A 57,671-nucleotide genomic window follows, 5' to 3' on the forward strand; every position below is an offset into this window, starting at 1 on the left:
GGCTTAGGCGAGAATGCCGTAGCGCGCGAGATCCGCGCGCAGCGTCGCGGCGTCGGTGAAGACCACCGCGCCCATCCCGACGCTCTGCGCGCCCGCGACATTGTCTTCGCGATCGTCGACGAACAGCGTGTCCTCGGCGCGCAAGCCGAAGCGGTCGAGCGCGAGGCGGTAGATCGCCGGATCGGGCTTGGTCAGCAATTCGTCGCCCGAGACGACGATGTCGTCGAAGCGATCGAACAGATCGGCCTCGCGGTCGCGGAACGACGGCCAGAACTCGCCTGAGAAATTGGTGATCGCATAGAGCGGCACGCCCGCCTCCTCGAGTTCGCGCACGAGGTCGCGCATCCCCGGAAGCATCCCGCCAAGCTGCTCGCCGAAGCGCGGCCCCCAGGCGGCGATCAGCGCGGCATGCTGCGGATGCGCGGCGGCGAGCTCGGCCGAGGTCTCGGCGAACGGACGGCCAGCGTCATGCTGGAAATGCCATTCCTTGGTCGCGACATCGCGCAGGAATGCATCGAGCGCCCGATCGTCACCGATCAGGCGCTCATAGAGGAATCTGGGATTCCAATCGTACAAGACGTTGCCGACGTCGAAGACGACGGCCCGCGTCACGTCGCTTAGCCCTGGCGGGCCTTGAAGCGGCGGTTGGTCTTGTTGATGATATAGGTACGCCCACGACGACGGATCACGCGGTTATCGCGATGACGGCCCTTGAGCGACTTCAGGGAATTGCGGATCTTCATGATCGATTCGCTTTGCAAAATCTGGAATGTGGAAAAGAGCGGCTGCGCATATGGTCGCGCCCTCTCCAAGTCAAGCGCGACCACGTCGATACGCCGCGCTATAGCGACGGAACCCGGACGCCGGGTCCAGGCGTTACACCCCTGCAACGACTGTGGTAACAAGGACAAGAGTATGAAGCTGGCTTTGGGAATGGCGATCGCCGCGGCAGCGAGCTTGAGCGCCTGCGCGACGACGACGACGAGTGGTCCGGTCGAAGTGACGCGGTTTCACCTCGGATCGACGGCGACGCCGCTCGAGACGGGGACGCTCGCGGTCGAACCCGCGCCCGGTGGCGGCCCCGCCAGCCTCGAGTTCAAGACCTATGCCGCCGCCGTCCAGACCGAGGCGCTGGCGCACGGCTTCACCGTTCCCAAGACCGACCCCGATGCGCAATATCTCGCGGTCGTCGGCTTTACGCGGACGACGCGCCCGGCGCCGCCGCGCAATGGCGGCAGCGGCGTGAGCATCGGCCTCGGCGGTGGTGGCTATAGCGGTGGTGGCGGCTATCGTGGCGGCGGCGGCGTGGGCCTCGGCGGCGGCATTTCCTTCCCGATCGGCAAGCAGAAGTACCGCACCGTCGTGCTGACCGACTTGACCGTCCAGATCCGCCGCCGCCGCGACGCGACGGTGATCTGGGAAGGCCATGCGCAGACCTTCTCGCCGGGCGAGGCGCCCGCGGCACAAGCCAACGCCGCGGCAGCGAAATTGTCGCATGCGCTGTTCCTGGGGTTCCCCGGGGAATCGGGTCGCACTATTACGGTGCGATGAGCATCACCATAAACGCCGCTTTCGATAGCGGAAACATCGACGTGGTCGCCATCGACGGCGACCGCGTCGATCTCGCCATCCGGCTCGACCATCAGTCGGACTTCTTCCAGTGGTTCCACTTCCGCGTCGCGGGCGCGAAGGGGCGGACGCTCACCTTGCGCATCACCAACGCTGCGCAATCGGCCTATCCGTTCGGCTGGCCGGGCTACAAGGTGCGCGCGAGCACCGATCGCCGGGCATGGCGGATGATCCCGACGCGCTACGTCGACGGGATGCTCGAGTTCGAGTGGAACGGCGACAGCGATCTCGTCTGGTTCGCCTATTTCGAACCCTATACGATCGAGCAGCACGACGCGCTGGTCGCCCGCATCGCGGTGCAGCCGGGCGTGACGCATCGCGAGCTCGGCCAGTCGCTCGACGGCCGCGCGATCGATTGCCTCGATATCGGCAGCGGCCCCAAGCATGTCTGGCTCTACGCGCGCCAGCATCCCGGCGAGAGCATGGCCGAGTGGTGGATGGAAGGCGCGCTCGACTGGCTGACCGATGCCGCCAATCCGGTGGCCCGCGCCTTGCGCGAAAAGGCGACCTTCCACTGCGTCCCCAACATGAACCCCGACGGCTCGTTCCGCGGGCATCTGCGCACCAATGCGGCGGGCGTGAACCTCAATCGCGAATGGCATACGCCGACGCCGGAGAAGAGCCCCGAAGTGCTGTGCGTCCGCGATGCGATGGACGCGACCGGCGTCGCCTTCGCGATCGACGTGCACGGCGACGAGGCGATCGCGGCGAATTTCTTCGCCGGGTTCGAAGGAATCCCGTCCTGGACCGACGCGCTCGGCGCCAAATATACCGAGTTCGGCGAGCGGCTCGCGGCGCACTCGCCCGATTTCCAGACCGCGCGCGGCTATGACAAGGCGGCGCCGGGCAAGGCCAACCTGTCGATGTCGACCAACCAGCTCGCCGAGCGGTTCGGTGCGGTGTCGATGACGCTCGAAATGCCGTTCAAGGACCATGACCCCAACCCCGACGCCGAGTTCGGCTGGTCGGGCGCGCGCTCGAAGACGCTGGCGCATGCCTGCCTCGAAGTGCTTGCCGACATGATCGACGCGATCTAGGTCCCCTCGCAAAGGAGACCCAGATGCCCACCCTCGTCCTGATCCGCCACGGCCAGTCGGCCTGGAACCTCGAGAACCGCTTCACCGGCTGGTGGGACGTCGATCTGACCGACAAGGGCGTCGAGGAAGCGCGCGCCGCGGGGCGGCTGATGGCGGAGAAGGGGCTCGATTTCGATCTCTGCTTCACCTCGCTGCAGACGCGCGCGATCAAGACGCTCAACCTGGCGCTTGAGGAAATGCGGCGACTGTGGCTGCCGGTCGAGAAGGACTGGCGGCTCAACGAGCGGCATTATGGCGGGCTGACCGGCCTCGACAAGGCCGAGACCGCCGCCAAGCACGGCGCCGAGCAAGTCCATATCTGGCGCCGCAGCTTCGACATCCCGCCGCCGCCGCTCGAAGCCGGCAGCGAATACGATCTGTCGCTGGACCGCCGCTACGCCGGGATCGACATCCCCGCGACCGAGAGCCTCAAGGACACAATCGCACGCGTCCTGCCATATTGGGAGGGCCGGATCGCGCCTGCTCTGCGCGACGGGCAGCGCGTCGTCATCTCGGCGCACGGCAATTCGCTGCGCGCGCTCGTCAAGCATCTGTCGGGGATCCCCGATGACGAGATCACGACGCTCGAGATCCCGACCGGGCAGCCGATCGTTTACGAACTCGATGATTCGCTGGCGGCGACCGATCGTTATTATCTGAGCGAGCGCTGAGCTCTTAGCTCGGTCGCTGGGCGGAAAGGGGAACTGCCCGCCTTCTTCAAACGGATGGTGGAGGGAGATCGACAGCGCGCACAGCGCATGTTGCCCCCTCCACTATTCGCAGACTGCTCGGCGTCCACCTCCCCCGGTCGCCGGGGGAGGGGATCAAACCATCGCTCGGGCTTACTGGCCCGTCGTCACCGTCGTCGTGGTCTTCTCGGTCACGCGCGCAGGTGCAGCGCGGCGCGTCGTTGCCTTGCGCACGACACGCTTGACTGCGGTGTGACGAACGGCAGGCGCCGCGGTCTTCGTCGTCTCGGTCGTTACCGTCGTGGTCGGTGCGGGCGCCTGGACGACAACCGGCGGCGCCGACCGTGCTGCGGCTGCGTCGGCGGCTGCCGAAGCGGCGGCCTGCTCGGCGGCGTTCGCACGGGCGTTGGCGGCTGCGGCGTCGGCCTGGGCGTCCATTGCGACATTGCGGGCGTTGGTCGTGGCGGCATGGGCGGCATCGTTATGCGCACGCTGCGCCTGGCCAAGCGCGGTGTCGGCAAGCTGCGACGCGCGATGCGCATCGTCGATCGCTTCGGCCTTCTTGCCAGCGGCGAGATGCTCTTCGGCGGCGCGGAGCTGCGCCTGGGCATCGGCCTGGAGCCGCGGCGTCTCGGTCGTCGCGCCGACCTTGGCCGACGCGTCGATCTTGGCGCGCGCTTCGGCGATCGCCTGCTCGGCGCGGTCATGCTTGCCCTCGGCGAAGGCGGGGGCGGAGAATGCCAGCACGCTGGCGAGCGCGACGGACGAAAGGGTCGAAAAACGGGTCATGGCGTGTGTCCGATATGACTGTATGGACTCGCCCAACCCGCGCCATGTCGAACAAGTTCCGCTTGCGATATGACGGCGGAGTGGTTGCCCTGCGGCACCCCGCTCGCTAGTCGGGTGCGATGGCACAGAGCGCGTCCCCCCTTGTCGGTATCATCATGGGCAGCACGTCCGATTGGGAGACGATGCACCATGCGGCCGATTTGCTCGCCGAATTGGGCGTTGCGCACGAGACCAAGGTCGTCTCGGCGCACCGTACGCCGCAGCGGCTCTACGATTATGCGACCGGTGCCGCGGAACGCGGATTGCAGGTGGTGATCGCGGGCGCTGGCGGTGCTGCGCATTTGCCCGGAATGGCGGCGGCGATGACACATTTGCCGGTGCTCGGCGTGCCGGTCGAGAGCAAGACGATGAAGGGCCTCGATAGCCTCTATTCGATCGTCCAGATGCCTGCGGGGATCCCGGTCGGCACGCTGGCGATCGGCAAGGCGGGCGCGAAGAATGCGGCATTGCTCGCCGCGGCGATCCTTGCGCTGTCGGACGCGGCGCTGAGCGCGCGGCTGCAGTCGTGGCGCGCGGCGCAGACCGATGGCGTGGCGATCGATCCGGAATGATGCTCGACGGCTGCTTCCCGTCTCCTCCCCTCCCTGGAAGGGAGGGGTTGGGGGTGGGTCGGCCTAGGGCGGGCGCCCGGCCGAACCACGGGCCAACCCATCCTCGCCCCCTCCCTTCCAGGGAGGGGAGGCTCCCCCATTCGACGGACACGCGCGCATGACCCCCCTCCCCCCCGGCTCGACGATCGGCATCCTCGGCGGCGGGCAACTCGGGCGGATGCTTGCGGTCGCCGCGGCGCAGCTCGGCTATCAAACCCGGATCCTCGCCCCCGACGAGGAAGCCGTCGCCGCGCAAACTGCGTCGAGCTACATCCGCGCCGATTATCACAGCCACATCGTGCTCGACGAATTCGCCGCCGCGGCTGATGTCGTCACCTACGAGTTCGAGAATATCGCGCTGGCGCCTGTCACCTATCTCGCGGGCAAAGTGCCGGTCCATCCCGCCCCGGCCGCGCTCGGCATCGCGCAGGATCGCGCCCTCGAAAAGGCCTTCGTCGCCGAGATCGGCGGGCGTACCGCACCGTGGGCAAAGGTGGAAACGCGCGCGGACCTTGCCGCCGCGCTCGTCGAGATCGGCACGCCCGCGATCCTCAAGACGCTGCGCATGGGCTATGACGGCAAGGGCCAGGTACGCATCACCGCGCTCGACCAGGTTGACGCCGCCTGGGCCGCGATCGGGCAGCGACCGGCGATCCTCGAGGGGTTCGTGCGGTTTACCCACGAATTCTCGATCCTGCTGGTGCGCCGCGCCGACGGTCAGATGGTGAGCTATCCGCCGCCGTGGAACCAGCACGAGGACGGCATCCTCGCCACCTCCACCCTCCCCGCCCCGCCCGAGATTGCCGCGCAATGGGGCGAGGCGGCGGCCCTCGCCGGGCGGATCGCAGACCGGCTCGAGTATGTCGGGGTGCTCGCGTGCGAATTCTTCGCCGGTGCTAACGGCCCGGTGTTCAACGAAATGGCGCCGCGCGTCCACAATTCGGGGCATTGGACGATCGAGGGCGCGGTCTGCTCGCAATTCGAGAACCATATCCGCGCAATCTGCGGGCTGCCGCTCGGCGACACCGCGCTGACGGCGCCCACCGTCGCGATGGAGAATCTGATCGGCGACGACGCTGACCGCTGGGCCGATATTCTCGCCGAGCCGGGCGCGCATCTGCATCTCTACGGCAAGGGCGCGAGCCGGCCGGGGCGCAAGATGGGGCATGTCACGCGGCTCGGGCGGTAAACGCTTGATCCTCCGCTCGCTAGGCGAGGGAGGATTTAGGGGACGATCGGCAGCGCGATGTAGCTCTGGTCGGGCCCGCTCACCATAACCTGCTGCGTCGCCTTCACGTAATCCGCCGGCTTGGCGTAGAAGATGTTGGGCACGAAGCTCTGCGGGTTGCGGTCATAAAGCGGGAACCAGCTCGATTGGACCTGCACCATGATGCGGTGCCCCGGCAGGAACACATGGTTCGCCTGCGGCAACGCCCAGCTATACGCCAGCGGCACCCCGGGTTTGAGCGCGACGGCATGATCGAGCCCCTCGCGGTAGCGCCCACGGAAGATGTCCATGCCGACCGCCAATTGATAGCCGCCCATCTTCGGGTCGCTCGGCACCTGGTCGGGATAGACGTCGATCAGCTTGACCACCCAGTCGCTGTCGGTGCCGCTCGTCGCGGCGGTGAGATGGACGACCGGTTGCCCGGCGATCGTCACGGGCTGCGTCAGCACCGGGCCGGTAAAGGTCAGCACGTCGGGCCGACTCGAGACGATGCGCTGGTCGCCGACCAGCCACGCCTTCCAGTGATTGTCCTCATAGCTAACCGGCCGCACCGGACGCGGCACGTTGGTCACCGGGTGCGCCGGATCGGAGACGTAATCGGCGGTCTGCGCCAGTCCGGCGGCCGGTGCGAAACCAACCGCGTCGCCCGGTTGGAGGTATAGCTTGGTCATCGCCGGCTGCGCCGACCAGCTCGGTAGGCGCTGCCACTGGTTGGTGCCGCTCTGGAACGCGGTGACGGGCGCGACGTCCATGGGCGTGCCCTTGAGGTAATGCGCAAGGAACGGGCCGAGCACTTGGCGGCGCCACCATTTGGCGGTGTCCTGGTCCCATTGGATATCGCCGAGCGCCTTGCCGTCGTCGATCTGCTGACCATGATACCACGGGCCCATCGTCAGATAGACCATGTTCCCGGCGGTATCCTTGGGTTTCAGCGCGCGATACACCGCCGTCGCGCCGTAGATATCCTCCTGGTCCCACAGTCCGTGGACGAGCATCACCGGTACCTTGAGCGGCTGGCGGCTGAGCACCTGGTCCATCGCCTGCGCTTGCCAGAAGCTGTCATACGCCGGGTGCGCGGCGATCTTGCGCCAGAAGCCGATCTGGTCGAGCCCGTGCGCCGTGGCGAGCGCGCCGGTCGAGCCGGCGCGCATCACCGCGTCATATTCGTCATAGGTGGTGCGCGCATAGGGCGACGAATTGTCGCGCGTCGCGATCTGCTCCCAGATATAGTCGATCCCGACGCGGAACGCGCCGTTGTGGAACCAGTCGTCGCCGCGCCAGCCATCGACCATCGGGTTCTCGGGGACAGCCACCACTAGCGCCGGATGCGGGTTGATCAGCGGCATCAGCGACAGGAAGCCGTCGTAGGAAATGCCGAGGATCCCGACCTTGCGGTTCGATTCGGGCAGATGCTTCACCAGCCAGTCGATCGTATCGTAGGTGTCGGTCGAGTCGTCGGTATGCGTCGGGTTGAGCGCGGTGTCGTGGAGCGGCGGGTTCATCATCGCGATGCCCTGCGACCCGTATTTGCCGCGCACGTCCTGCACGACGCGGATGTAGCCGCCGTCGACGATCACGTCGGTGGCATTGTCATAGCCGGTAAGGCTCGTCGCGAGATCGGCGTTGTTGCCGCCTTTGCCCGTCATCCCGTCGGCGTTGTACGGCGTGCGCGTCATCAGGATGCCGGCGTCGTGCGCCCTCTTGGGCAGGAGGATGACGGTGTGGAGCTTGACCCCGTCGCGCATCGGGATCTCGACGATGCGACGCTCGTAGTTGAAGCCTTCGCTCGGGGGGACGAGCTTCGCCGGGCGCTCGTCATAGGTTTGCGCCTGCGCGGTGAGCGGCGAGACCGCCAATGTCGCGCCCAACAGCCAACGTGCTTTCATGCCCCGCTCCCCAGCTCTTCGCTCCGGTCACACGCATGACGCCCCCCCGCCGTCATCCCCGCGAAAGCGGAGATCCCGCTGCCTGGCCCCGCCCCCGAAGAAGAAGCGGGACCCTCGCTTTTGCGAGGGTGACGGGAGTGGGGCGATCGAACGACCTCATGCTGCCGGGGCACACCGGATTGCAAACCCCGACGCGCAAAGTGTGCGGCACGGTGGGCCCCGGCACAAGGCTAGGGTGACGGTCGCGCGATACAAAAACGGCCCGCGCTCCGATTGGAGCGCAGGCCGTCTTCATCGCTCAAACGAACGGCGTTACGCCGCGCGCGTGCCCGTCATCGGGAAGCTGCCGAACGCGCCTGCGCCGACGGTGCCGGTGAGCGTGTCGCCCTCGGCCGTCGCCTTGCAGTCGAGCGTCATCGGCATCGGGACGACGATCGACATCTTCCAGCTGATCGTGTCACCCTCGACCGTGCCGTCGGTGATCTCGACCGAACCCATCGCGCCGTTCTGCGAGCCGGTCCAGCTGGTGCCGTCGGTCTTGACCGTCAGCACCGCCTTCTGGTCGCCGAGCGGCGACTTGACGATCGTATCCCACGTCCCATCAACTGCAGCCATGATGTGTCTCCTGCCAATAATTTCTAGCGCACGTCCGCCACGGACGCCGCAGGGATCACCTCGACCGGCAACCCGATGCTGTCAAGCTGACCGCGGACCTTCGCTGCGTCACCAACGACGATCCAGACGAAGCGTTTCGGGTCGAGCGCCTTGCGTGCCGCAGCGTCAAGCTGGCCTGCGGTGAAGCCCCGATATTTTTGCGGCAGCGTCGCATAATAATCGTCGGGGCGGCGATACAGGTCGTTCGACTGCAGCGCGCCAAGCACCGCGCCCGACGTCTCGAAATTGCCTGGCAGCGAGCTGATCGCATCGGTGATCGTGCGGTCGAACTCGTCGCTCGTGATCCCCTTGGTCGTCACGAAATCGGCGAAGTCGGTGCGCAGCGCGGCGATCGATTCGCCGGTCTTGTCCGCCTGGACGCCGGTGCCGAGCAGATACGGCGTGGCGTATTGCGCGCGACGGAACGATCCGTTGACGCCGTACGACCAGTGCCGCGCCTCGCGCAGGTCCATGTTGACGCGCGACAGGAAATCCCCGCCGAGCGTGTCGTTCGCGGTTTCGAGCGGCAGCAGATCGTCGGTGCCGACGAGCGCGGTGGGTGCGCCCGCGATGATGAACGACTGCGGCGAATCGGGCCGGTCGATCAGCACGATTTTCGGCGCGGACGGCGCGGTCTTCACGCTGAAATCCTTGACGCCGGCGGGCCCGGTCGGCGTCCAGTCGCCGAAGCGCGCGTCGAACGCGGCCTTGATCTCGGCGAGCGGACGATCGCTGACAACGAAGATCTTGGCCTTGTCGGGACGGATCCAGGCTTGCTGGAAGGCGACCAGATCGTCGCGCGTCAGTGCCGCCACCGCCTTGGCGTCGCCGCTGCCGAGCGCCTTGGCGTAGGGATAGGCCGCGCCGTAGACGAGTTTGGGGAACACGCGCAGCGCGAGGCCCTGCGGGCTCGTCAGCTCGGCGGAGATACGCGAAAGCTGCTGGTTCTTGAGCCGCGCGACCTCGGCCGGATCGAACTTGGGATGGCGCACGATATCGGCGAGCAATTCGGTCGACGCCGCGAGATTGGCGCTCGGCGTGAACATGCCGACGATCGTGCGGTCGGGCGCCGAACCGCTGGTGATGCTAGCGCCGAGCCGCTCCTTGGCCTCCGCGATCGCGATCGAATCGCGGGTCGTCGTGCCCTCGTCGAGCATGTCGAGCGTCAGCCCCTGCGTGCCGAGCTTGCCCGGCACGTCGGCGGCGACGCCCGCGTCGAAGCTGATCGACGCCTGGGTGATCGGCACGGCGTTGCGATAGGCGTAGATGAGCTCGATGCCGTTCTTGAGTTTGGCATGCTCGACCTTGGGGAAGACCAGGCTCGACAGCGTGCCGACCGGCGGGAGCGCACCGCGCGTGCCCTTGAATTCCGGCTCGGGCGCGGCGGCGACCTTCACCGGCGGCGTCGCCTCGACATAGGCGTCGCGCGCGCCGGGGATGACGGTCAGCGCATAGACCGGGCGCGTCAGCCATTTGGCGCTCGCTGCCTTGACGCGCGCGGGCGTCTGCGCGGCGAGCTCGGCGAGCTGCTTCTTGTAGAAGCCGGGATCGTTTTCATAGAGCGCGCCCTCGGCGAGCGCGACCGCCTTGCCACCGAAGCCGCCGGTCGATTCGAGCCCGGCGATCCGCCCTGCGGCGTCGCGCGTCGCGACGCGCGCGACTTCGTCGGCAGTCGGGCCGTTGGCAATGACGTCGGCGATAATCTCGTCGAGCCGCTTGGCGACAAGCGCGGGGTCGACACCAGGACGCGCATCGGCGCTGACCACGAACATGCCGACTTGCGCGAAGCTCTCATTGTTCGCCGAGACGCGCACCGCGAGCTTTTCCTTGCGCACCAGCGCATTGTCGAGCCGGCTGCTCGACAGCCCGCCGAGCACGCCCGCCGCCACATCGAGCGCGACTGCGTCGGGGTTGTTGATGCCGGGCACCGCCCACATCCGGTAGATCCGCGTATTGGCGACGCGATCCTTCATCACCTCGCTTTTCGGCGCGGCGAGCGTGGGGACATCGGCGGTCGGCACGACGCTTTCGGGCCCCTTGGGGATCGCACCGAAATATTTGGTGACGAGCGTCTTCGCGGTCGCGACGTCGACGTCGCCCGAGAGCACGAGCACGGCGTTGTTTGGCCCGTAATGCCCGCGGAACCAGTTCTTCACATCCTCGACGCTTGCCGAATCGAGATCCGCCATCGCGCCGATCGTGGTGTGGCCATACGGATGCGTCGCGGGGAACAGCGCTTCGGTCTGCTTGTACTGGACCAGGCCGTAGGGCTGGTTGTCGCCCTGCCGCTTCTCGTTCTGCACCACGCCGCGCTGCTCGTCGACGACCGCAGGCGTGATCGCGCCGAGGAGGTAGCCCATCCGGTCGCTCTCGAGGAACAGCGCACGGTCGAGCGCCGCGACCGGCACCGTCTCGAAATAATTGGTGCGGTCGAAATAGGTCGTGCCGTTGAGATCGGTCGCGCCCATCGCCTTGGTATAAGTGAAATAGTCCTTCGGCGCGTTCTCGCTGCCGTTGAACATCAGATGCTCGAACAGATGCGCGAAGCCGGTCTTGCCCTTGGGCTCGAACTTCGAGCCGACATTGTACCACACCGACACCGCGACGACGGGCGCCTTGCGGTCGGTGTTGACGATGACGCGCAGGCCGTTGGGCAGGCGGAATTCGCTATAGGGGATGTCGACCTGCTTCACGAGGTCCGCCACCGGAACGGGCTTCGGCGCGGTCTGCGCAAAGCTCGGCGTGACGAAGGTTGCGAGCGCTACACCAGAGAGCGCGAGCAGCTTGACGGTCATGGAAATCCCCTGGGAATGGCATCGGAAAGATGAACTGTAGTGTGAGGCTATAGCAGCGCTTGGGCGGTAGCAAACGCTTCCTCGGCCTTCGTTTGAACGGGTCGGTTCGCATTCTCCTCCCCTCCCTGGAAGGGAGGGGTCGGGGGTGGGTCGGCCCGTTGGTAGGGTAACACCCGCCCTAGGCCGACCCACCCCCAGCCCCTCCCTTCCCGGGAGGGGAGCAACTAGGGCCGGTATACGCGCTCGACATTCTTCCGCAGATCGTCGCGCCAGAACAGCACCGGCTTGAACCGGTGCGCCGCGAACAATGGCGCCTGGTCGGCATAATGCGGCGATTCGGGCCGCGTCGTCGCCGCGCCGTAGGGCTGGATCGACTCCGACGCGACACGTCCGGCCTTGTCCCACGCCATCACCATAATGAAGCTGTCGCCATGCTTGACGACGAGCCGCCCGTCATCGGCTTCGTCCCACGTCGAGGCCGCGCGCAGCACATCGGGTGCCCCGTCGAGTGGCAGATCGGCGCTCCCGTGGCGCAACCGCAGCAGCGTGCCGAGCGGCGGATCGAGCGTGCCGAAATGCGTCTGCAGATATGCCGCCGCCTTGGCCAGCGCGTCGCGCGGATCGAGCTCGGGGCGGCGCTGGTAATGCCATTTCTGCCCCGTCCGCAGCAGGATCGCGGCAAGCGCCTGGCCACTATGATGGCCGTCGAAATCCCAGTTCCAGCCGCGCAGCAGGCCAATCGCTTGCTTCAGCTGCGCATCGCCCTTTGGATCGATGCGCGCGACATCGCCATACCATTTCGCGGCCCAGCTCAGCTTGCTGACGCCGGTGTCGAACTTGATCCGCAGCAGATCCTCGGCCGAGATCGACGGATCGGCCCCCAGGAGCTCGACCGCGCGCGTGCCGCGATTGGTCGTGTCGGTCTCGATCCCGAGCAGCGGCGAATAGTCGCCCGGCTTGAGCTCCGACCCAGCCCCCGCCGCCTGGAACGGCGTGTTGTTGGCATTGGCGAGAAAGCCCGATGCGGGGTTCACGTTGCGCGGCACTTGCGCGAACGGCACCGTGCCGGCCGCAAGATCGCGCGAGGTATCGCCGCGCAGGAGGTGGCGATAATCGAACCCCGGCTTCCGGTTGGGAAAGCTCGCATTGTAGACATAGGCGATGTTGCCCGCGGCGTCGCCATAGAGGAAGTTGGTCGCGGGAACGCCCTGGAGCGCCAGCGCCTTCTGCCACTCGCCGAAATCGCGCGCGCGCGTCAGCCGGTAATATTCCTCGACCATGCGGAGCTGGTCGGCACCGGCATAGCGGATCGCGAACGCGCCGCTCTTGTTGACGATCACCGGCCCCTGCACCGCGCGATAGACCATCTTCGGGATCGGCAGCACGAACGGCCCGAAGCGCACCTTTAGCCACACGCGGCGCGCCTCGAGCGGAAGCCACTTGCCGTCGAAGCGATACTCGGTGCCCGCTTGATTGCGCACGAGCTTGTAGACGTCGGTCAGGTCGGGCCGGTTGACGGTGTTGGTCCACCCCAGATGTTCGTTATGCCCGAGCACCGGGAACGGCACGCCGGGGAAGGTCGCGCCCGAGAAATGCCAGCCAGTGCCCGATTGCACGCTGAGTTCGTACCATGCCACTGGCCCGCTCCACGGCTGATGCGAGTTCGAGATCACGCGCGTGAAACCGTCGGCCGAGCGTTTCGGCGCGACGACGAAGGCGTTCGAGCCATTGGGCATCGCTTCGCCGGTCGCGGGGAGCGCGGTCGGATCGGGGCTGTCGGGCACGGCCCCCGCGGTCTCGGCCGGGAGCGGCTTGTCGCCCGACAGCGCACCGAGCGTCTGGTCGAGCCCGAAGAAGAACGGCGTGCGCAGCACGAAACCCGTCGCGATATCCTCGCCATTCGCCGGGAACAGTCGCGCGAGCCGGATTTCTCCGGGGTGGCGACGGGCATAGGCGTTCAGCCCGCTGGCATAGGCATCGAGCAAGGCGCGCACATCGGCGGGCTGCTTGTCGTAATCGCGCTGCGCGGTCTCGCGCGCGCCGAGCAAGGCGAGCGTATAATCGACCTTGGCGCCGTCTGCGCCGGTCATCGCGCCGAGCCGCCCGCGCGCCATCGCGACCGCCTCCTGCAGCGTCGCGAAATCGTCCTCGGCATGGGCATAGGCGACACCGTAGGCGACATCGGGATCGGTCTTGCCGAAGATGTGCGGCACGCCGAAGCGATCCCGCGCGATCACGCTGTCGTAATGGCGCTCGGCCGGTGCGACGACGCGCGCCGCGGTGAACGGCTCCCACACCGCCAAAGCAATTGCGGCGCCGAGCAGCACCACCGCCAGCCATACCGCCCCGGATCGTATCGTCCGCATTCGGATCCCCTCTCGGGGCGAATAGAGCAGCCTTCGGGGGATTAGGCTAGACGTGCTTGCGCGCCACCGACCAAATGAAGCTGTCATACCAGAAATGCAGCAGCGAGCAGGCGATGAACGGCGCCAGGAACACGCGCACGCTCCCCGTCATCGCCGCCGCATAGGCCAGGCCGAACAGGATGCAACCGCCCCAGAAATACAGCATCGTGCGGCCCTGCCGCCCGCCCGACGCCTGCGTCATCCGCCCGCCCTCCTTCACCCAGACGAGCGCGAAATATTGCACCGCATGATAGAGATTGATCACCGCGAGCGCGACGATCGGCGGCGTGAAGCCCCAGGCGAGGATCGACACAGCCCCCGTCGAAACGAGCGTCGCGACCTTGTGTGCGGGGAGGCGATACCCGACGCGCATCGCCTGCCGATAGTCGAGGATCGCCCACACCAGCACGATCGCATAAGCGAGCAGCGCGGCGGCGCGGATGCCGGTATTGTAGCCGGCAAGCACGCCCGGCACGCTGGCCAGCGTGGCCAGCGCGGTGTGGTCGAACTTCGCAAAACTCTGGAGATGCGTCGCGAGCGCTGCTCCCGCCGCGAGCGGGCCGACATAGAGCAAGGTGTTGAGCCGCAAATCGGTCTTGCGCAGCAGCTCGGGCGGATTGCCCGCCTTCATGTCGTAGATCCGCGCGAAGCCGAAATTCTGCATCGCCGAGTGGTAGACATCCCAGAACACCGCCAACACGCTCGCCGCGACCAAAGCGATCGGCGAGAGGAACAGCGTCGCGATCAACGCGATCGGCGCGACTGTCAGCTTGCCGCGATGCGCCGCGAACACCGTGCGATTGCCATAGGCGCGCGGGACGACGGCGATGAGATGCGCCCAAGTCGTGATCGCGATCACCGCGAACATGCCCTTGATCGCGACCGACGCGGCGTCGTGCGGTGCCGCCAGCGCCCAGCCGTCGAGCCAAAGCTCGACCGCGAGGAATGCGACGAGCGGCGCGCCCCAGAACACCAGCGCATCACGGCGTGGGCCGAGGATCGCGCGCGACGGGTCGGACAGCGAGCCGGGTGCCGGTGCTGCGGCGGTCCAGCGCAGAGTGTCATAGTGCGTTGCCACGGTATCCCCGGATTGCCTGCGGTTTCGGCGCGATCCTATGGCAGTCAGGGTTAATATCGTATTCGCGTCCCGGAGCGATATGGAGGGCAGCCCGTTCTTGCGACCTGCCCTCCTCCGATGGCTTAGAAGCCTGCCTTGATCGTCACGAAATACTGCGCGGGCGCGCCCGCCAGCAGCGTCTGGTTGTCGCCCTTATAGCCAAAGCCGTTCGATCCGATCGTCGCGACATATGTCTTGTCGAACAGATTGGTCGCGTTCGCCTGGATCTCGAACTTGCGATCGGCGATCGTCACGCGCGCGCCGATCGTCGCATCGACCAGCACGCGGCCGGGCACCGACTGGTCGTTGGTGTAGGTGAAGTAGCGGCGGCTCATATAATCCGCGCCGACGCGGCCGAAGAAGATGCCCTTGTCGTAGGTCAGCTCGCCCTTGATCAGGTGTTTGGGCGTGTCGACCGTCTGCTTGCCGCGGATCGCCTGCACCACGCCGCCGACGGTCACATTGTCGCGATAGGTCGAGTCGTTGTAGCTGTACGAGCCGTAGACGCCGAAGCCGTAGCCGAGCTTGGCCTCGAGCGCGGTCTCGAGCCCGTAGGCCCGCACCGAACCGACGTTCGACAGGATCGGCGGGTTGCCGACGATCCCGGCGCCGACGCTCTGCGCGAGCGTGCGGTTCGAGAAGTCGACATAATAGCCCGCGAGCAACGCGGTCACGCCGCGATAATGGTAGCGCCCGCCGAGCTCGAACGTGTCCGACGATTCGGGCTTCAGCTTGTTGGTGGTGAGCAGCGCATTGAACCCCGCCTGCGTGGTCGCGAACGGCCCGCTTGTCGCGGCGGAAACGAACGCACGCTTCACTTGCGTAAAATCGCCGAACAGTTCGAACGCATCGCCGATCCTGTAATTGAGCCCGGCGTGCGGCTGGAAGAAGTCCTTGACCTGGATCCGCCCCGAGGCGAGCCCGCCCGACACGATCGGCGTCGCTTTATTGGTAACGGCAAACCCCTTCCAGCCGAGATCGATCGTCAGATCGCCGAGCCCGATCTTGTCCTGCACGTAATATTGGACGGTGTCGGTCTGATAGGTGTTGTACCACTGCGTCGCGAACGGAAGGTATTGGAAGTCGCGCGCGCTGCGGCTCGGCGCGGTGCGGCTGTCGAGCGCGTAGAAGCGGCGCGCCTGGCGGAAGTCGTTGACTTCGTACCAGCCGCCGACGGTGATGTCGTTGAAGCCGAGCTTGGTGCCGAGCGAGCCAAACACGCCCTTGCGGTGGATGTCATATTCGGTCGTGCGCACCGAGATCGGCACGCCCGACGGCGACGGGACATACGGCGTGAACCACAGGCCCTGGCCGTGATTGGCATGATAATAGGCCTTCAATTCACCGTGAACGGTTGCGTCCTTGGCGGTCTCGACCCCGAGCGATGCGAGGTAATCCTGACGCAGCCCCGCCGCGTCGAAATAGACGTCGTCGGCATTGGCATAGGGTGCGGGCGTGACCGAACCTGCCGCCGGATTGAGCTTCGGCGCCCCCGTATAGCCGCTGTTCGCGCCGGTATCGGCGATCAGCACCGCGAGCGGGAAATTGTCGTCGATATTGTCGACGCGGTAGCCGAGCCGCTTGATCATATCGAGCGACAGATCCTGATAGTCCTGCTCGCGGCGGTCCGAATAATTGAAGGTGCCGACGAGCCGCACCGCGCCGATCGGCGCGACGAACTTGGCGTTGACCTGGTTCTGCCGCTGGATGCCGAAGCCCTTCCATTTGTCGGTATCGAGGAAGCCGTACGAGACATAGGCGCTCGGCCCGTTGTCGCCGAGCACGCCGGTGTCGAACCGCCCGAACGCGCGCACCGTGTTCGCGCTGCCATAGCTTCCGTTGAGCGTCAGCGCGGTGGCAGGCTTGGGATCGCTCGAGAAAAATTCGATCGTCCCACCAAGATTATTGGTCGCCTGCGCGCCGATCGAGCCCGATCCCTGCGACACGAGCGTGCGCCCGATATTCTCCGACGAGATCGCGCGGCTGATATGGAGGCCGTTGGTGTTGCCATACGATCCGTCGCCGAGCGGAATGCCGTCGAGCGTGAAGCCGATCTGGTTCTGGTTGAAGCTGCGGATCGAGACGCGCTGCGACCATTCGTACGCACCAAACGCGTCGGCCGACTGGAAGTTGACGTTGGGCAGCTTGGCGATGGCTTTCAGCGGGCTGGTGCCCGGCGCGAGGATCGCGATGTCGGCTTGCCCCAGTTGCTGGACCTGCCGCGTCTGGCCCTTGCCGACGATGATGATGTCGTTGCCGGCATCATCCGCAACCGGCTCGGCCTCGGGTGCCGGCGCGGCGGGTGCCGGCGTCGGCGCGAGCGCGCCATCGCGCGCGGACGCGGACGCGGACGCGGACGCGGACGCGGACGCGGACGCGGACGCGGACGCGGACGCGGCCAGTGGCCAGGAAAGGGCGGCGCCCGCAAGCAGGCAAAGCGTGAAACGACGCATGATAGGATCCCCGATTTGATCGTTTGTGGGGCACTACTCCCCGCGCCCTGCCGCGGTGCCTAGCCATGCTGCGTTGCCGAAATGCGTAGATTCCGTGGCACGCCGATGACGGTCTTTACAGCTAGACGTGTTTTGAGAGATCGCGCCGGCACGGCCCCTTGTGTTGCATAAGTGCAACACTACATCGATTGGCAAGAAGGAGGGACACTTCCCAATGAACATCGAGAAATTCACCGACCGCGCCAAGGGCTTCCTGCAATCGGCGCAGACCGTCGCAATCCGCATGAGCCACCAGCGGATCGCGCCCGAACATGTGTTGAAGGCGTTGCTCGAGGACGAGCAGGGCATGGCGTCCGGGCTGATTACCGCCGCCGGCGGCGACCCCAAACGCGCGCTGAGCGAGACCGATCTCGCGCTCGCGAAGATCCCCGCAGTGTCGGGTAGCGGCGCGCAAACGACGCCGGGGCTCGATAACGACGCGGTGCGCGTGCTCGACCAGGCCGAGCAGATCGCGACCAAATCGGGCGACAGTTTCGTGACGGTCGAACGACTGCTCGTCGCGCTCGCGCTGTCGCTCAACACCGTCGCCGGCAAGGCGCTGAAGACCGCGGGCGTCACCCCGGAGGCGCTCAATGCCGCGATCGAGCACGTGCGCAACGGCCGCGTCGCCGACAGCGCGGGGGCCGAGGACAAGTTCGACGCGCTCAAGAAGTTCGCGCGCGACCTGACGCAGGCGGCGCGCGACGGCAAGCTCGACCCCGTCATCGGCCGCGACGAGGAGATCCGCCGCACGATCCAGATCCTCGCGCGCCGCACCAAGAACAACCCGGTGCTGATCGGCGAACCCGGCGTCGGCAAGACCGCGATCGCCGAGGGGCTCGCGTTGCGCATCGCAAATGGCGACGTTCCGGACACGCTGAAAGACCGCAAGCTGATGTCGCTCGACATGGGCTCGCTGATCGCGGGCGCGAAATATCGTGGCGAGTTCGAGGAGCGGCTCAAGGGCGTGCTCGACGAAGTGAAGGCTGCCGAGGGCGACATCGTCCTGTTCATCGACGAGATGCACCAGCTGATCGGCGCAGGGAAATCCGAAGGCGCGATGGATGCGGGCAATCTGCTCAAGCCAGCGCTCGCGCGCGGCGAGCTGCACTGCGTCGGCGCTACCACGCTCGATGAGTATCGCAAATATGTCGAGAAGGACGCCGCGCTCCAGCGCCGCTTCCAGCCGGTGTTCGTCGGCGAGCCGACCGTGCCCGACACGATCTCGATCCTGCGTGGGCTCAAGGAAAAGTACGAGCTGCACCACGGCGTGCGGATCACCGATGCGGCGATCGTCGCGGCGGCGACCTTGTCGAACCGCTACATCACCGACCGCTTCCTCCCCGACAAGGCGATCGATCTGATGGACGAGGCCGCGAGCCGGATCCGCATGGAAGTCGAGAGCAAGCCCGAGGAGATCGAGATCCTCGATCGGCGGATCATCCAGCTCAAGATCGAACGCGAGGCGCTGAAGCGCGAGAGCGACGAAGCGTCACGCGACCGGCTGGTCAAGCTCGACGGCGAGCTCGCCAATCTCGAGCAGCAATCGAGCGAGCTGACCACACGCTGGCAGGGCGAGAAGGACAAGATCTCGGCCGAGGCCAAGCTCAAGGAACAGATCGATGCCGCGCGGCTCGAGCTCGAGCAGGCGCAACGGGCCGGCGACCTCGCCAAGGCGGGCGAGCTGTCCTACGGGCGCATCCCCGATCTGCAGCGCCAGCTCGATGCCGCGGCGGGCGCGACCAAGGGCGCCATGCTGCGCGAGGAGGTGACCGCCGAGGACATCGCGGGCGTCGTCGCGCGCTGGACCGGGATCCCGGTCGAGCGGATGCTCGAGGGCGAGCGCGACAAGTTGCTCGCGATGGAAGCGACGATTGGCAAGCGCGTGATCGGCCAGCAGAACGCGATCCGCGCGGTGTCGACCGCAGTGCGGCGGGCGCGCGCGGGGCTGCAGGATCCGAACCGGCCGCTCGGCTCGTTCCTGTTCCTCGGGCCGACGGGCGTCGGCAAGACCGAGCTGACCAAGGCGCTCGCCGAATTCCTGTTCGATGATCCGACCGCGATGGTTCGCATCGACATGAGCGAGTTCATGGAGAAGCATGCGGTCGCGCGGCTGATCGGCGCGCCTCCCGGCTATGTCGGCTATGAGGAAGGCGGCGTGCTGACCGAGGCGGTGCGGCGCCGGCCGTACCAGGTCGTGCTGTTCGACGAGGTCGAGAAGGCGCATGGCGATGTCTTCAACATCCTGTTGCAAGTGCTCGATGACGGGCGGCTGACCGACGGCCAAGGCCGCACGGTCGACTTCACCAACACGATCATCGTGCTGACCTCGAACCTCGGCAGCCAGGTGCTGACGACTTTGGGCGAAGGCGAGGATGTCGCGAGCGTCGAACCGCAAGTGATGGAGATCGTCCGCGGCCACTTCCGGCCCGAATTCCTCAACCGGCTCGACGAGATCGTGCTGTTCCACCGGCTCGGCCAGGCGGAGATGGCACCGATCGTCGATATCCAGGTCAAGCGGATCGCGACGTTGCTGGCCGAACGCAAGGTCGAGCTCGATCTCACCGATGCCGCCCGGCTGTGGCTCGGCCGCGTCGGCTATGACCCGGTGTACGGCGCACGGCCGCTGAAGCGCGCGGTGCAGCGCTATCTGCAGGACCCGCTCGCCGATTTGATCCTGCGCGGGAGCGTGAAGGACGGCGCGACGGTGCGGGTCGACGAGGGCGACGGCAAGCTCGAGCTGGCGGTCGAGTGACCTGCTGCCGTCACCCCGCCACCAGGCCGGGGTGACGGCGGAAGACGGCAAGCGGTCCCAACAAGAAGGGGCGGCCTCCGCATGGAGACCGCCCCTTTTTCGTGTCCGATCCGGGCGGGATCAGAACGTGAAGTTGGCGCCCGCCTTGAACGAGCGGCCGATGATCCCCGATGCGGCCCAGGCCGGGTTGTAGTTGTTGCCGCCATAGGTGTTCGGGTCGAACGGTGCGTGCGCATCGAACAGGTTCTGGACGATCATGTAGAAGGTGAACTTGTCGTTCACCTTGACGCTGCCGTTCAAATCGACGCTGAGGAAGTGCTTGACCGTGCACTGCAGCGCCCCGCCCGCAGTCCGCGACACATCCCCGTTGTAGAGATAGGTCGAGGCCGGCGTGTCGTTCGCACCGCAGTTGCCGACGCCGTTATAATCGGCGGCGTAGCCCTTGTACCCGCTTGTGAAGTACGTCGTTGCGGTCAGCGAGTAGGCCCCCGCCTCGAGCGTGTTTTGCCAGTTGGCGCGCCAGCGCGGCGTGCCCGATGCCGAGGTGGTGTTGTATGGCCCAAGCGTACCGAGATAGTCGTACACGCCGTTGACGCCGGTGTTGACCTTATACTCGAGCACGAGCGTGCCCTCGAGAGCCGAGGTCAGCTTGATGCCGTGGCCCAGCGGAACGCTCGCCGAGATCTGCGCATCGATACCCGAGGTCTGCAGCGACTGGCCGTTGATATACGCCGCGTTGACGAACGCCGGGGTCGGACGCAGGCCCGGGAAGGCCGGATCGACTGGGTTCGGCGTGATCGTGATCCCGGCCGGTTGCGCGCCACCGGCAAGGTAGCTGTTGGCGTAGGTAGAATCGGCCGGGTTGAAGATCAGGTCCTTCTTGTGGATGTTGTAGTAATCCACCGTCAGGCTGAGCCAGCGAACCGGCTGGAACACCGCGCCGCCGGTGAAGCTGGTCGAGGTTTCGGGCTTGAGGTTCGGGTTGCCGACCGAGTTCAGGCCGAGGCTGTACGTCCCGACATACGAGTTGCCGCCGTGCGCATCCTGCGTCGCCTTGGGCGGCGTGTAGTTGACGAATCCGATCACGTTGCCGCTCGTCTCTGGGATCGACGGTGCGCGGAAGCCCTTCGAATAGGTGCCGCGGATCGCCACCTGCGGGATCGGCGTGAACTTCGCACCGATCTTCGGCGAGAAGCGACCGAAGCCCGTCGAATAGTGATCGTAGCGGCCCGACACGTTGACTTCGAGCTGCTTGAGCACCGGCGCGTTGACTTCGAAGAAGCCCGACGTGACATAACGATGCCCGATCGCCGAGAAGGCGTTAATGTCGAGGAACTGCGAACCCGGATTCGGCGTCGGATCGAAGATGTTCTCGTAGCGGAATTCGCCACCGACGCCGACGTTGAGCGGGCCACCCGGCAGATCGAAGAACGAATGCGTCAGGATGCCCTGGATTTCAGCCGTTTCCGAATGCGCCTTGCTCTGCTGGTTCGGCGCGATGAGCGACCGCACCGCGTCGGTGTTCGCGGCCGGATTGACGAAATTGTACGCGCCGGTGTTGATCGCGGTGGTCAGGCCGGCAAGGTTGATGTTGCCGGTGCGATCCTGCGTCAGGTTGGTGCGCATGTACGTGCCATGCAGCGTATAGCCCCAGCCGGCGTCGGCACCGAACTTGCCGTCGATCCCGCCCGCGATGCGGTAGGTCTGCGAGGTGTTCTTGAGCGTCGAGGCGATGTCACCGAAGCGATAGAAGATCAGCGCGCCCTGGCCCGTCGCGGCATAGGGGTTCTGCGGGTTGAGCGTGCCGTTCGCCAACTGCGAGGGCAGCACCAGGCCGAAGGTATAGGCCGGGTTGTTCGAGCGCAGCGAGCTCGGCGTGCGGTTCTGGAAGATGATGCTCTGGTAGAACGTACCCGTCAGATACGCCTGCGCGTTGGCGCCGATGTTCGCGGTCAGATGCGCAGTGCCGCCGAAGCGCGTCTGGTCGGGGAGGATCTGACTGTATTGGTTGACGAGATCCTGCTCGCAATACTGGCCGTTGACGTTGCTGTGAGCGATGTTGGGCTGCGCCGCACCGGCGCACCCGCCCTGCTGCAGCACTTGATAGCGGCCGCCGACGATCGGCACGCCGCTGAAGATGTTGCCAGCGGTGTAGGTTGCCGGACGGACGACCGCTGCGGTCGTGCTGCTCGACGAGGCGGTGTTCGGGGCGAAAAAGTTAGTGTTGCCGTTGGCACCCGTGAAGCCGCCGCCCGTCTGGATCCAGGACAGGTTCTTGGTGTTGTACGGGAATTCGCGCTGGTTCGCGAACAGCGCGTTCTGGTGCTGATATTCGGCGCTGACGTAAACGTTGAAGCCCTGATCGGCGAGGCTGCCATAGCCTGCGGTCAGGCGTGCGCGCTGCTGGCCGGCATCGCCGCGCTCGGAAATGCCGCCCTCGACATTGCCGCTGACGCCGCGGATTTCCTTCTTGAGGATAACGTTGACGACGCCGCCGACGGCGTCTGCGCCGTAGGTCGACGATGCGCCGTCGCGCAGCGTTTCGATCCGGTCGACGATCGCGCCCGGAATGGTGTTGAGATCGACGAAGCTGCGCTGGCCGTCATCGGCGAGCGGATAATACGCCGGACGCAGACCGTCGAACAGCACGAGCGTCGAGTTGGTCGACAGACCGCGCAGCGATACGCCCTGCGCGCCCGATGCGAACGCGTTGCCGAAGCCCTGCGGCACGCTGCCGCCATTGCCCGCCGAGATCGACTGGATGACGTCGGCGGTGGTGTTCAGCCCGCGCGCGGCGATGTTGGCGGCGGTGATCACCGACACCGGCGAGGGCGTCTCGGTGTTCGTACGGCGGAAGATCGTGCCGGTGACGACGATGTCCTGGCCGGCGTCGGCATTGGCCTGCGCGTCGGCGGGCGCCGACTGCGTCTGAACCGCAGCGGCGCCGGGCGTGGCAGCATCGGCGGGGGTTGCCGGCGCAGTCTGCGCGACTGCTGGCGCTGTGCTCAGCGCGAACAGAACGGCGCAGGTCGCAGCGCCAGCGAGCAAGCGCGGCTTCGAAAAATCGAACGGTGTTTGGGTCACAGATTCATCCTTGCGAACGCCCAACCGTCGCGCGATCGCGACGCTATGGCGTAATTGGCAAGTCCCGTGACCGACGCATACAGATGCCCGGCCCCCCGAGACATGGCGTCAAACTGGCGGCGCGCCGGATTGCTGTAAAGGCGCGAAGTGACGCTGCGGAAACTTCTGCAACCTACTGTAACCACGCTGCAACATTCCAGCCACATCGGTCCTATGTTGATACCAGGCAATAATCTACGGCAAGGTTTGGCTGGTTACGCACGCGCGGGCACAGCGCCTCCCCTGCGCGGCTTGCTTGGGACATGCAGCGGAAATATACCCGTTAAACGCGGTGTCCGGCGTGATTTGGATCACGCCCCGAGCAGCGCTTGCAGCTCAGCCGGCGGTCTCGAGGCGCGGATGATCGGGCCGCAACGGCGGTTCGAAATCCTCGCGCCGCCAGATCGCGTTCGCGGGCTCCTCGGGGTCGGGCCGCGCGAAATCGAGATAGCCGAAATAGGTCAGGATCACGCGCTCGGCGGTATCGACGATCGCGGTCCGTCCGTGCAGGAAACGGGTATTGTCGAGCATCAGCAGATCGCCCGGATCCCATTCGATCTCGGCGCTGAGTCGATCGCCCGTCGCCTTGATCGCCTGCAACCACTCCTCGGGCACCGGATGGCCGTCGTCGAGCACCGGATGATCGGCGCGCCCGTGGTTGAAGCGCGAGAACAGCAGGAAATTGCCGAACGCCGGCGCAGTGTTGAACATCGGCGTGTGCAGCGCCGGCCGACTGAACACGCGCAGGATCCCCGCATCGGGATAACGCCGGAAATAATAGGGACAGCCGGGCGGCGGGGACGCGAGTTGCGCGTCGCTCGGCTCGGGCGTGCCGAGCCAATAGTCGAGCAGCGCCGGCCATGTCGGCTTGATGTACAGCAGGCGCCGCGTGGCGAGCGCACGGCGCACGGGCTCGGGCATTTCACGGGCGAGCGCGACGCCGTCGCAGATCGTCGTGCGCCCGCCCGATTGCGGCGCGACGATGCAGCCGAAAAAGGCGACATCGGGCTTCCACGGTTCGCGCGACAGTTCGGGATGGAGCGCGAACGCGCCGTTTCCGGCATCGACCGTGAAGACGTTCGCCGCAGGATCGACCGGCTGACGCCCGGGGCTTTCATTGACCACCGAGGTTGCGCAGAACTGTTTAGCGAAGGTCCCGAAGCCGGCGACATCGACGCCGAAGCCGCGAAACAGCAGCGCGCCATGCGCCTTGTAGAGCGCGATGAGCTGCGCCCGGTCGAGTTCGAAGATCGAGGTTTCGCCGGTCGCTTCGATCACGACGTGCGGCTGGTGAAGCGCGGGCAAATGGATGGCGGCCATGACGCACCGGGGATAGCCGCCAACACCGCTCCGCGCTACAGCGAAGCGTGGCCTTGACCTTCGACGATCTCTTCGGCTCGCCCGATCATTTCCTGCAGGCGTTCGAGCAGGACCATGCGGTGTTCGTGCCGATGGACCGCGCCGCCTATCATCGTTCGATCTTTCTCGATCACCGGATTTCGCCGGCGGCGGCGCAGCGCATGGCATTGCCGCTCGCCGATCTGATGCCGCGCGCGCGGGGCAGCGCGCCGACCGCGTGGATCTTCCACATGGCGCATTGCGGATCGACCTTGCTCGCGCGCGCGCTCGACGATCCGGCCGCCAGCCTGGTGCTGCGCGAGCCGCTCGCGCTGCGGCAGAGCGCGATCCAGCGCGACCCTGCCCGGCTCGCGCTGGTGCTGGCGATGCTCGGCAAGCGCTATCGCGGTGATGCGCCGACGCTGGTGAAGGCGAACGTGCCGGTCAATTTCCTGCTGCCCCAGATCGCCGCGGCACAGCGCGACGCGCCCGCGATCCTGCTCTATCTCCCGTTGCGCGCGTATCTGCTCGCGATCCTGCGCGACGACAATCACCGCGGCTGGCTGCGCCACGTGACGACGCAACTGGCGCCCTATCTCGGCGACTGGTCGGCGCTGGGCGATGCCGAGCGCGGTGCCGCCTTATGGCTCGCGCAGGTCGAGGCGTTCACCACCGCGCTGTCGGCAATGCCCAATGCCCGCACGCTCGATGCCGAAACGCTGTTCGACGCGCCGCTCCCGACGCTGCGCGCCGCCGCGGCGCAGTTCGGCGTGCCGATCGCGCCACAGACGCTCGAGACGGTCGTCGCGGGCCCGCTCTTTTCGACCTATTCGAAGAATCCGAGCGTCGCGTTCGACAATGCGGCGCGGCGCACTCGCGCGGCCGAGGTTGCTGCGGCGATCGCGCCCGAACTCGACGCGGCGGAAGCCTATGTCGCACGCCACGCGGCGACCGCGACCCCCGACGCCGCGCTTCTGGCCGCAGCGCTCAGTCGCTGACGCCGAGCGCGGACTGCCCCGCGACGTCGGTCTCGGCAGCGACCGCGTAGAAGCGGCGCAGCAGGTCGCGCTCGGTTTCGGTGATATACGGGTTCCACACGTCGAAGATCAGGATCGCGCGCATCTGGTTCGAGCGATTCCACGCCTCATGCTCGATCGTGTCGTCGAACACCCACGCCTCGCCCGCGCGCCAGTCGCGCTCCTCGCCGCCGACGCGAAAGCTGCAGCCGGGCGGCACGATCAACGGCAGATGGACGATCGAGCGGACGTTGCTGACCCCGGTATGCGCGGGCAAATGCGCGCCCGGCTGGAGCAGCGAGAAGAACACCGTCGGCGTGCGGCCCGGCAGATCGGACAGCGGCAAGGCCGCGATCGCTTCCGCCGTACGCGGCGCGCGCGCGCAGGCAGCGTCGTCGCGCACGCCGTCCTTCCACAAATGCAGCGCCCCCCATTGCAGCGAATGATCGAGCGCCGACCATTTGTTCTGCGGCGTCCCCGGCGGCATCGCGACATAGGGGCGGATCGCCTGGGCATCCTCGGCAAGGATCGCCTCGAGCTCGGCGCGGATCATGTCGGTCTTGGCCTCGATCTCGGCGAGCCACGGGAAATGCGCACGCGCGAAATATTCCTCGGCCGGAAGGAAGGGAAAGTGCATCCCGGCACAGACGTTCGCATAGATCGCGCGCCGCCCGAGCGCATGATCGATACACGCATCAGCGCGGCGGCGCTCCGCCACCGGGATCGCCCCGCGGATATCCGAAAGCCCGCGATCGATCGTGTCGCCGAACGCCGCGCGTTGCTCGCGAACGAAGGCGCGCGCATGGTCGAACATCAACTCTAGCGCCGGGCTGCGCTCCTCGATCGAGGCTTCCATCGCGAGCACGCTGCCCCAGCGGTCGGCGGCGCTGGCCTCGTCCCCCTGGCGCTCGCGCAGTTCCGCCATCCGCACCAGCGCCATGAAGTGCCGCTGGTCGATCGCCAGCGCGCCTTCGAGCGCGGCGGCCTCGGCCGCGTCGTCGCGCTGCTCGCGGCGCGCGCGCGCGAGGTTCATCCACAATTCGGGGGCAAGCGCGTCGGCGGCGATCGCGCGCTCGAAATAGGCCGCGGCGTCTCCCGGACGCGATAGCGCCAAGGCATGCATTCCCAGCGCGTTGAGCGCCAGCGGATGCTCGCCAGCCTGTGCCAGCACGTCGCGAAACAGGCCTGCGGCGATCTCGGGCCGTCCGGCGCGCCGCTCCTGGACCGCCGCCTGAAGCATCCGCTGAATATCCGCATCGTCCATGCCACCTGCATATCGGCGTCGAACCGACTAGACAACGCGCGCGCGGCTGCACAAACAGGCGCAATGACGCCGGCCACCTTGTCGGGCGGCCCGCAAGGCCAGCCGGGATCGATCGCCGAAGCGGTGCGCGATGCGAGCTGGCTCGCGCATCGCTACGATCCCGGCCACGACGCCGTGCATTTCGTGCCGGTGCCGCGCGCCGAGCATCGCCGCGCGACCTTCCTGACCGACGAGTATTTGCCCGCTGGCCTCGCCCCGCTCGTCGTACGCCGCGCCGACGCGATCGCCGCCGCACCGACGGCCGCGCCGATCCACTTCCTGTTTCACTCGGCCTTCTGCTGTTCGACGCTGCTGGCGCGCGCGCTCGATCACCCCGGCTGGGCGATGGGGCTGAAAGAGCCGGTGATCCTCAACGACATCATCGGCTGGCGTCGCCGCGGCGGCAAAGGGCCCGACATGGCGGAAGTGCTCGACGATGTGCTGACCTTGCTGGCGCGGCCGTTCGAGCCGGGCGAAGCGGTGTTCGTCAAGCCGTCGACCGCGGTCACCGCGCTCGCCCCTGCCCTGCTGACGCTGCGCGGCGACGCCTGTGCGGTGCTGCTCTATGCGCCGCTGCGCACCTATCTCGGCTCGATCGCGCGCAAGGGTTTGGACGGGCGGCTCTGGGTGCGCACGCTGCTGACCGGAATGCTCGACGACGGGCTCGTCAATCTCGGCTTTGGTCCGCGCGACTATCTCGGGCTGACCGACCTGCAGGTCGCCGCGGTCGGATGGCTCGCGCACCAGCAGCTCTTCGCGCGGCTGGTCGCGCAATTCGGGCCGGCGCGGGTGCGCACGCTCGACAGCGCCACGTTGATGGCGGATCCGTCGGCGGCGCTCGCGAGTCTGGCTGCGCTGACGCAGCGCGCGATCGATCCGGTGACGCTCGCGGCGATGGCGCACGGACCGGCCTTCACCACCCATTCTAAGTCCGGCGCGGCGTTCGATTCACGCGATCGCGCCGCCGAGCTGGCACGCGGCGACACGCTCCACGCCGACGAAATCGAAAAGGTCGCGATCTGGGCAGAAGCGGTCGCGGCGGCAAACGCGATTGCGCTGATCGCCCCGGCGGGCTTGCTTGACTAGGCGCTCAGCAATTCCCGCTGATGCCCTGATTGCCGCAGACACCGGATGTGAGACCGCTCGCGCGGATTCTTTCGCGGTCGATGTCCCATTCACGTCGCGTCTTGCACACCTTCTGGCTTCCGACCAGCGAGCCGGTCACCGGAAATTCCCGGCAAACGCGCTTCTCGGGCGCGGTGGCGGCCGTCTTCGTCGCTTGCGCGGGCGTTGGCTGCGGATCGGGAGCCGTCAGCGATAGCAAGAGCAGGATCAGCATGACGTCCTCACAGCATAACAGCATATGGCGATGTGCCTGCGTAACGATACGGATTATGGCGGACTAATGTCAAAGCGAAACACGCAGAACCGCCGTCCGCCGATCGCACCTCGATCGCAAAGATCGCAGATCGATCAAGCGCTTGCAGCGGGCGATGTCGTGAACGCCGCAAGGCTCGCCGAACGCGAGCTCGCGGCGGGGCGCGCCGATCCGCTCGTGCTCAACCTCGCCGCATGGCGCAAGGAGGAAGCCGGCGATTTCGCAGCGGCACACGCGTTGCTCCGCCAAGCGCTGACGCTCAGCCCGGGCGACGTTGCGATCCTCGGCTCGATCGGCGCGGTGCTGCGCAAACAGGGGTTCCTCGAAGACGCGCTCGCGGTGCTCGATGGCGTCGTTGCGGCCGAACCGCGCCATTCGGCGGCGTGGCTCGAACGTGGCTATGTGCTCGATGCACTGCGGAACGATGCCGCGGCGACCGACAGCTATCACCACGCGCTCGCGCTCGATCCGACGCTGTCGCCGGCGCTCGGCAAGCTGAGCGACGCCGCCGCGCGGCGCGGCGATGCTGGGAGCGCGCAAAGCTATGCACAGCGCGCGCTGGCGCTCAACCCGCACGAGCCGTCGGCGATCTTCGCGCTGGCGCTGCTGGCGGTCGAAGCGCGCGACGGCGCACGTGCCGAGGCCTTGCTGCGCCCCTTGCTCGAGACGCCGCTCGCGCTGGACGATCGCACGCGGACGCTGACCTTGCTCGGCGACGCGCTCGACCGGCTCGACCGCCCCGCCGAAGCGTTCGACGCGTATGGTGCAGCGCAAGCCACCTTTCGCGAGGCGTATCGCGAACAGCTCGCGCCGGCGGTGGACCGTCCGTCGCACCGCTCCTTCATCGATGCGATCCGCGCGCAGGTTGCCGCGACCGGCTCAATCGCGGCGCTGCCCGCCGACGAGCGCGTCGCGGGTGCCGCCGCGACGCACGTCTTCCTGCTGGGCTATCCGCGGTCGGGAACGACGTTGATCGAGAATGTGCTGGCGAGCGCGACCGATGTCGTCGCGCTCGAGGAACGCGACACGCTGGTCGATATCGACGCCGCGCTGCTTGCCAATGACGGCACGATGCCCGACCTCGATACGCTCGACCCCGCGCTGCTGCTCGATTTGCGGACGCGCTATTGGGCGCGGGTCGCGGCGCTCGCCGAAACATCTGTCGCGGGCAAAGTGCTCGTCGACATGAACCCGTTCAATGGGATCAAGCTGCCGATCCTCGCGCGGCTCTTCCCGCAGGCGCGCTTTGTCGTGATGCGCCGCGACCCGCGCGACGTCGTCCTGAGCTGTTTCCGCGTCAATTTCACGCCCGGTGCGGGTGCCTGGGCGTTCAGCGATCTCGAAGAGACCGCGCGGCATTATGATTCGCTGATGCGGCTGATCGACCTCGTCCGCGAGACGCTGCCGATCGCGACGCATGACGTCCGTTACGATCGCCTGGTCGGGGAGTTCGGACCCACCGTCCGCGCGCTGGCCGAGTTCATCGGGATCGCCTGGACCGAGGATTTCGCAGCGTTCGCCAGCACGGCGAGGAACCGCGGCGTCCGTACCGCGAGCGAGACGCAAGTGCGCAAGGGGCTCTACAATGGCGGTGGCCAATGGCGGCGCTATGCCGACCAGCTCGGCCCGGTCCTGCCAATCCTCGCGCCGTGGATCGAGCGCTTCGGCAGCGGCGACTAGGCCCGGCGACGGCGGGCGCGTGCCGCCGCCTTGCCTACGAAGTCCACGGTCTCAGTGCATCCCGCGCGAGCGCGGCACGCATACAAAAAGGGGCGAGCCTTGCGGCCCGCCCCCTGTTTGCCCGTGTCGGAGATCCGTCAGAACTTGACGGTGGCGCCGACTGCGAAGCGACGGCCCAACGCGTCGTAGGTCGACGGATAGGTGTTGCCGCTGTTGAACGTGGTCGAACCGACGGTACCACCGACGACGGGCGGATCGCGATCGAACAGGTTCATGACCGTGAAGGTCAGGTCGAAATGGTCGCCAATGGCAAAGCGCGTCGTCAGATCGAAGTAATCGTACGACGGGATCTTGCCGAAGTTGACGGCCTTGCCCGCCAGTGCGCCCGTGGCGATCGTGCCGCTGAACGTCGTGACGCCCGGCTCGACGCGCATCGAGCTGATGTGGCGCCAGTTCACCGAGAAATCGACGCGGTTGAAGGTCAGCGTGGTGCGCTGGTTCCACGTGATCTGCGGCTGGAGCGAGCCGGCCGACGACGACGGACCAGCGGAAGCGGGCGAACCGCAGTTCTGGCCGTAATAGCCTACGCAGCTGCGGACCAGCGACAAGGGTGTCGCCTGGAACTTCGACCGCGACGTCCAGTTGCCGAGGAAGCCGAGGTTCAGCTTCGCGAAACCGAGGTTGCGGCGATAGTTGACGTTGAGATCGATACCATCGGTGAGGACCGTACCGAGGTTGCTCGGAGCGATGAACAGACCGGCCGTGGTTGCGGGATCGCCGTCGAGCGCACCGGTCGCCGGATTGCGGCGGATCGACGTACACGCCACGTTCGACGCGCTGGCGGCGGTGATCCCGGCGCCCGTGCGGTTGCCGAAGCACAGATTGTAGGCGTCGCCTGCGGTCGGCTGCGAAATCGCGTTCTTGATCGAGATATTGTAGTAATCGACCGAGACCGACAGGCCGGGAACGTAGTTCGGCTGATATACGAGGCCGAGCGTGTAGGAGTCCGACTTTTCGGGCTGGAGCGCGAGATTGCCGCCGCCGGTGAAGTTGGCCTGCGCTGCGGTCGGGGTCTGGATGCTGCCGATCGAGGCCGCCGGGGCGCCCTGTGCAAGGCAGACCGCGCGGAGGTTGGCATTCGTGGTCGGCCCGGTGCCGGCGCACGCATCGTACGACAGGTTCGTCAGGCCGGTCGAAACCGGTGCGAACAGTTCGTTGATGTTCGGCGCGCGAACCGCGCGCTGATAGGTGCCACGGATGCGGATCCCGCTCGTCGGCTCCCACGTTGCGCCGCCCTTGTAGGTCAGCGTGTCATAGCCACGCGAACCCGCGGTATCGACCTTGTAGCTCGAATAGCGCAGGCCGCCCTCGAGCGTCAGGCTCTTGAAGAACGGCTTGTCGGTGACCACCGGAACGATCAACTCGCCATAGCCTTCGGTGACATGATAGCCGCCCTGGAAGGTCGGCGCAGCACCGCCTGCGCCACCGAGCTCGCCCGGCGTCTGCGACAGCGTGTCGGACGCCTGCGACGCGGTGTATTTGCGATACTCGGTACCAAGCGCGAAACCGATCGGCGTATCGGCGAAGGGCGACGTCACGCCGATATCACCGTTGAGCAGCGCGCGCGCTTGCGCCAGCGATGCGCGGTTTGACGTCGTGCTGTTCGCGGTCAGATACGACACCTGATTCGGCGTGATCGATCCTTCAGGTCCGAACAGGTTGATCGGAACGCAGCCGGTCCCCGCAGTGATGCTGGCGGCGCCGTTGGGCCCGTTGGGAAGGCAGCTCGTGGTATTGGTGGCAAACGCCGCAGCGCGAAGCCGCGAGGTCAGCACATAGTTCTGGATCGACTGGATGTTCTCGGATTCGCCGTACGAACCGTTGATGTCGAGCTTGATCGAATCGGTGATCCCGATCTTCACGCCGGCGCGGTAATCGAACAGCGTCGTGGTGTAATCCGACAGACGCGAGCCGACTTCGGTCGTGCGGCGGTTGGTCGCCACCGTGAAGTAGCGGAAGTTCGGATCGGTCGTCGCGGTAGCCGTCGCTGCGGCGGCGCACTGCGCTGCCGTCAGCTGGGCGACCTGAACACCCGTTGCGCTGAAGGTCGGGTTGTTATCGCAGAAGGTCTGCCGTGCTGCCGCTGGCAGATACGGGTTCGAGAACGGGATCGCGAGCGACGAACCAAAGCTGCCCGACGGCGCGATGATCGTGCTCACCTGGTTCTTCGAGAACATTCCGCGCGAATAGACTTCGACATGGTCGGAGATGTCATACCGCGCCGCGCCGTAGATGTTGTAGCGCTGGAACGGCGTCTGGAAGATGTTGTACGGGTTAAAGTTGAACGGCACGACCGGCGACTGCAGCGCGCCCGTGGTCGGGTTGATCTGGCGATTGCCCGAAACGCGTGCAGCCCCCGTGCCAAGACCGGCGACCGAGAAGCGCGTTGGCACCGTCGTGCCCGAACCACCGGCCGCGCCGCTGGTCGAGGTGTAGTTGTTGACCGCGATGTTGCGCGCGCCCTGATAGACCGGGTCGGAATGCTGATAGCCGACCGACAGCACCGCGTTGCCGCGGCCGTCGTCGAAATTGGCGCCAATCGTCAGATCGGCGCGATAGGTGTGGCCATCGCCGCGCTCGGTGATCTGGTTCGACACCGTCGCCTCGACGCCCGAGAAATCCTGGCGCGTGATGAAGTTGATGACGCCCGACACGGCGTCGGCGCCATACGTCGTGGCAGCGCCGCCGGTGACCGTCTCGACGCGCTGGACGAGCGCGAGCGGGATGTTGTTGAGATCGACGCGACCGACGGTGTTCGACGGCGTGATGCGGTTGCCGTCGAGCAGCACTACGTTGCGGAAGTTGCCGAGGCCGCGAAGATCCGCGTAGCTGGCGCCGCCATTGCCGTTATTGACCGCCGACCCGATGCTCGCGACGGCGCCCGGCAGATCGCGCAGGACCTGTTCGGCGGTGTTGGTCTGGCGCAGCGCCAGTTCGTCCGAACCGATCACCGCAACCGGCGTCGAGCTGACGAGATTGGGATTGCGGATAAGGCTGCCGGTGACGACGATATCGGCACCGCTTTCCGTGGGAGTCGACTGCGCTGCGGGCGCGGGTTGCGCCGTGGTGTCAGCGGACGGCGTTGCGGGTGCGGTCTGTGCGAAGGCAGGCGCCGAGGCCAGTGCCGCGCTGGCGAAGAGAGTGGACCCAAGCAAAATGGACCGCGTCGTCGATTTCATAAAACCCCCATTCCGGCCTGTTCGGCTGGTGTAATCTGTGCCCGATTTTGGACGGACGTTGACACATGGGTATGATATCCCGAGGTAGGACCGCAACGGGCTAATACGCCGCCGTGTGAATATTGTTCGGGCTGTGATGTTTTAGATACAGATCGCCACGTTCGGACAGATTTCCGCCCGGCGGGCGCCCGCTACGACGGCTACAACCATGGGAGCACGGTCTCTTGCCCACACGCGCCACTGCCCTGATCGCCTGCCTTGTGCTGGCGCCACTCCCTGCCGCAGCGCAGACTACCGAGAGCCGGGGTGAAGGCTTGGTCTCGGCGCTCGCTGCATGTCGCACGGCAGCCGCCGACCAACGCCTGGCGTGTTACGAACAGGCCAGCGCGGCCCTTATCTCCGCGCGCGATCGCCACGAGATCAGGATCGTCGACCGCGAAGCGGTCCAGCGCGCCAAGCGCTCGCTGTTCGGGTTCTCGCTACCGCACCTCAATCTGTTCGGCACCGGCAAGGAAGATCCCCGCGCCGATTCGGACACCGACGTTCGCGAGATCACCAGCACCGTGACATCCGCCCGCCAGGCGGCCTACGGCCTGTGGGCGTTCGGACTTGCCGAAGGCGGGGAATGGCAGTCGACGGCCGAATCGCCGACCTTCGATCCGCGCAAGGGCGACACGGTCACCATCAAGGCGGGAATGCTGGGCCGCTATACCGCGAAGATCGGCAAAGGCCGCGCGGTCGATGTGAAACGCCTCCGCTGATTCGGACGCGGTCGCATCGGCACCCCGGCGAAGGCTGGGATCGTGTGACGTGCATGCGCTGCGTCGGTTTGAAGCGCTCCAGGCGTTGGCCCGGATGACGGCGGCAATCGCCGCGTCGGCACCGCACACAGCAAAACGGCGCAGCGTCGGGGCTTTCGCCAAGACGCTGCGCCGTCCCGCCTGCACCCCGAGCAGGCAAACCCGCTCGGGGAGCCGCCAGATCAGAACTTGAAGTTCGCCCCAGCGCGGAAGCTGCGACCGACGATCCCGGCCATGTGCCAGGTCGGCAGGTAGTTGGCGCCCGAATACGATGCCGGTGCCAGCGGGGCCTTCTCGCCGGTGATGTTGCCGACATAGACGTTGAAGGTGAAGCTGTCGTTCACCTTGAAGGCAGCGTTGACGTCGGCATAGACGAACCGCTTGATATAGCAGAAGTTGTTGCCAGTGCCGTACAGGTTGCCGGTGTTCTCGCCCTTCGCATTGGCACAGCTCAGATCGTCGCCTTCGTCAGCGGCGACTTCCTTGATCCGCGACACGTAATAGGTCGTCGCGGTCAGCGCGAAGCGACCGAAGTCGAGCGTGTTCTGCCAGTTGCCGCGGACGCGCGGCGTGCCAGCACCCGACGACAGTTCGTAAGGCCCAAGCGTACCGGCATATTTCTGGATCTTCCCACCGGTCGCCGGATCGAGGTCGTACTGGATCACATAGGTCATATCGAGGCGGCTGGTGAACTTCACGCCGTCGGCGATCGGAACGGTCACGTTGGCGCCGAAGTCGAGGCCCGAGCTCTTGATCGAGCCGGCGTTGACGAACGGCACATTGATGATGAGCACGCGCGGCAGCGCGTTCGGGAACAGCGGATCGGGCGAGTCGACGGCCGAAACGGTGTAGCCTGCAGGTAGGGCGGTCCCAGCGAAATAGTTCGCACGGGCAGTGAGCGCATCCGGACCGGTCACGATCACGTCGGTCTTCTTGATGTTGTAGTAATCGACCGTGAAGCTGACGTTGCGGACCGGCTCGGCCACGATCCCGGCGGTGAAGCTGCGCGACTTCTCGGGCTTCAGATTGGGGTTGCCGGTCGAGCCCGAACCAAGGCTGTAGGCTTGGGCGTAAGGGTTGGTGTTGCCACCAGTGATCAGGCCACCATGTGCCAGCTGGAAGCTCGCCGGCGGCGTTACCGTCACGAAGCCGGCATAGCTCGACGCCGGATTATTTTCGGCGAAGGTCGGCGCGCGGAAGCCGTTCGAATAGGTGCCGCGGATCGCGAGCTGCTTGATCGGTGTCCACTTGGCGCCGATCTTGGGCGAGAAGTGGCTGAAGCCTTCCGAATAATGATCGTAGCGGCCCGAAGCGTTGACCTCGAGCGTGTCGAGGATCGGCGCGTTGACTTCGAAATAGCCAGCGAAGACGTCATGCGTACCGAACGCCGCCGAGGTGTTGGCGTATTTGGTCAGACCCGGGTTGTTGCTGTTGTTGACTTCGGTCTCGTGGCGGAACTGCCCGCCGACCGCGACCTGCAGATTGCCACCTGGCAGGGCGAAGAGGTCCTTGGCGATCGATGCATCGACCGAGATCAGCGAGGTGTGCGACGGAGTCGTGTAGACCGGCGCGATCGTGTTGCGCACCGCCTCGGTGTTCAGCGACGGATTGACGAAGTTGTAAGCGCCGGTGTTGATCGCGTTCTTCAGCCCGGCAATGTCGAGCACGCCGTGGTTCTCGATCGAGAAATTGTCGCGCGCGCCGACCGCATCGACCTTCCAGTGATAATCGCCTGCAATGTCGCCGTTGAAGCCGACTGCGCCACGGATCACTTCGTTGTTGCGGATCGAATAGACCGGGATGTCGCCGAACGCATAATAGATGCGCGCTGCATTGCCCTCGGCCGCATACGGGTTGTTGGGGTTGAAGCGGCGATCTGCGGCGGTCAGGCAGTTGATGCCGGCTGCGCACACGAAGGCCGGAAGCACGATGCCCGGGTTGCTCGACGACTGGGTCGGCGAAGCACCGTATGGCTGCGTCTGGCGGATGCCGTTGGGCGCGCGGCCGATCGTGACCTGGCTGTGCGAATAGCTGCCGGTGGCATAGCCCTCGATTGCGTCGGAAAGGCGAACGCTCAGTCGCCCGCTGAAGTTGTACCGCTCCTGCGACGGCTGGATGTCGTTATAGCGCGTGCCATATTCCTGGCCGTAATCGTGCGCGCAGCCCGTGCCCCCCGCAGCGCCCGCCACCGTGAAGGTGCCGCGCGTGCACTGCGCGGTCCCGCCGAGCAGCGTGTAGGTGCCCGAGGCGGCGCCGCCGGCGAAGGGATTGTTGGGATCGGTCTGCGTTGCGCGGCGCACGACGGCGTTGGTCGATTGGAACTGCAGCGAACTGTCGCCGCTATTGTTGTCGAGGCCACCGATCGAGCTCAGATCGTTGGTGTTGTACGGGAAGCCGCGCGTCGTCGCGCCGATCGGCTGGTCCTTCTGATATTCGCCGTTGACGTAGAAATTCCAGCCCTTGGCGTCATAGTCGCCATAGCCGGCGGTCAGGTTGGCGCGATAGCGGGCGCCGTCGCCCTTCTCGGTCACGCCGCCTTCGACCGTGCCCGAGACGCCGGTGAAGTGCTTCTTCATGATGATGTTGACGACGCCGCCGATGGCGTCTGCACCGTAGCTCGACGAAGCGCCGTCCTTGAGGACTTCGATCCGCTCGACCGCGCTGAACGGGATCGAGTTGAGATCGACATAGGCGTTGTGGCCGTCGTCGTTGAGCGGGAAGTTGGTCGAGCGCAGGCCGTCGATCAGCACCAGCGTCGACGAAACGCCGAGGCCGCGCAGCGATACCGCGGCGCCGCCGGCCGAGAAGCCGTTGGTGAAGCCGGTCGAGATCGAGCCCGCGCCATCGGCCGAGATCGAACGCACGGCGTCGTTGATGTTGGTGATGCCGGCACGCGACAGCGTCTCGGTGGTCAGCACGGTGACCGGCGACGGCGTCCACACTATTTCAAATGAAACCGGTTTGGCGTTACAAATGCCGCTTCACCGATCGCCGCTCATTCCGAACGCGGCATCGGCCCCGCAACCAGCAGCGGATCGATCTTCGCCTCGCGCCACTTCAGGCTCCAGTGCAGATGCGGCCCGGTCGCGCGCCCGGTCATCCCCGACAGCGCCACCGGCTGCCCGCGCCGGACGCGCTCGCCGACGCGCACGTCGATCCGCGCGAGGTGGAGGAACGCGGTGTTGAGGCCATTGCCGTGATCGATCATCAAGAGGTTGCCCTCGAGCGTGAAGGGGTGATCGGCGGCCAGAATGACCACGCCGTCGGCGGGCGCGAGGAGCACCGAGCCCTGCGGCTTGGCGACATCGAGGCCCGAATGGTACGACCCTGCCTCGCCATTCTGGTAGATCCGCTGTGAGCCGAACAGCGTCGAGATGCGGCCCGTCGTCGGCCACAGGAAGGTCTGCCGCCAGCCTTGCGAATCCGACTGGACGTGGCGTGCGGCATTGATCTGTGCAAGCTCGGCGGGGCGGAGCCGGTCGAATTCGGGTTGCGGCAGCGGGATCTTGGGGAGCGTCGACAGGCGCGAAATGTCCCAGCCGCGCGGCGCGATCGCCAGCGTGTCGCGCACGACGCGGCCGTCCTCGAGCGTCGCGACGAGGGTCGCGCTCGGGCCGGCATCGCGGTCGAAGCCGATCAGGAAGCGGCCATCGCTCGCCACCGGGATCGCCGCGCCGTTGAAGCTCAACAGGCTGGTGCCGGCGGGCGCGATGCCGATGACGATGCCGCCCTGGATCATCGATCCGGTGTAGCTAAAGTTGGCCGGACGGCGCACCGGCGGCGCGGTGACGCGCTGGGGCGCCGCTTGTTGGGGGGCCGAACGCTCGGCCGCCGCCGCGCAACTGCCGAGCACGACCATTGCGGCGAAACCGGTGGTCCAGTTGGCGATGATCGAAATGCCCCCCCGGGCCTTCATGCGGGCGTCATCGCTTCGGTCGCGAGCGCCGCGCTGGCATAGGCTTCCTGCTTGGCGACGCTCCAATAGCGCAGATCGTCGAGCGCGATGCGCGTGCCGCTGACCGCGCAGACGACGTGATCGCCGGGCGCCAGCACGCGAAACCCGTTCGCCATGAAGTGGAGCCGCGCGGGGCGATCGGTATTGGACATCAACATGGCGCGGCTCTTTTAGAGGAGGGTGGGCTGTTCGGGTGACGTGCCATCATATGCCTTGGCGCCGCTGCGCTCAACCTTGGCGTCGACCTCGCCGTCGCGGAAGTGGAGCGTGACGGTGCCGGCGCTGCGTGCGGCGCTGGCCGAGCCGACCACCGCGCCCGAGGGCCTGGCCGAGACGAAGGCATAGCCGCGGTCGAGGATCGCATTGGGCCCGAGCGATTCGACCAGCCGCCACGTCGCGCTCAGCCGGTCGCGCCCGCGTTCGAGCTGGCGGTCGAGCGTCGCGAGCCGCAAGGCGCCTGCCGAGCGATCGAGCTGCCCGCGCGCGACGACGACGCGGCGCTCGAGCCCCCGATCGAGCCGCGCGCCGAGATCGTCGGCCTTCTGCCGCTGCGGCCCCAGGAGCGCGTCGCGGCGCGGCAGCACGCGGACCAGCGCGTCGAGCCGCTCGCGGCCGCGCTCGGCATAGCGCCGCGCGCATTTCTCGGTGCGGTTGCCATAGCCCGCCAGCGTCAGGCGCAAATCGGCGAGCACCGGCACCGCCATTTCGGCCGCCGCCGTGGGGGTCGGCGCGCGCAGGTCGGCGGCGAAATCGGCGAGCGTGGTGTCGGTCTCGTGGCCGACCGCCGAGATCAAAGGGATGCTGCAGGCCGCAATCGCACGGACGACGACTTCCTCGTTGAACGCCCACAGATCCTCGATCGACCCACCACCGCGCGCGACGATGACGAGGTCGGGCCGGTCCCCGAGCGGCATCGCGTCGAACCCGGCGATCGCGCGTGCGACCTCCTCGGCGGCGCCCGCACCCTGCACCTTGACCGGCCAGACGAGCACGTGCGTCGGGCAGCGATCCTCGAGCCGGTGGAGGATATCGCGGATCACCGCGCCCGTCGGCGAGGTGACGACGCCGATCCGGCGCGGCAGGAACGGCAGCGGCTTCTTGGCGGAAGGTGCGAACAGCCCCTCCCCCGCAAGCTTCGCCTTGAGCTTTTCGAGCAGCGCCATCAGCGCGCCCTCGCCCGCCAGCTCCATCCGATCGATGATAATCTGATATTTGGAGCGACCCGGATAGGTGGTGATCTTGCCCGTCGCGATCACCTCCGCGCCGTCCTGCGGGGTGAAGCCCAGTTGCGCGACATTGCCCTTCCAGATGACGCCGTCGATCACCGCGCTGTCGTCCTTGAGGCTGAGATAGGCGTGGCCAGACGACACGCGCTTGTAGCCCGAGATCTCGCCGCGCAGCCGGACGAAGCCGAATTCGGTCTCGACGACGCGCTTGAGCTTTCCAGCGAGTTCCCCGACACTCATCGGCGCGGCGTTGTCGCCGGGAGCGGGCTCGGCTACGAGGCCGCCCAATCCGGCGCCCATCCCCTCGCGCCGCGCAATCTCTAGAAAAGGGTCCGCCATTGAATGTCCTGTTGATCGGCTCGGGGGGTCGCGAACATGCGCTGAGCTGGAAGCTCGCGCAATCGCCGCGCCTGCGTACACTGTTCGCCGCACCCGGCAATCCGGGCATTGCAGCGCATGCGCAGATCGTATCGCTCGAGTTGACCGATCACGCCGCGGTGGTGGCCTTTTGCGCCGAGCAGTCGGTCGAACTGGTCGTGATCGGCCCCGAAGCCCCCTTGGTCGACGGGCTCGGCGATAGTCTCCGCGCGGCTGGTGTCGCGGTATTCGGCCCGGACAAGGCGGCGGCGCAGCTCGAAGGCTCGAAGGCGTTCACCAAGGCGCTGTGCGACCGCGCGGGCATCCCGACCGCGGGCTATGTCCACGCGACCAGCCGCGCCGAAGCGCGTCACGCGCTCGATCGCTTCGGCGTGCCCGTCGTGGTCAAGGCCGATGGCCTCGCCGCGGGCAAGGGCGTGACGGTCGCGATGACGCGTGAGGAAGCGGAAGGCGCGCTTGCCGATCTGTTCGGCGCGCGCGGCGGGGAAGCTGTGATCGAGGAATTCCTCGAGGGCGAGGAAGCCAGCCTGTTCGTGCTGACCGACGGCAAGGACATCCTCAGCTTCGGCTCGGCGCAGGACCACAAGCGCGTCGGCGAAGGCGATACCGGCCCCAACACCGGCGGCATGGGCGCGTACAGCCCGGCGCGCGTGCTCACCCCCGAGCTCGAGGCCCGCGCGATCGCGGAGATCGTCAAGCCGACCGTCGCGGCGATGGCGGCGGCGGGAACGCCGTTTTCGGGCGTGCTCTATGCCGGGCTGATGCTGACCGCGGACGGCCCCAAGCTGATCGAATACAATGCGCGCTTCGGCGACCCCGAGTGCCAGGTGCTGATGGCGCGGCTCGACGAGGATCTGCTCGAGCTGCTGCTATCGGTGGCGACCGGCACGCTCGGCGAGCGTGAGCCCGCGAAGTGGGTCTCGCAGACCGCGCTGACCGTCGTGCTCGCCGCCAACGGCTATCCCGGCACACCGGCGAGCGGCGGGACGATCGACGACGTGGCAGAAGCCGAGGAGACCGGCGCGTTGGTCTTCCAGGCGGGAACGCGGCTCGACGGCGAGCAGCTCGTCGCATCGGGCGGGCGCGTGCTCGCGGTGACGGCGCTTGGCGATACCGTCGCCGCCGCGCAGCAAGCGGCGTATCACGCAGTCGACCAGATCGTCTTCCCGAGCGGTTTCTGCCGCCGCGACATCGGCTGGCGCGAGATTGCGCGCGACGCGGGCTGAGCTTGTGCGTTAGCCTTTGTAAACATCAGGAGTAGCGTCATGTCTTCCGGCCCCCAGAACCCCAATCAGGCAATCGACGTGATGGTGCCGATCACCATCTCGCACGTCATCCTGATGGTCGCGCTCGCCGCCGCCGCGATCGCGATCCTGATCTACGGCACGATCATCGCCCGCCGCCGCCGCAATGCCGCAAAGCAGGTCGAGGAGAATTTCGCGATCGCCGAGGAGCACGGCGCCACCGCCGAGCCGGGGACTGCGTCGATCGACGGGACGCCGGCGGTGTCGTCCGACGTGCCGAAGGCGGAGCGCGCGCCTGACGCTGCGGAGATGCCGCGTCCAGCGCCTGCGGCTGCACCAGTTTCTGCTCCGGCTCCGGCTCCGACTCCGGCTCCGATTGCCGCACCTGTCGCGGCTCCAGCGCCGGTTGCGACCCCAGCCCCAGTTGCAGCACCTGTCCCGGCCCCAGCGCCCGTCCCCACTCCAGCCCCGGCTGCAGCGCCCGCCGCGGCGACACCGATCGCGAGCGACCTTACGCAGATCAAGGGGCTCGGCCCCAAGCTGGCGGCAACGCTCGTCGACCTCGGCATCACTCGCGTCGAGCAGATCGCCGCACTGAGCCCCGACGCGGCCGCCGCGCTCGATGCGCAACTCGGCGTGTTCAAGGGCCGCATGACGCGCGACCGCTGGATCGAGCAGGCCACGCTGCTGAGCGCTGGCGACCGCGCGGGCTATGAGGCGGCGTTCGGGAAGCTAGGCGGGTAAGCACGGCAACGGTGGACGCAGGTCGGGGGGCTATTGCTTGACTCGATTGACCCCAAGACGCGACATCGTCAGCGGCGATCGTTTCCATTCCTTGCATAATGCAGGCGGGAGCGTTCGACGATTTCAAAAAGCCTGGAAGGCATACCACAATCCCGTGATGTAGGACAGCGCGGGGTCAGCGGACGCTCCATTGCAGACGCCCGATCCCGGGCATATCCTCGGCGGCGGGCTACTCGTCGTGGCGATCTGTCGGAGACCATCGATGCGCTATCTGGCACTTCTGTTCGCGCTCGTCGCCACTCCGGCACTTTCGGCAAGCACGCCGACCGATGGTGCCGCCGCCTTGCTGTTGCAGACCGCCGGTCGGTGGCAGGGGGAGCTCGCATATCGCGATTACCAGTCGAACAGCTGGCAGGCGCTGCCCGTGACCGTGACGATCGCCGCGCAGCCCGACCAGGTGACGACGATCCGCACCGCCCAATTCGACGACGGACCCAAGACGGGGATCGTGACGATCACCACGGTGACGATGGTCGATCCCGTCGCCGCGACGCTGGCCTACGCCAGCTTCCGCCGCAGCCGCGCGCCCGATTCGGGAAGCGCCAAGATCGTCTCGGTCGTGCCTGGGGTCGATGCGGTGCACTGGACGATGGTGACGACCGAGCGGCGCGGCGACGGGAACGACGTGGCGCAGGTGCGCGAAACGACCACGCGCGCGGGCGATACGATGACGACGCTGAAGGAGGTGAATCCCGATGGCGACACGCAGGACGTCTGGCTTCCGCGCAACCGGTCGGTGCTGCGCCGGATCGGATCCTGATCTCTCAACGGAGGTCTACCGCTCCGGTCGTGGCGGCGCCTCAGCCGCCGCGAAACCCGCCGAGTCAGCCCAGCCGGAACCCGGCCTCGCGCGCGCGGCTCACCAACAATTTGTCGATCCGGCGCCCATCGAGATCGACCACTTCGAACTTCCAGCCCTGTTCGACGAAGCTCTCGCCCTCGCCCGGCAAATGGCGGAACACCGCTAGCGCGAGCCCCGCGACGGTCGCATAATCGCGCCCCTCGGGCAGATCGATCCCCAGTCGCTCGGCGAGCGCGTCGACCGCCATCTGGCCCGCGACCAGCAGCGAACCGTCGTCGCGCGTCACCACCGAGGGCGCATCGTCGGGATCGGTGTCCGAGGCGAATTCGCCCGCGATCGCCGCGAGCAGATCGGCGGGCGTGACGATCCCTTCGAAATGGCCGTATTCGTCGTGGATCAGCGCCATCGGCACCTCGGCCTGGCGCAGCGCATCGAGCGCGTCCATCGCGTCGATCTGGTCGAGCACCACCGGCGCCTGGCGCATCAGCGCGCGCAGGTCGAATGCCCCGCCCTCCAGCAGGGCGACCGCGATGTCGCGCGCCTGCACCACGCCGATCACCGTGTCGACCGAGCCTTCGGTCACCGGCAACCGGCTGTGCGACGCCTGCATCAGCGCGGCGCGGATCCCGGCATCGTCCATCGTCGCGTCGATCCACTCGATGTCGGTGCGCGGTGTCATCACCTCGCGCACCGGACGATCGGCGAGGCGGACGACGCCCGAGATGATCGAGCGTTCATGCTCCTCGATGATCCCCGACTTGCTCGCCTCGGCGACGATCAGATGGAGTTCCTCGGCGGTGACATGCTCCTCGCTCTCGCGCTTCAGGCCCATCAGCCGGAACAGCAGCCCCGACGACGAATCGAGCAGCCACACCAACGGCGCGGTGATCCGCGCGAGCAGCAACACCGGCCCCGCCATGATCGCGGCGAGCGGCTCGGGCGCGCGCAGCGCGATCTGCTTGGGGACGAGCTCGCCGATCACCAGCGAGGCGTACGTCGTGATGCCGATCACGATCGCGAAGCCGAGCGACTGCGTCGTCTCGGCGCCGAATCCGAGGAATGCCAGCCGCGCCGCGACCGGGCCGCCCAGACTCGCGCCCGAATAGGCGCCCGAGAGGATGCCGATCAGCGTGATGCCGATCTGCGTGGTCGAGAGGATCTTGCCCGGATCGGCGGCGAGCGCGAGCGCGGTGCGCGCGCCGCGCGCGCCGACGCGCGCCATCGCCTCGAGCCGCGCCTTGCGCGCAGAAACGATGGCGAGCTCCGACATCGCGAAGACGCCGTTGACGATGATCAACACGGCGATGATCGCAACGTCGATCCAGGGAAAGGGGGGAAGCGGGTGCATGGCGCCGCGCACCTTTCGCGCGAATCGGGTCATTGCACAACCGTTCTCGCACGCCGTCGTGCAGGCAGCGCTGCGTCAGGCCGGGGCTGGACATCGGTGCGCAAGCGGAACAACCGGCGCATCCGGCGGGTTTGATCAGCCGTAGCAGCGCGTACCGGCTGGAAAAGGGATAGCAGCATGACGACGACCTTCCGCACCTTGGCCACCACCGCCGCGCTCGGCGCGCTGCTCGCGACCGGCGCGTGCGCGACGCCGCAGGCGGCGCAGACGCCGCGCGTGGCGGACACCGCGGTCGGCGGGATCGGCGCGGCGCTCGGCGGCTATCTGCTCGACGACGTCATCGGCGGGCGGCGCGCCCGCACCGCGAGGATCAGCGCCGCCGGGATCGGCGGGATCGCGGGCGCCGGGATCGGCGCCTATATGGACCGACAGGAAGCCGAGCTGCGCGCGCGGATCACGGGGACCGACGTTCAAGTGACGCGGCGCGGCGACGATCTGATCCTGACGATTCCGTCGAGACTGAGCTTCGCCTATAAGGATGCGAGCGTCGCGCCGGGCTTCCAGCCGACGCTCGACCAGATCGCCAGCGTGCTCAAAGCGTACGATCACGCGCTCGTCGACGTCTATGGCCACACCGATTCGGTCGGGTCGGATTCGTACAATCAGCGGCTGTCCGAGCAGCGCGCGGCATCGGTCGCGGCGTATCTCGTCTCGCATGGGGTCAACGCGGCGCGGCTCGGCACCAAGGGGTTCGGCAAGGGTCAGCCGATCGCCTCGAACGAGACGCCCGACGGCCAGGCGACGAATCGGCGCGTCGAGATCAAGATCGTGCCGATCGCCGATACCGATCTGCGCTAAGACGCGGCAGCGCGCCCGTCACCCCAGCGAAGGCTGGGGTCTCGTGCTGCTCGCGCGGTGCCTCCAGGCCGGAGACCCCAGCTTTCGCTGGGGTGACGGATGGGGTGACGGTTCGCGGGTCTCAGCGCCGCGCGGCGAAGAAGCCTTTCAGCAACGCCGCAGCCTCGCCCTCGCCGATCCCGGGAAAGATCTCGGGCCGGTGATGCACCGTGCTTTGCGAGAACAGCCGCGGGCCGTGCTCGACCGCGCCGCCTTTCGAATCGCTCGCGCCGTAATAGAGCCGCGCGATTCGGGCGTGGGCGATCGCGCCGGCGCACATCGCGCAGGGTTCGAGCGTGACCCACAGATCACAGTTCTGCAGCCGATCGTCGCCGATCGCGGCGGCGGCGGCGCGAATCGCCAGCATCTCGGCGTGCGCGGTCGGATCGTGCAGCGCGCGCGGGGCGTTTGCCGCGGTCGCGATGATGCGGCCGTCGAGCACCACCACCGCGCCGACCGGCACTTCACCGGCGGCACCGGCGGCGGCGGCGGCATCGAGTGCGGCGCGCATGAAAAGGGGCATGGGGATCACGACCGTCCCCATGCCCCACTCAAGCGCGAATCGCTAATTACTGCGTGGTGACGCTGTTGCCGTCGGCGCCGGTCGGCTTGTTGACACGCAGCGTCGGGACCGAGATCGTCTTGGTCGTGGTGGTCACGGTCGGGACTTCGATCTCTTTGGTCTTGCTGCCGAATTCCACGGTCGCCATGTTGGCGGTGACCTCGGGCGCCTTGCCGCCGTTGACGCTGAGCGACGGCAACGAGCCCGCCCTGGTGTCGATCTTGAGCATACCCAGCGATACGAGCGCGACCACGACAAGCGCGGCAAGGCCGACCAGAGCTAACAGAAACCGCATGATCTTCTCCAACAGGACACTCGAACACTGCGCATTCGAATCGTTACCGTAACCAACGCCGCGTCTTCCTGAAGGTTGCAAGCGGTTCCGAACACGCAGCCGAATCGCCACGCGCGGTTGACCGACTGGCTCGCGTTCGGTATGCGCCCCGCCTTCACGAGCTGCTTCACGGCTCAATCTGGTATTCAGGAATTCAAGATGTCGCGCATCTGCGAACTGACCGGCAAGGGCCGGATGGTGGGTAACAACGTTTCCCACGCGAACAACAAGACCAAGCGTACGTTCCTGCCGAACCTGCAGAACGTCACGCTGATCTCCGACGCGCTCGGCACCAGCGTCAAGCTGCGCGTCTCGGCGCACGGCCTGCGCTCGGTCGAGCATGTCGGCGGGCTCGACAACTGGCTGGTCAAGACGACCAACGACAAGCTCTCGCTGCGTGCGCGTCGCCTCAAGCGCGACGTGTCGAAGAAGCTGACGGCCGCTGCGCCGCAGGCCGCAGCCTAACCTACCCTTTGCTCCGGTCGGGCTTATGCCCGACCGGATCGAGCCTGAACTTGAACAGCAGGCTGCGCTCTAGCGCGAACTGGTTATCGTCCGAGACGAGCCAGATGATTGTCGTGCCCGCTTCGCGCGTGGCGGCGACCCCCTCGAAATTGTCGTGCAGCAGCGGTGCCGCGATCGTCGCGACGTCGCGTCCGCGCACGCTCGCGCCCGGCTTGACCTGCTGTGCGTCGACGATCGTCAGCGTGCTCGAAAAGCGCAGCTGCGCGAAGCGACGGCTGAGGATCAGCCAGCGCCCGTCGGGCAGGACCGTCATGTCGGTCACGTCATACCCCTCGGGCGGAATGAAGTTGAAGCGGAAGCCGCCGCGCGGGTGCGCGACCGGATCGCCATAGAAGACGATCCCGCCCCGCCCGGGCTGATCGGGCCAGGGCGTCGTCTCGTTGATCGTCGCCATCCCGCCGCCCGGCAGCAGCGTCATCGCCTCGGGCCCCTCATTCTCAGGCCAGTTCTTCATCACCGGCGGCGCGACATGCGCCAGCGCGCGATGAAAGCCCGAATCGTAGCGCCAGAACTGGTTATAGCTTTCGAACCCGACCCAGACGTCGCCGGTCTTCGGGTCGACGCTCATCGATTCGCTGTCGCGGTCGCGCTTGCTCCAGCCCTGCCCCGGTCCGTCGGGAAGCGTGGTGATGCTGCGCCGATGGACACGAAAATCTCGCCCCATCGTGAAGCGCAGCACATCGCCGCCGTCGCTCAGCAGCGTGAAGCGGTCACCCGCGACGTGGAGCGACGAAAAGCCGCCAAAGGCGGGGTCGCCGCTCGACAGCTCGATCCCGCCGAGCCACGCCAGATCGCCCACGCGCGTGCGGTGCGGATCGGCGAAGTCGAGCTCGACCGGCTCGACCTGAAAGGGATAGGCTGGGTCGAACACATCGCGCCGCTGCGCTCCCATCCAGTCGGGAACGAGAACGACGCACAGCAGGACCGACCACAGAATTCGCATTCCCCGCCCCTGCGGGAGGCATGAAGCGCGCGCAACCGGGTTTCGCCCCAGTGCTGCGATGAACGGTGGGTAACAAGCGCATTCAGGCTTACCTCAGCAGCGAGTCGCCATACCGTCAGCATTGGACCACCGCTTATCAGGAGACGCATCATGATGAAGACGCTCACGCTCGCCGCTACCGCGATTGCCATGACCGCCTCGGGCCTGGCCGCAACGCCCGCTGCCGCGCAGCGCTATGACGATCAGAGCTATGCCTACGCCCAGGCCTATCGCGACGGCTACAATCGTGACGATGGCTATCAGGACCGCCGCGCATACCGCGATGACCGCCGGTATGACGATGGGCGGCGCTATGACGACCGCCGCTATTACAACCGTTCGCGCTGCAATTCGGGCAATACGGGAACGATCCTCGGCGCGATCGCGGGCGGTCTGCTCGGCAACACCATCGCAGGGCGCGGCGACCGGACGCTCGGCACCGTGCTCGGCGCAGGCGGTGGTGCGCTGGCCGGGCGCGCGATCGAGAAGGACGGACAGCGCTGCCGATGACGAGTGCAGGCGCGGCCACGACCGCGCCGGTGCGGGCATAGCCCGCAGCACTCGGCACGGCCGGCGGGTCGCCCCCGGGGCGAACCCGACCGACGGCGGCTTTGCCGCCGACGCCGCGCGTTTACAGAGTTACCCTCGGCGCACGCAAAGCGAGGGTGTGAGGCCGGCTTCTCCTCGAGGAGGCCGGCCTCTTCTTTAGCTATCCGTCTGGCTGGGATCGCCGCCGGCAAAGCCGTCGGCCGGATCGGGGTGAACCCCGTCCGCCGGCCGTGCCGGGCGCTGCGCCGCAGGCGCATCGGCGCGGGCGGGGCCGCGCCTGCGCCCGTCAGTACATATGCTGCCCGCCATTGATGCTGAGCGTCGACCCAGTCACGAACCCACCCTCGTCCGAGCACAGGAACGCAACGCCGCGCGCGATCTCGCTCGCCTGGCCCAACCGGCCGACGGGGATCTTCGCGACGATCTTCTCCAGCACATCGGCCGGCACCGCCGCCACCATGTCGGTGTCGATATACCCCGGCGCGATCGCATTGACCGTCACGCCAGCGCGCGCGCCCTCCTGCGCCAAAGCCTTGGTGAACCCGTGGATCCCCGATTTCGCCGCAGCGTAATTGACCTGGCCGTACTGCCCGGCTTGCCCGTTGATCGACCCGATATTGACGATCCGCCCCCATTTGCGGTCGCGCATGCCCGGGAACACGCCCTTGGCCATGTTGAAGCAGCCGCCGAGATTGGTGTCGATCACCTCTTTCCACGCCTGGTAGCTCAATTTCATGATCGTGCCGTCGCGCGTGATGCCGGCATTGTTGACGAGCACGTCGACCGGCCCGAGATCGGCCACGACACGTGCGCACCCGTCCTGGCAGGCGTCATAATCGGCGACGTCCCATTTGTACGCGGCGATTCCGGTGCGCTCGGTGAAGTCGCGCGCGCGGTCGTCATTGCCGGCATAGGTCGCTGCGACGGTCATCCCGTGATCCTGGAGCGCAAGGCTGATCGCCTCGCCGATCCCGCGGGTTCCGCCGGTTACGATCGCGACGCGTGCCATTCTACTCTCCTCAAAGGATCTTGTTTCCGAGCCCACGCTAAGCGGCGGTCACCCAGCCTTCAAGTTCACGCGCGAGTAAAGTGCGCAACATTTCGACACCAGTGTCGCTGGCATTAAGGCACGGGATATAGGCGAAATGCGTGCCGCCCTTCTCCTCGAAACTCTCGCGCCCGCGGATCGCGAGTTCCTCGAGCGTCTCAAGACAATCGGCCGAGAAACCGGGTGCGACGATCGCGATCTTGGTGATTCCCTTGGCCGGCAATTCCTCGAGCGTGATGTCGGTCGCCGGCTCGAGCCATTTCGCGCGCCCGAAACGCGACTGGAACGACACGACCAAGGGCTTCCCCAACCGCTCGCCAAGCAAGCGCCCGGTCTTCTGGCAATGGCAGTGATACGGATCGCCGAGTTCGAGCGTGCGCTGCGGCATGCCGTGGAAGCTCGCCACGATCGCCTGCGGCTCGAAATCGAGCGCCGCCACACCCGCTTCGATCGAGGTCGCGAGCGCGTCGATATAGACGGCATCGTCATGATAGGGGGGGAGCGTGCGCAACGCGGGCTGCCAGCGCATCTTCGCCAATGCCTCGAACGCCTTGTCGTTGGCGGTCGCGGTCGTCGCCCCGCAATATTGCGGGTAGAGCGGCGCGACGAGGATGCGCTCGCAGCCGGCATCCTTCATCGCCTGCAACCGCTCGGGAATCGACGGCTTGCCATAGCGCATCGCCCAATCGACCATCACGCCCGGCCCGAACGCGCCTTGCAGCGCCTTGTTCTGCGCCTTGGTGATCGCGGCGAGCGGCGAGCCGTCCTCGCTCCATACCTGCGCATAGGCTTCGGCCGATTTCTGCGGGCGCGTGTTGAGGATGATGCCGCGCAGGATCGGCTGCCAGATCAGCGGCGGAATCTCGACCACGCGCCGGTCCGACAGGAATTCCGCCAGATAGCGTTTGACCGACTTGGTATCGGCGCCGTCGGGCGTGCCGAGATTGGTCAGCAAGACGCCGACTTTCCGCTTGGGGATGGGGGGATGATCGGCAGGCAGCATCACAGGGTTCCGGGCATTAGCGGCAAGCTCCGCAGGCGATAGCCCGTAGCGGCTTGCAGCGCATTGGCAATCGCTGGCGCGACCGGCGGCACGGCAAGTTCGCTCACCCCGCCCGGATCGGCCTCGCTCGGCACGAGCTCGACGGTGATGTCGGGCGTGTCGGCGAGCCGTGGCAGCCCGAGCCCGCCAAGCCCGCGAACGGTCGCAAGACTGTCCTTGAAGCCCGTCGTGCAGCCCGTCGCCGCCGCCATGCCGAACAACAGCCCACCCTCGATCTGCTGGCGGACGAGGTCGGGGTTGATCTGCCGCCCGCAATCGACCGCGGCGACGATCCGGTCGACGCTCACCGCCTGCCCCTCGCCGACATGCGCCTCGACCAGCACCGCGATGTGGCTGCCGCGGAAGCTGTGGCAGGCGATCCCCTGCCCGCTTCCCGCGACGCCGCCTTCCCAGCCGCCGAGCGACGCGGCGGTCGAGAGACACCGCGCGAGCCGCGCGTCGCCGCCGAGCATGGCGATGCGGAACGACAAGGCCTCGGTTCCGGCGACATGCGCGAGCTCGTCGAGGAAGCATTCGGTGAAGAAACTGGTGTAGCTGTGCGCGCCCGAGCGCCAATGCCCGGTCGGCACGCCGATCTCGGCGGGATGGTGATCGATCGCGACGGCGGGGATGCGATACGCCGGCATCGCGCCCGCGACGGCATAGGGGTCGGCCGCCCCGGCGAGCGCGAGCGCGGCGCTCGTGCCCGCGTCGTGCGCGAACATCCGCCGCGCGAGGTCGTGCCCCGTCGCGGGTGCGGCGATCTTGGCGGAAAGCCCGAGGATCTGGCCGTTGGTGCCGAGCCGCGCGGTCATCCGCGCGTGCGCCGGCGGGCGATAGCGATCGTGCAGCAGATCCTCGATGCGGCTCCAGACGAGCTGGACCGGACGCTTGATCGCGTGCGCCAGCACCGCGGCCTGCGCCGCGCACTCGGTCTCGAGATTGGCGCCGAACGACCCGCCGATGAGCATCGGGTGGACGAGCACCGCATCCTCGGCAAGCCCGATCGCCGCCGCTGCTGCGGCGCGCGCCACGCCCGGGGCTTGCGTCGGCAGCCACAGTTCGAGCCGGCCATGGCTGAACTGCGCGCTCGCGGTCATCGTCTCGAGCGCGGCGTGCGGCGCGAGCCCGACCTGATACGCCGCGCTGACCAGGCGCGCGCCCTTGAACGCCGCCGCGACATCGCCTTGCGCGACCATCCGCGTTCCGGGCGCCGCCAGCGCGGCGGCGAGCGCAGCGGCGATGCTCGCGCTGCTCACGATCGGCCCCCTGGTCTCGAAGCGCGGCGCGAGCGCATCGAGCGCGCGGTTGGCCGACCACCAGGTATTCCCGATCGCCGCGACCCAGCGATCGTTGGTGACGACCTGCAGCACGCCATTGACGCGGTCGGCCGCTGCACGATCGACGCGCGCCAATCTGCTGTCGCCGACCGGACCCTGGCGGATGCTCGCATAGACCATGTCGGGGAGCCGGACGTCGCCGGCAAAGGTCGCCGAACCGTCGACCTTCGACGGCGCATCGAGCCGCGGCAGCGACTGTCCCGACAGCCGCCCGGCGGGATCGCTGCGCAGCGGAAGCGGATCGGGCAGCGCCGCCCCCCCGAAATCGCGCACCGCTTCGACCGCGAGCTCGCCGAAGCGCAGCCGGTCCTTGCCATGCACGACGAAGCCCTCGCCAGTGGTGCAGGCCTGCCAATCGATCTTCCACCGCGCGGCCGCTGCCTTGCACAGCAGGACACGCGCCGCTGCCCCCGCCGCGCGCAGCGGATCCTCGAAACTGCGCACCGAGCTCGACCCTGCGGTCAGCGTCAGCCCGATCCGCACCGCATGGCCATCGCGCCAATGCTTGAGCAGGCCGTTATCGGGCTGTTCGAACAATTGCTCGGCGCCGAACGGGTTGGCGTAGAGCGGATTGCTCGGCGCGGCCTCGACCCCGACGGTGCGCCAGTCGGCACCGAGCTCGTCGGCGACGATCTGCGGCAGCGCAGTGTAGACGCCCTGGCCATGTTCGGCCTGCGGCACCGCGACGATGACGCGTCCGTCGTCGCCGATCTTGAGCCACGCGCCGAAGATCGTCTCGCCGGGGTCGGCGGTGAGATTGCCGACATAGCTACGCGGCCACAGCTGCCACGCGACCACCAGACCGATCCCCGCGCCGCCCGCGATCAGCAGCGTGCGACGGTTGACCGTGGGGAGCGTAAGGGATGCCATCGCCAAGCTCTATCGCGCCGCGCGGTGCGCCGCCAGTTCGCTGTGCACCGCGTGGCGACCGGACACCGACGGGCTGCAAAGCGGCATGGCGGCATCGAATCGCCGAAACTGCATGAGCGGTCCTGTGCTAAGGCTCGGGGTGATCGCCAGCGACGCGCTGGTCACCGGGCCGAGGCAGCGCCGCGACCGCGTGTCGATGATTCGAGCCTGATCGTGCCCGGGTCCGGTGCCGCGCAGCTGCTGGCAAATGCCGGGCGTAGGGCTATCAAGGGCGGATGATGTCTCTCTACGCGCTCGCGCTAGCCTCAGCATTGCAGCACGCCGACACCGCAAATGGCGGTCCCGCGAGCACATCTGAGGTCGACGCCATACACTGCCGCCTCGATGTCCCCGGCTACACGCAGTTCGCCATGGCGATCGATAGCGAGGAGAAACTCGCGCAAACGCGCCGTTGGAAACGGATCGCCTCGCGCAATGCCTTCATGAACGAATATGAGCTGCCGCAGGCGATCACCGTCGCCGGCGCGTACAGCACCCGCCGGATCGCGTTCACCGCGAACGCGATCCTCGCCATCCTCGACCTGCCCGACCCAGCTACGGTCGCGCGCGCCGAGCAGGTCGAAAACGCCATGTCCAGCGACCCGATGATCGCCGCGCTCGTCGACACCGGCACCATGACCGATGCGCAGGCGAAGGCTGCGGTCCCGTTCCGCAAATTCATGGGCGAGCGCATTCTGAAAGACGTCACCGAGCCCGCGGCGGAGGGACAAAGCTACGGCAGCCATCTGGTCGTCGCGCGGACCATCTCCAACGCCACGACGCATCCCGGCAAGACCCTCTACGGCTGCAGCTACCGCTTCGAGATGCTCGACAAGGACGGGGCGCCGCTGTGACGCCGTGGCCCCGCCCGGCGGCGTCGTGGTGGCGCGGCCGTTTGCCCGACGGCGCGGAGGATCCGCTGAGGAAACCGCGACCGGTCGAAACGCGGCCACCGCGGATCGGCAGCGGCGTCTAGCGGAGCGTCGCACCCGCCAGCTGCGCCGTGGCAGACAGCGTGGTCTGCGCCGCGTTCAGCCCAAGGCGGAAATCCTTGTCGTCATAGGTGCTGTAGAGGTCGCTCGGCTGGTGCCACTGGGGGTCCCAGCCGCTTCCGACCTGCGCGCCACGGTCGTTCTCGCGCAGGCTGACCGCCGGTGCCAGGTCCATGAACGGGCTCGAATCGGTATTGGTCATGTGCCGTCCGACCGCGGCCGGATAGTCTGTCGCGTACCGCTCGTTCGCCGCCTGCAGCGCCCAAGCCAATTCCTGTGATTGGCCGGCCAGCTTGGATGCAGACTGGAATTCGATGTTCACGTCGGCCTCGGGACGCTGCACCGGACTCATGCTGCCGTCGGCGCGGGGCATGCCGTGATCGAACAGCATCATATCGTGTTGCACTACGCCGAGCCATTTCGGCTCGGGGTAGCGGCCCGATCCGGCAGGCGACTCCTTGCCTTGCAGTGCCGCCCGCTGCGCGACATAGGCCTTCGCGCCGTTGAGGCCGGTCTCCTCGTTGTTCCACAGGATGAAGCGGATCGAACGATCGGTCTGCACGTCGGGGCTGCTGAACACGCGCGCCAATTCCATCACCAGCGCCGTGCCCGAGCCGTCGTCATTGGCGGCTTCGCCAAAGCCGATCCCGTCCATATGGGCGCTGACGATATACATCTCGCCAGGGTGGCCGCTCCCGATCTTGGTGCAATAGACCTGCTCGCGCGCGCCCGGGACCGCGGGCGGCGTGTCCAGCGCCCTGATCCGCGGGTCGGGCTGCGCGCCAGGATCGCTGTTCACGCCGGTCGTGCGCGTGAAGCCGCGCGAGCGCCCGCCACCGACCGACCGGCCGGGTTCGTCCGACCCGGCCACCACCGCTGCCCTGGCCGGTGCGACCGTATGGACGGGCTCCTCGCCGAACGTGTACTTCAAGCGCTCGGTATTGGTGCAGCCATAGCTCTTGAGTTGGGCTTCGATCCAGTCGGTCGCGGCGCGGTTGCGCGCGGTGCCCTGGCGGCGGTCGCCGAACCGGGTGAGCGCTTTGATCGTCGCCTTGTAGCGCTCCAGATCAAGCCGCTTGACCAGCACGCGGACCGGATCGACCGGCTGCGCCGTCGGCTGGGCGAGGACGGGGGTGGTCAGGACGGGGGCGGTCAGGACGAGGGCCATCACCGCGGAAAGGGCGCGAAGGACGCTCTGGGGCGTCGGTTGGATCGGGCGGTGGTTCAAGGCGTCCCCTTCTCGCCGCCATAATCCGTAAAGGATCAGCGGCATGTGTCTCCATCGTAGCCGAGGATCGGCTGGGCGCCATACCCGAAATGGCGCCGCGTCAGCCGATCACGGCTTTGGGTTCGAGATCGGCTTCGAGCCCGAACACGCCATTCTCCCCGCCGATACCGGAGTGCTTGATGGCACCGAACGCAGCGGACATCGCCAGCGTCTGCGCCGTGCGGATGGCAGGCGCCTTCCGGCCGGTGCGCTGCATGCGCTGATCCAAGCGCTCAAGGTCGCGGGAGTCGCGCGCCCAAGCCGTGCCCCATGCTGGGTATTTTCCGAGGCTGACGCGCGGCCCGCGGTGCGCCGATCAGGCGGCATTCTCCCGCCCTTCGATCAGAGGTATTGCGATGCACGACCGGACCCACGCCGCTGCAGCCATTGCGCATGCGGCATCCACCGAGAGCGACGGCGAGACCCAGTCGTCCGCCGCGCGATCGCCCAAATGGGCGAAATACCACGCCAAGATGGCAGGCGAATTCCCCTCGCCCTTCCGCGGCGATGACGATCCGCTCGCGCGCCAGATCAACACATTCGTTGAGAAGCTCGACATGTTGCGCCCCGAAAAGGGTGGCCCGGCCTTTCTCGGCAAGAACCCGGCGCTCACCTATGCCTATCCCGACGTCAAGAACATCACCGTGCCGCAGGCGATGGGCGATCTCGACCAAGTGCTCGACGATGTCGTCAAGCTGTTCGAGGGCGCGCCCAATTGGGGCAACCCGCTGACGATGTGCAACGTCATCCCGCAGTCGAACACCGCGGCCGTCGTCGCGTCGATGCTGTCGCAGGTGTTCTCCGCCAACATCCTCGAGGGCGAATATGCGTGGAACGTCCACCGTGCCGAGCTCGAGACGGCGGGCATGGTCGCCAACATGTTCGGCTGGACCCCGGTCAACAGCGGCGCGATCTACACCTATGGCGGTGGCGGTTGCTGGACCTACGGGCTGAAATACGGGCTGACGCGCGTCCTGAAGGACTCACGGAACAAGGGCGTGCGAACCGACGCCAAGGTCATCTGTTCGCAGCAAGCGCATTACGTCCAGCAGAACGCGACCGACTGGCTGGGCCTCGGCATGGACAATATCGTCCATGTCCGCACCGATGTCGCGACCAACCAGATGGACCTCGGCCATCTCGAGGAATTGCTGACCGATTTCGCGGCGCGCGGCATTCCGGTCGCGACCGTCGTCTGCACGATGGGGACGACCGATGCGAGCGCGTTCGATCCGATCGCGCTGGTCCGCGAAGTGATGGATCGCCATCCCAATCCCGCGGGCTTTGGCAAGGCGGTGCTTTATGCCGATGCCGTCGTCGGATGGTCGTGGGTCTATTTCAAGGACTATGATTTCGACGCCAATCCGCTCGAATTCTCCGACCGGATCCTGCCCGTGCTGCGCCGCAACGGCGAGGCGATGCGCGCGCTCGAACATGCCGATTGCGTCGGGATCGATTTCCACAAGGTCGGCTGGGCGCCCTATGTCAGCAGCTGCTTCCTGTACCGCGACGCGACCGAGTTCGAGTCGATCCACCGCCGCGGCGCGGACGCCTATCTGCAGGCGCGCACGCCGTACAATCCGATGTATTACACGCTCGAAGTCTCGCGCACCGCGTCGGGGTCGCTCGCCGGTTGGGCGACGCTCAAATATTTCGGCAAGGAAGGGATGCAGGCGATTCTCGGCGGCATCCTCGAGACCAAATACTACCTTTACGACCTGATCCGCAGCCACCCCGACATGGTGTGCGTCAACCCCGACGACACCGGACTGATCACGCTGTTCCGGGTCTATCCCAAGGATATCGACGCGCAGGTCCAGTTCGGTCGCGAGCTGAGCGACCCGGCGCTGCGCAGCGACCTGATCAAGCATAACCATCTGACCGAAGCGGTCGGCAACAAACTGTTCGAATGGTTCCGTAGCGGCAAGCAGATCGACGGCAAGTACACGCCGTACATGAGCTTCAGCACGGGCTTTCGCGCCACGACCTACAACCGCGACGGGACCGACGACGAAGCCGTCGTCTACGCGCTGAAATCGTTTCCGATGAACGTCTTCATCACGCCCGAGACGATGCAATGGGCGCTGCACTGCGTCGCGGCAGCGCGCGACGAAGTGCTCGAGCGCTAACCACTTGGTCCGACGTCTGCGCCGCCGGCAATAGTCGGCGGCGCGCTTTTTCAAGGCTGTTCCCATGACCGAGCCCTCGCCCGCCGCCGCCATGCCCGGCGGCAAGCCCAAGTCCGCGGGGTGGCTCGCGCATGGCGGCCAGACCAAGACCCAGCCCAAGATCGTGATCGGCATGCTGGCGTTCGCGGTCATGAACGTGACGACAATCGTCAGCCTGCGCGGCATGCCCGCCCAGGCCGAATACGGCATGGCGTCGATCTTCTATTATCTGTTCGCCGCGATCGTGTTCCTGGTACCCGTGGCGCTGGTCGCCGCTGAACTCGCGGCGACCTTCCCCAAGCAAGGCGGGGTGTTCCGCTGGATCGGCGAGGCGTTCGGCCCGCGCTGGGGCTTTGCCGCGATCTATTATCAATGGCAGGCGGTGGTGATCTGGTTCCCGACCGTGCTGATCTTCGCCGCCGCCGCGCTCGCCTATATCTGGTGGCCGCCCGCGTTCGACCAGGCGCTGGCCGACAACAAGGTCTACACGATCACCGTCCTGCTCGCGGTCTATTGGTTGGTGACGCTGGTCACCTTCCGCGGCATGGCGGCGTCGACCCGGCTGAGCTGGCTCGGCGGTCTGTTCGGGACGATCATCCCCGGCGCGATCCTGATCGCGCTCGGCGTGGCCTATGTCGCGGCGGGCAAGCCGATGCACCTCGACCTGCACGCCAGCGTGATCCCCGACTTCAGCGATTTCCACAACATGGTGCTGGCGGCGAGCGTCTTCCTCTATTTCGCGGGGATGGAGATGCAGGCGGTCCATGTGCAGGACCTCAAGAACCCGACGCGCAACTATCCGCTGTCGGTGCTGATCGCGACGGTGATGGTCGTGGTGATCTTCGTGCTCGGCACGCTCGCGGTCGGTGCGGTGATCCCGCGCGAGGCGATCGACATCAACCGCGGGCTGCTCGTCGCGTATAACGAACTGTGGGCGGCGTTCGGGCTGCCGTGGCTCGGCAACGTGATGGCGGCGATGCTGGCGTTCGGCGTGTTGGGGCAAGTCAGCGTGATCGTCGCGGGGCCGTCGACCGGGCTGCTCGCGGTCGGCAAGGCGGGGTATTTGCCGCATGTCCTTCAGAAGACCAACACACACGGTATTCCGGTCGCGATCCTGATCCTGCAAGGTCTGCTCGTCACGCTGCTGTGCGTCGCGTTCACCGTGCTGCCGTCGGTCGAATCGGCCTATCAACTGCTCAGCCAGATGGCGACGATCATCTATCTGGTGATGTACGTCCTGCTCTACGTCGCCGCGAT

46 protein-coding genes (1 of these 46 only partly in view) are annotated in these 57,671 nt (G+C 66.9%); 19 read left to right on the forward strand and 27 right to left on the reverse strand.

Features of this window, described 5'->3' with window-relative positions; all coding sequences use genetic code 11:
• Positions 1-3: 3 nt before the first annotated feature.
• Both IE187_RS10170 and ykgO read right to left on the reverse strand, forming a co-directional pair.
• Positions 4-612, reverse strand: coding sequence for an HAD family hydrolase (locus IE187_RS10170; protein WP_189676126.1), 609 nt, complete (start codon positions 610-612; stop codon positions 4-6).
• Between the two features lie 5 nt (positions 613-617).
• On the reverse strand, positions 618-743 hold the full coding sequence (gene ykgO / locus IE187_RS10175) for a type B 50S ribosomal protein L36 (RefSeq protein ID WP_010160916.1): 126 nt from the start codon (positions 741-743) through the stop codon (positions 618-620).
• A 172-nt stretch (positions 744-915) separates the two neighbouring features.
• On the opposite strand from ykgO, the gene IE187_RS10180 reads away from it, so the two are divergent.
• Genes IE187_RS10180 through gpmA form a run of 3 tightly spaced genes read left to right on the forward strand, consistent with a single transcriptional unit; the run spans position 916 to position 3,376 of the window.
• Positions 916-1,551, forward strand: coding sequence for a DUF4136 domain-containing protein (locus IE187_RS10180; RefSeq protein WP_133190784.1), 636 nt, complete (start codon positions 916-918; stop codon positions 1,549-1,551).
• A complete protein-coding gene (locus IE187_RS10185; RefSeq protein ID WP_189676127.1) occupies positions 1,548-2,666 on the forward strand; it encodes a M14 family metallopeptidase in 1,119 nt (372 codons plus the stop codon). The genes IE187_RS10180 and IE187_RS10185 overlap by 4 nt, the downstream gene beginning before the upstream one ends.
• 23 nt (positions 2,667-2,689) lie before the next feature.
• On the forward strand, positions 2,690-3,376 hold the full coding sequence (gene gpmA, locus IE187_RS10190; protein WP_189676128.1) for a 2,3-diphosphoglycerate-dependent phosphoglycerate mutase: 687 nt from the start codon (positions 2,690-2,692) through the stop codon (positions 3,374-3,376).
• Positions 3,377-3,547: 171 nt separating this feature from the next.
• Here the strand turns inward: gpmA and IE187_RS10195 are convergent, their stop codons facing one another.
• On the reverse strand, positions 3,548-4,183 hold the full coding sequence (locus tag IE187_RS10195; protein WP_189676129.1) for a hypothetical protein: 636 nt from the start codon (positions 4,181-4,183) through the stop codon (positions 3,548-3,550).
• Between the two features lie 155 nt (positions 4,184-4,338).
• Between IE187_RS10195 and purE the strand changes: the two genes are divergently transcribed.
• Both purE and IE187_RS10205 read left to right on the forward strand, forming a co-directional pair.
• Complete coding sequence (gene purE / locus IE187_RS10200; RefSeq protein ID WP_229839346.1) at positions 4,339-4,794, forward strand: 5-(carboxyamino)imidazole ribonucleotide mutase; 456 nt, start codon at positions 4,339-4,341, stop codon at positions 4,792-4,794.
• 157 nt (positions 4,795-4,951) lie between these two features.
• Positions 4,952-6,022, forward strand: a complete 1,071-nt coding sequence (locus tag IE187_RS10205; RefSeq protein WP_189676131.1) for a 5-(carboxyamino)imidazole ribonucleotide synthase — start codon at positions 4,952-4,954, stop codon at positions 6,020-6,022.
• Positions 6,023-6,057: 35 nt separating this feature from the next.
• On the opposite strand, the gene IE187_RS10210 is transcribed toward IE187_RS10205, so the two are convergent.
• From IE187_RS10210 to IE187_RS10235, 6 genes are all read right to left on the reverse strand, one after another.
• Entirely contained in the window at positions 6,058-7,947 is a 1,890-nt protein-coding gene (locus tag IE187_RS10210; RefSeq protein WP_189676132.1) for a CocE/NonD family hydrolase, read from the reverse strand.
• 312 nt (positions 7,948-8,259) lie between these two features.
• Positions 8,260-8,562, reverse strand: coding sequence for a hypothetical protein (locus tag IE187_RS10215; protein WP_133190799.1), 303 nt, complete (start codon positions 8,560-8,562; stop codon positions 8,260-8,262).
• Positions 8,563-8,585: 23 nt separating this feature from the next.
• Entirely contained in the window at positions 8,586-11,396 is a 2,811-nt protein-coding gene (locus IE187_RS10220) for a M16 family metallopeptidase (protein ID WP_189676133.1), read from the reverse strand.
• 224 nt (positions 11,397-11,620) lie between these two features.
• Entirely contained in the window at positions 11,621-13,762 is a 2,142-nt protein-coding gene (locus tag IE187_RS10225) for a penicillin acylase family protein (RefSeq protein ID WP_189676134.1), read from the reverse strand.
• Between the two features lie 46 nt (positions 13,763-13,808).
• Positions 13,809-14,879 carry a hypothetical protein gene (locus IE187_RS10230; protein ID WP_189676135.1) on the reverse strand — a complete coding sequence of 357 codons (1,071 nt, stop codon included), beginning with the start codon at positions 14,877-14,879 and terminating at the stop codon, positions 13,809-13,811.
• Positions 14,880-15,001: 122 nt separating this feature from the next.
• Complete coding sequence (locus IE187_RS10235) at positions 15,002-17,371, reverse strand: TonB-dependent receptor (protein WP_189676136.1); 2,370 nt, start codon at positions 17,369-17,371, stop codon at positions 15,002-15,004.
• 214 nt (positions 17,372-17,585) lie between these two features.
• Between IE187_RS10235 and clpB the strand changes: the two genes are divergently transcribed.
• The gene (gene clpB, locus IE187_RS10240; protein ID WP_189676137.1) at positions 17,586-20,165 is read left to right on the forward strand and encodes an ATP-dependent chaperone ClpB; all 2,580 of its coding nucleotides are present in this window, start codon (positions 17,586-17,588) and stop codon (positions 20,163-20,165) included.
• Between the two features lie 120 nt (positions 20,166-20,285).
• On the opposite strand, the gene IE187_RS10245 is transcribed toward clpB, so the two are convergent.
• Together IE187_RS10245 and IE187_RS10250 are read right to left on the reverse strand one after the other, a co-directional pair.
• Positions 20,286-23,249, reverse strand: coding sequence for a TonB-dependent receptor domain-containing protein (locus IE187_RS10245; RefSeq protein ID WP_189676138.1), 2,964 nt, complete (start codon positions 23,247-23,249; stop codon positions 20,286-20,288).
• Between the two features lie 375 nt (positions 23,250-23,624).
• The gene (locus IE187_RS10250) at positions 23,625-24,608 is read right to left on the reverse strand and encodes a TauD/TfdA family dioxygenase (protein ID WP_189676139.1); all 984 of its coding nucleotides are present in this window, start codon (positions 24,606-24,608) and stop codon (positions 23,625-23,627) included.
• 53 nt (positions 24,609-24,661) lie between these two features.
• On the opposite strand from IE187_RS10250, the gene IE187_RS10255 reads away from it, so the two are divergent.
• A complete protein-coding gene (locus IE187_RS10255; protein ID WP_229839347.1) occupies positions 24,662-25,624 on the forward strand; it encodes a hypothetical protein in 963 nt (320 codons plus the stop codon).
• Here IE187_RS10255 and IE187_RS10260 read toward each other — a convergent pair.
• Positions 25,614-26,906 carry an aspartyl/asparaginyl beta-hydroxylase domain-containing protein gene (locus IE187_RS10260; RefSeq protein WP_189676141.1) on the reverse strand — a complete coding sequence of 431 codons (1,293 nt, stop codon included), beginning with the start codon at positions 26,904-26,906 and terminating at the stop codon, positions 25,614-25,616. The genes IE187_RS10255 and IE187_RS10260 overlap by 11 nt on opposite strands.
• Before the next feature lie 63 nt (positions 26,907-26,969).
• Between IE187_RS10260 and IE187_RS10265 the strand changes: the two genes are divergently transcribed.
• Complete coding sequence (locus IE187_RS10265) at positions 26,970-28,031, forward strand: hypothetical protein (protein WP_189676142.1); 1,062 nt, start codon at positions 26,970-26,972, stop codon at positions 28,029-28,031.
• A gap of 4 nt (positions 28,032-28,035) precedes the next feature.
• Here the strand turns inward: IE187_RS10265 and IE187_RS10270 are convergent, their stop codons facing one another.
• Positions 28,036-28,284, reverse strand: coding sequence for a hypothetical protein (locus IE187_RS10270; protein WP_133190821.1), 249 nt, complete (start codon positions 28,282-28,284; stop codon positions 28,036-28,038).
• Positions 28,285-28,350: 66 nt separating this feature from the next.
• Here IE187_RS10270 and IE187_RS10275 point away from each other — a divergent pair, with 66 nt between their 5' ends.
• Positions 28,351-30,003 (forward strand): tetratricopeptide repeat-containing sulfotransferase family protein, encoded by a 1,653-nt coding sequence (locus tag IE187_RS10275; protein ID WP_189676143.1) that lies wholly within the window; start codon positions 28,351-28,353, stop codon positions 30,001-30,003.
• A gap of 137 nt (positions 30,004-30,140) precedes the next feature.
• Here the strand turns inward: IE187_RS10275 and IE187_RS10280 are convergent, their stop codons facing one another.
• Entirely contained in the window at positions 30,141-33,242 is a 3,102-nt protein-coding gene (locus IE187_RS10280) for a TonB-dependent receptor domain-containing protein (protein WP_189676144.1), read from the reverse strand.
• Positions 33,243-33,466: 224 nt separating this feature from the next.
• Between IE187_RS10280 and IE187_RS10285 the strand changes: the two genes are divergently transcribed.
• Positions 33,467-34,003: a hypothetical protein gene (locus IE187_RS10285; protein ID WP_189676145.1), complete on the forward strand. Its 537-nt coding sequence runs from the start codon at positions 33,467-33,469 to the stop codon at positions 34,001-34,003.
• 221 nt (positions 34,004-34,224) lie between these two features.
• Here IE187_RS10285 and IE187_RS10290 read toward each other — a convergent pair whose 3' ends face one another.
• From IE187_RS10290 to xseA, 4 genes are read right to left on the reverse strand one after another with little or no spacing between them, the layout of a single operon-like run.
• Positions 34,225-36,984, reverse strand: coding sequence for a TonB-dependent receptor domain-containing protein (locus IE187_RS10290; RefSeq protein ID WP_189676146.1), 2,760 nt, complete (start codon positions 36,982-36,984; stop codon positions 34,225-34,227).
• A gap of 53 nt (positions 36,985-37,037) precedes the next feature.
• Positions 37,038-37,958 carry a M23 family metallopeptidase gene (locus IE187_RS10295; RefSeq protein ID WP_189676147.1) on the reverse strand — a complete coding sequence of 307 codons (921 nt, stop codon included), beginning with the start codon at positions 37,956-37,958 and terminating at the stop codon, positions 37,038-37,040.
• Positions 37,955-38,155 carry a DUF2093 domain-containing protein gene (locus IE187_RS10300; protein ID WP_189676148.1) on the reverse strand — a complete coding sequence of 67 codons (201 nt, stop codon included), beginning with the start codon at positions 38,153-38,155 and terminating at the stop codon, positions 37,955-37,957. The genes IE187_RS10295 and IE187_RS10300 overlap by 4 nt, the downstream gene beginning before the upstream one ends.
• A 12-nt stretch (positions 38,156-38,167) precedes the next feature.
• A complete protein-coding gene (gene xseA / locus IE187_RS10305) occupies positions 38,168-39,562 on the reverse strand; it encodes an exodeoxyribonuclease VII large subunit (protein WP_368855595.1) in 1,395 nt (464 codons plus the stop codon).
• Between xseA and purD the strand changes: the two genes are divergently transcribed.
• From purD to IE187_RS10320, 3 genes are all read left to right on the forward strand, one after another.
• The gene (gene purD / locus IE187_RS10310) at positions 39,562-40,827 is read left to right on the forward strand and encodes a phosphoribosylamine--glycine ligase (protein WP_189676149.1); all 1,266 of its coding nucleotides are present in this window, start codon (positions 39,562-39,564) and stop codon (positions 40,825-40,827) included. The genes xseA and purD overlap by 1 nt on opposite strands.
• A 39-nt stretch (positions 40,828-40,866) precedes the next feature.
• Positions 40,867-41,589 carry a helix-hairpin-helix domain-containing protein gene (locus IE187_RS10315; RefSeq protein WP_189676150.1) on the forward strand — a complete coding sequence of 241 codons (723 nt, stop codon included), beginning with the start codon at positions 40,867-40,869 and terminating at the stop codon, positions 41,587-41,589.
• Positions 41,590-41,779: 190 nt separating this feature from the next.
• Positions 41,780-42,409, forward strand: coding sequence for a hypothetical protein (locus IE187_RS10320; protein ID WP_189676151.1), 630 nt, complete (start codon positions 41,780-41,782; stop codon positions 42,407-42,409).
• A gap of 64 nt (positions 42,410-42,473) precedes the next feature.
• Here IE187_RS10320 and IE187_RS10325 read toward each other — a convergent pair whose 3' ends face one another.
• Positions 42,474-43,799, reverse strand: a complete 1,326-nt coding sequence (locus IE187_RS10325; RefSeq protein WP_133190839.1) for a hemolysin family protein — start codon at positions 43,797-43,799, stop codon at positions 42,474-42,476.
• Positions 43,800-43,976: 177 nt separating this feature from the next.
• Between IE187_RS10325 and IE187_RS10330 the strand changes: the two genes are divergently transcribed.
• Complete coding sequence (locus tag IE187_RS10330) at positions 43,977-44,657, forward strand: YiaD family glycine zipper/OmpA-like lipoprotein (protein ID WP_189676152.1); 681 nt, start codon at positions 43,977-43,979, stop codon at positions 44,655-44,657.
• A gap of 121 nt (positions 44,658-44,778) precedes the next feature.
• Here the strand turns inward: IE187_RS10330 and IE187_RS10335 are convergent, their stop codons facing one another.
• Positions 44,779-45,207, reverse strand: a complete 429-nt coding sequence (locus IE187_RS10335) for a nucleoside deaminase (protein ID WP_189676260.1) — start codon at positions 45,205-45,207, stop codon at positions 44,779-44,781.
• Between the two features lie 58 nt (positions 45,208-45,265).
• On the reverse strand, positions 45,266-45,553 hold the full coding sequence (locus tag IE187_RS10340; RefSeq protein WP_133190845.1) for a hypothetical protein: 288 nt from the start codon (positions 45,551-45,553) through the stop codon (positions 45,266-45,268).
• A gap of 198 nt (positions 45,554-45,751) precedes the next feature.
• On the opposite strand from IE187_RS10340, the gene rpmB reads away from it, so the two are divergent.
• Positions 45,752-46,057 carry a 50S ribosomal protein L28 gene (rpmB, locus tag IE187_RS10345; protein ID WP_133192112.1) on the forward strand — a complete coding sequence of 102 codons (306 nt, stop codon included), beginning with the start codon at positions 45,752-45,754 and terminating at the stop codon, positions 46,055-46,057.
• A gap of 1 nt (position 46,058) precedes the next feature.
• On the opposite strand, the gene IE187_RS10350 is transcribed toward rpmB, so the two are convergent.
• A complete protein-coding gene (locus IE187_RS10350; RefSeq protein ID WP_189676153.1) occupies positions 46,059-47,060 on the reverse strand; it encodes an esterase-like activity of phytase family protein in 1,002 nt (333 codons plus the stop codon).
• A gap of 150 nt (positions 47,061-47,210) precedes the next feature.
• On the opposite strand from IE187_RS10350, the gene IE187_RS10355 reads away from it, so the two are divergent.
• Positions 47,211-47,609 (forward strand): glycine zipper 2TM domain-containing protein, encoded by a 399-nt coding sequence (locus IE187_RS10355; protein WP_189676154.1) that lies wholly within the window; start codon positions 47,211-47,213, stop codon positions 47,607-47,609.
• Positions 47,610-47,934: 325 nt separating this feature from the next.
• Here the strand turns inward: IE187_RS10355 and phbB are convergent, their stop codons facing one another.
• From phbB to IE187_RS10370, 3 genes are read right to left on the reverse strand one after another with little or no spacing between them, the layout of a single operon-like run.
• Positions 47,935-48,657 carry an acetoacetyl-CoA reductase gene (phbB, locus tag IE187_RS10360; protein WP_189676155.1) on the reverse strand — a complete coding sequence of 241 codons (723 nt, stop codon included), beginning with the start codon at positions 48,655-48,657 and terminating at the stop codon, positions 47,935-47,937.
• Positions 48,658-48,694: 37 nt separating this feature from the next.
• Positions 48,695-49,699: a ferrochelatase gene (gene hemH / locus IE187_RS10365; RefSeq protein WP_189676156.1), complete on the reverse strand. Its 1,005-nt coding sequence runs from the start codon at positions 49,697-49,699 to the stop codon at positions 48,695-48,697.
• Positions 49,699-51,948 (reverse strand): xanthine dehydrogenase family protein molybdopterin-binding subunit, encoded by a 2,250-nt coding sequence (locus IE187_RS10370; RefSeq protein ID WP_189676157.1) that lies wholly within the window; start codon positions 51,946-51,948, stop codon positions 49,699-49,701. The genes hemH and IE187_RS10370 overlap by 1 nt, the downstream gene beginning before the upstream one ends.
• Before the next feature lie 278 nt (positions 51,949-52,226).
• On the opposite strand from IE187_RS10370, the gene IE187_RS10375 reads away from it, so the two are divergent.
• On the forward strand, positions 52,227-52,841 hold the full coding sequence (locus tag IE187_RS10375) for a hypothetical protein (RefSeq protein WP_189676158.1): 615 nt from the start codon (positions 52,227-52,229) through the stop codon (positions 52,839-52,841).
• Positions 52,842-52,959: 118 nt separating this feature from the next.
• On the opposite strand, the gene IE187_RS10380 is transcribed toward IE187_RS10375, so the two are convergent.
• Together IE187_RS10380 and IE187_RS10385 are read right to left on the reverse strand one after the other, a co-directional pair.
• Positions 52,960-54,147, reverse strand: coding sequence for a M28 family metallopeptidase (locus IE187_RS10380; RefSeq protein ID WP_229839366.1), 1,188 nt, complete (start codon positions 54,145-54,147; stop codon positions 52,960-52,962).
• Between the two features lie 160 nt (positions 54,148-54,307).
• The gene (locus IE187_RS10385) at positions 54,308-54,463 is read right to left on the reverse strand and encodes a hypothetical protein (RefSeq protein ID WP_189676264.1); all 156 of its coding nucleotides are present in this window, start codon (positions 54,461-54,463) and stop codon (positions 54,308-54,310) included.
• Between the two features lie 139 nt (positions 54,464-54,602).
• Between IE187_RS10385 and IE187_RS10390 the strand changes: the two genes are divergently transcribed.
• The gene (locus IE187_RS10390) at positions 54,603-56,375 is read left to right on the forward strand and encodes a pyridoxal phosphate-dependent decarboxylase family protein (protein WP_189676160.1); all 1,773 of its coding nucleotides are present in this window, start codon (positions 54,603-54,605) and stop codon (positions 56,373-56,375) included.
• 64 nt (positions 56,376-56,439) lie between these two features.
• Positions 56,440-57,671, forward strand: partial view of a glutamine/gamma-aminobutyrate antiporter GadC gene (gadC, locus tag IE187_RS10395; RefSeq protein WP_189676161.1) — the 5' portion only. Its footprint extends 289 nt past the window's final position; the window shows 1,232 of its 1,521 coding nt (coding positions 1-1,232); its start codon is at positions 56,440-56,442; its stop codon lies off the right edge, out of view.

This window comes from Sphingomonas glacialis, from assembly GCF_014653575.1.
Taxonomy (GTDB): Bacteria; Pseudomonadota; Alphaproteobacteria; order Sphingomonadales; family Sphingomonadaceae; genus Sphingomonas; species Sphingomonas glacialis.

What these genes read in the sequence shown, in the direction of transcription:
- IE187_RS10380 (WP_229839366.1), bottom strand. Translation starts at nt 54,147, where the DNA reads ATGGCCCTCGTCCTGACCGCCCCCGTCCTGACCACCCCCGTCCTCGCC.
- IE187_RS10300 (WP_189676148.1), bottom strand. Translation starts at nt 38,155, where the DNA reads ATGTTGATGTCCAATACCGATCGCCCCGCGCGGCTCCACTTCATGGCG.
- IE187_RS10235 (WP_189676136.1), bottom strand. Translation starts at nt 17,371, where the DNA reads ATGCGTCGTTTCACGCTTTGCCTGCTTGCGGGCGCCGCCCTTTCCTGG.
- IE187_RS10220 (WP_189676133.1), bottom strand. Translation starts at nt 11,396, where the DNA reads ATGACCGTCAAGCTGCTCGCGCTCTCTGGTGTAGCGCTCGCAACCTTC.
- IE187_RS10335 (WP_189676260.1), bottom strand. Translation starts at nt 45,207, where the DNA reads ATGCGCGCCGCACTCGATGCCGCCGCCGCCGCCGGTGCCGCCGGTGAA.
- IE187_RS10325 (WP_133190839.1), bottom strand. Translation starts at nt 43,799, where the DNA reads ATGCACCCGCTTCCCCCCTTTCCCTGGATCGACGTTGCGATCATCGCC.
- clpB (WP_189676137.1), top strand. Translation starts at nt 17,586, where the DNA reads ATGAACATCGAGAAATTCACCGACCGCGCCAAGGGCTTCCTGCAATCG.
- IE187_RS10370 (WP_189676157.1), bottom strand. Translation starts at nt 51,948, where the DNA reads ATGGCATCCCTTACGCTCCCCACGGTCAACCGTCGCACGCTGCTGATC.
- IE187_RS10375 (WP_189676158.1), top strand. Translation starts at nt 52,227, where the DNA reads ATGTCTCTCTACGCGCTCGCGCTAGCCTCAGCATTGCAGCACGCCGAC.
- IE187_RS10295 (WP_189676147.1), bottom strand. Translation starts at nt 37,958, where the DNA reads ATGAAGGCCCGGGGGGGCATTTCGATCATCGCCAACTGGACCACCGGT.
- IE187_RS10315 (WP_189676150.1), top strand. Translation starts at nt 40,867, where the DNA reads ATGTCTTCCGGCCCCCAGAACCCCAATCAGGCAATCGACGTGATGGTG.
- phbB (WP_189676155.1), bottom strand. Translation starts at nt 48,657, where the DNA reads ATGGCACGCGTCGCGATCGTAACCGGCGGAACCCGCGGGATCGGCGAG.
- rpmB (WP_133192112.1), top strand. Translation starts at nt 45,752, where the DNA reads ATGTCGCGCATCTGCGAACTGACCGGCAAGGGCCGGATGGTGGGTAAC.
- IE187_RS10355 (WP_189676154.1), top strand. Translation starts at nt 47,211, where the DNA reads ATGATGAAGACGCTCACGCTCGCCGCTACCGCGATTGCCATGACCGCC.
- IE187_RS10205 (WP_189676131.1), top strand. Translation starts at nt 4,952, where the DNA reads ATGACCCCCCTCCCCCCCGGCTCGACGATCGGCATCCTCGGCGGCGGG.
- ykgO (WP_010160916.1), bottom strand. Translation starts at nt 743, where the DNA reads ATGAAGATCCGCAATTCCCTGAAGTCGCTCAAGGGCCGTCATCGCGAT.
- IE187_RS10340 (WP_133190845.1), bottom strand. Translation starts at nt 45,553, where the DNA reads ATGCGGTTTCTGTTAGCTCTGGTCGGCCTTGCCGCGCTTGTCGTGGTC.
- IE187_RS10185 (WP_189676127.1), top strand. Translation starts at nt 1,548, where the DNA reads ATGAGCATCACCATAAACGCCGCTTTCGATAGCGGAAACATCGACGTG.
- gpmA (WP_189676128.1), top strand. Translation starts at nt 2,690, where the DNA reads ATGCCCACCCTCGTCCTGATCCGCCACGGCCAGTCGGCCTGGAACCTC.
- purE (WP_229839346.1), top strand. Translation starts at nt 4,339, where the DNA reads ATGGGCAGCACGTCCGATTGGGAGACGATGCACCATGCGGCCGATTTG.
- IE187_RS10260 (WP_189676141.1), bottom strand. Translation starts at nt 26,906, where the DNA reads ATGGACGATGCGGATATTCAGCGGATGCTTCAGGCGGCGGTCCAGGAG.
- IE187_RS10210 (WP_189676132.1), bottom strand. Translation starts at nt 7,947, where the DNA reads ATGAAAGCACGTTGGCTGTTGGGCGCGACATTGGCGGTCTCGCCGCTC.
- hemH (WP_189676156.1), bottom strand. Translation starts at nt 49,699, where the DNA reads ATGCTGCCTGCCGATCATCCCCCCATCCCCAAGCGGAAAGTCGGCGTC.
- IE187_RS10275 (WP_189676143.1), top strand. Translation starts at nt 28,351, where the DNA reads ATGTCAAAGCGAAACACGCAGAACCGCCGTCCGCCGATCGCACCTCGA.
- IE187_RS10385 (WP_189676264.1), bottom strand. Translation starts at nt 54,463, where the DNA reads ATGCAGCGCACCGGCCGGAAGGCGCCTGCCATCCGCACGGCGCAGACG.
- IE187_RS10180 (WP_133190784.1), top strand. Translation starts at nt 916, where the DNA reads ATGAAGCTGGCTTTGGGAATGGCGATCGCCGCGGCAGCGAGCTTGAGC.
- IE187_RS10225 (WP_189676134.1), bottom strand. Translation starts at nt 13,762, where the DNA reads ATGCGGACGATACGATCCGGGGCGGTATGGCTGGCGGTGGTGCTGCTC.
- IE187_RS10270 (WP_133190821.1), bottom strand. Translation starts at nt 28,284, where the DNA reads ATGCTGATCCTGCTCTTGCTATCGCTGACGGCTCCCGATCCGCAGCCA.
- xseA (WP_368855595.1), bottom strand. Translation starts at nt 39,562, where the DNA reads ATGGCGGACCCTTTTCTAGAGATTGCGCGGCGCGAGGGGATGGGCGCC.
- IE187_RS10195 (WP_189676129.1), bottom strand. Translation starts at nt 4,183, where the DNA reads ATGACCCGTTTTTCGACCCTTTCGTCCGTCGCGCTCGCCAGCGTGCTG.
- IE187_RS10350 (WP_189676153.1), bottom strand. Translation starts at nt 47,060, where the DNA reads ATGCGAATTCTGTGGTCGGTCCTGCTGTGCGTCGTTCTCGTTCCCGAC.
- IE187_RS10280 (WP_189676144.1), bottom strand. Translation starts at nt 33,242, where the DNA reads ATGAAATCGACGACGCGGTCCATTTTGCTTGGGTCCACTCTCTTCGCC.
- IE187_RS10265 (WP_189676142.1), top strand. Translation starts at nt 26,970, where the DNA reads ATGACGCCGGCCACCTTGTCGGGCGGCCCGCAAGGCCAGCCGGGATCG.
- IE187_RS10390 (WP_189676160.1), top strand. Translation starts at nt 54,603, where the DNA reads ATGCACGACCGGACCCACGCCGCTGCAGCCATTGCGCATGCGGCATCC.
- IE187_RS10250 (WP_189676139.1), bottom strand. Translation starts at nt 24,608, where the DNA reads ATGGCCGCCATCCATTTGCCCGCGCTTCACCAGCCGCACGTCGTGATC.
- IE187_RS10215 (WP_133190799.1), bottom strand. Translation starts at nt 8,562, where the DNA reads ATGGCTGCAGTTGATGGGACGTGGGATACGATCGTCAAGTCGCCGCTC.
- IE187_RS10330 (WP_189676152.1), top strand. Translation starts at nt 43,977, where the DNA reads ATGACGACGACCTTCCGCACCTTGGCCACCACCGCCGCGCTCGGCGCG.